The sequence below is a fragment of the Gaetbulibacter jejuensis genome (assembly GCF_039524015.1).
Classification (GTDB): domain Bacteria; phylum Bacteroidota; class Bacteroidia; order Flavobacteriales; family Flavobacteriaceae; genus Gaetbulibacter_B; species Gaetbulibacter_B jejuensis.
The window spans coordinates 908,841-966,511 of the sequence record NZ_BAAAGF010000001.1 but is presented as its reverse complement, the minus strand read 5'-3'; the positions used below and the strand labels follow the sequence as shown (position 1 = coordinate 966,511).

The window sequence follows — 57,671 nt, the reverse complement described above, 5'->3', positions numbered from 1 at the left end:
GGTCTTGGTCCAAAATGATTATTAACGATTTTGTGATAATTATTTATACTTTCTACACCTGCAATACTAACTCTTACCGTTGGTCCACGATTAGTTTTTCCCGCTATATAACAATTACTAAGCTCGTTGTTTCTTCCCCAAAAACGCACCCATAAATCGTCATTATCTCGTTTTGGCTTATTAAAGTCTTCAATTACGCTATTTGTAAATTTACTGTTGTTTGCAATTTCATCTAAAGTATCTTTATTGCTAATTTTAAAATCTACAACTGCACTTGATGGCGAATAACCATTTCTAAAATACAATCCGTCTACCACTAAATATTCTCCACCAAATTTTAGATAAGATTGTCCTTCTATAAAAACTTTACCTGGTGTTTCTGCCTTTAAAGTAATTGGTTTTTCCATAGTCCCTTTATTTCTAAATTTTATTTGAACATCTTTATAAGTACCATTAGCTAACACAATATTATCACCTGCATTTGCTGTTTTTAGCGCTTCATATAATGAAACATTATCAGTTACTTTTATAATATTGGATTGCTCTTGGCACGAATACAATACGAATGTGAGAATAAATAAAAAAAGAAGTTTTTTCATAAGGAATTTTAAATCTATAATAAAGCTAAAGCCTTTTAAAAATATAAAAGACTCTAACTGTTGAAAAATAATCAAATAACTATTCTATAATAATTTTCTTGGTTGTGATAGCGTTGTTTTCTGACATTAATCTAACCAAATACAACCCTTTAGTTAAACTTGAAACATCAATAGTCCCTTCACCAAAATTAGTTTGAAGTACTCTTTTTCCTAATAGAGAAAAAACTTCAACATTAACATTGACTGCATTTATATTTGTTTCAATATTTAAAACTGATTTTACTGGGTTAGGATACATCTTAAAATCTGCTTTAGAAAATTCATTGGTTGATAAAGAACCTTCCACAAGTGAGAAGTTATCATAAAACACCTCTGTAGAACTATCAACAGAATTTAATGATCTTACATAGACTACAACGAAAGTATTAGTCGCTGTAAATGTTACTGAATTAGTAGTAAACACATCAAAATCATTAACAATCTCCATATAACCATCTACGCTAATATCATTCTCACCATTATCATTAATTCCTGTCTCTTCTGCTATCTCGGTATTTAGCAGATAAACCTCAGAAGGCGTTCCCGTTGCTTCAGAACGAGACTCTACAGAAAAGGTATATTCATTACCAATTGTAAGACCTTCAACCTTTTGATATAATCTTCTTGAACAACCAGTTATGGCAGGACTACCATCATCATAGAGTTTTACACCTCTAGTGCCATTATTTCCATCACTTGTTGAACCAGGTTGTTCATCTAAACTACCAGGAGATCCTAAATAGAAAATTTCTAACCAATCTTCTAAAGCGTCATTATCCCAAACTGCTTGATAAGGACTAGGAATAGCATTCCCTGCTTCATCAAGGATTTCATTATTTGGAGTCATATCATAAGCATCTGCATTATCTGAAGTACTTCCCATTGTACCTGCACTAGTTCCGTGGTCATCACAAGTTGGGTTTAACATTAAATTCTGAGCACTCATAAAATTTGAACTCATCAATGAAACCGAAAAACAGCTCATAATTAAAATGAACCTTCTGTTGAAAAGTAATTTTGTTTTCATATCGATTGTTGTTTTAGTGGTTAATATTTAGATTATAATATTTCACATAAGAAAATGCGGTTTCATCTATTGAGGCTAAATAATTACCAGCTTTAAAGTAGTTTTCAAAAGGCCATTTAACTAAGCTTATATCTTGGTATATGTAAGGGGCATTATCATTAAGTTGAACTTCTATACGTGCGTTTGAGGCTGTAATTCTAAAATCAAAAATTTCGTAACCAACATAACCTAGATTAACCTTTATATCAGACCACGTACCATCATAAACACCATATAAATCAAAACCATCGGTAGACTCATCAACCAATGATTTTTTATGACACCATATATAACCATCTTTCCAATAAATCTTTATTAATGGAGGACCGTTGTTTCCGTCAAAATTATAAGTATCCATATCCTCTTGTGAAATAATACCATGGATTTGCATAACAATGACTCTATGATAGTCTTCACTTGATGAGGAATTATTTTCTGAAATACTTTCGACTTTTAAAGTACCTGTCATTTCTCCACCTTCAAGAAGTGTCCAGTTATCTTTTGAATTGCTTGGATTAATTAATTCTCTTAATTCCGTTCTGGAATAAGAACTATTGGTAGTTGAGACACCTGGATATGTATAAAAAACTATTGAAGAATCCTCTTCATCATCATACATAAAAGGCTGTACAGCTTCTAGAGTTTGATACCCATAATCTACTAAATCGTCAGGTTGGTATTCATCTGGTTTACCATTATTATCCTCATCTACTGGCAAGGTCACTTTCCAATTAGAAAAATCGATATCAGCATAAGTAGTGATTACTTCATCATTTTCGTCATCAGGATCATCCATAACTTGATTGTTGTTTTCGACAATACTAGTATCAGAATCGCAACCCAAAACAGGATGCAAGAGGATAAGACAAAGTAATAATTTCAGTTTCATTTTAAATTGGTTTACCAGATTGGTTTACCAAAAATAAAAATATTTTTATAAAAAGCAACTTAATAATTGCTATTTATTCAAAAAACACCTCTCAAAATTGACTAATTCACAACAATACTGTGAATTAATTCAGTTAGAGCATAAAACCAAAATTCAATCAACTTTTATCAAATGAACTAGAGAACAGGCACCAATTCCTTAAAAAAAAATCCTAACCCATTATTTTACTAATGAATTAGGATTATATTTTGTGACCTCGAGAGGATTCGAACCTCCAACCCTCAGAGCCGAAATCTGATATTCTATCCAGTTGAACTACGAGGCCAAAAGCCTTACTCCAATTGTTGTCTTACAATTGTAGAAATGGTTTTACCATCAGCTTTTCCTGCCAATTGTTGTGTTACTACTCCCATTACTTTTCCCATGTCTTTCATCCCTTCTGCACCAACTTTAGCAATTACCTCTTTTACAACATTGGTTATTTCTTCTTCAGTTAACTGTTCAGGTAAAAATTGGCTTATAACCTCAGCTTGCGCTAATTCAGGTTCTGCTAAATCAGCTCTATTTTGTTCAGCAAAAATTGCTGCACTATCTTTACGTTGCTTAACTAGTTTTGAAAGAATTTTTATCTCTTCTTCACTTGTTAATTCTTCTTTTGTACCTGTTTGGGTTTGTGCTAATAATATTTCAGATTTTACTGCTCTTAATGCTGCTAAAGCCAATTGATCTTTTTCTTTCATTGCTGTTTTCATAGCAGCCATTACGTCTTGTTGTAAGCTCATACTAGTTTGAATTAATTAGAATTGCGAAGATACTAAGAAAAAACACAAAAAGTAAACCCGGAAACTACCATAAAGCTTCCGGGTTTGACACAAGTGTGAAACACTAAACTAAATTTGCTATTAATCTACGTTGTCGTGTAAAAATGAATTGTTACTTCTTAATTGAATATCGTCGTTGTCGTCAGTGCCAACAGACATTCTTGAAGCATTCGTATCAGAAGAATGTTGCGATTCTTCTAAATTCACACCTTGTCTTTTATATGCAGGTTCTTTTTCAATTTCATCTATTTTAGCATTGTTGAATTTGTAATTGAAGTCTTTCATTTTACGTCTTCTTTCATCTGCTCTTTCTTTGATTAAAGCAGAAATTGGACTGTTCATTGGGTCGACTTCTTCGTTTTCAACTTCTTCAACCTCTTCAGATGTAATTACTTTTTTCTCAAAAACAATTTCCTCTTCTACTTCAGGCTCTTTTGCTTTTGTAGTATTTATTGAAGATTCAAACGTTGAATATTCATCTAATGCATATCTAACTTCTCCTGTTTCATTAGCTTCTGTAACAGGAATAATCTCAACATGGTCGTTAACGTTAAGATCTTTAACTTCATCATCTAAATCGAAAAGAATCTTTTCTTCTTTTTCTTGAATTTCTTCTTCTTCAATTTTTTGATTAGGAAGTGGTAAATCAAACGTTAATGTAAACTGCTCCTCTTCTTCTACTTGAATTTCTTCTTCTTTTACTTCTTGAACAGGAGTAATAATGAAATCTTCTTCACTAGGCACTTTATGGTCTAAAACCTCGTCGTAAACAACGTTTATTCCTTTAAGAAAATCTGTAGTTGGAATTAAATCCATCTTTTCATCCTGAGCTTGAATTTCATTATCATCTTCTTCATCTATTAATGTATGACGAACTACTTCAGGTGCTTTCTTTTCTTCCTTTTCTAATACAATATCTGGAGTTATGATAGCAGGATCTTGCTCTTTTACATTCATATCATCAGCATCATCTTCAAGAGCGTGTACTACTTTTTTAACTTCGGTATTAGAAATTTCATGCTGTTGATCAATATCGAAACCCGTTGCAATAATTGTAACTGAGATTGATTCTTCTAAAGATTCGTCTTCACCAACACCCATAATAATGTTTGCTCCATGACCTGCTTCATTTTGAATATGGTCGTTGATTTCACCAATTTCATCAATTGTGATTTCATGTGAACCAGACACGATAAGCAATAACACATTTTTAGCTCCAGTAATTTTGTTATCGTTTAGTAGCGGAGAATCTAACGCTTTCATGATAGCTTCTTGCGCTCTGGTTTTTCCTGAAGCAGTAGCAGAACCCATTATTGCAGTTCCACTATTACTTAATACAGTTTTAGCATCACGTAAATCGATGTTTTGTGTATAGTGATGCGTAATAACTTCAGCAATTCCTCTTGAGGCTGTTGATAAAACCTCATCAGCTTTGGAGAATCCAGCTTTAAACCCAAGGTTTCCATAAACTTCACGAAGTTTATTATTATTGATTACCACTAAAGAATCTACATGACCACGAAGGTTTTCAATTCCTTTTTGTGCTTGCTCGTTTCTTGTTTTTCCTTCAAACTGAAATGGCATTGTTACAATACCTACAGTAAGGATATCCATTTCTTTTGCCATTTTAGCAATTATAGGAGCAGCTCCAGTACCTGTTCCTCCACCCATTCCAGCGGTAATGAATATCATTTTAGTGTTGGTATCCAACATTCTACGAATATCTTCTAAACTTTCAAGTGCTGCTTGCTCACCAACATCTGGATTAGCTCCTGCACCTAAACCTTCGGTTAAGTTAACTCCTAATTGAATCTTGTTTGGGACACCACTGTTTTGTAGTGCTTGGGAATCTGTATTGCATATTACAAAGTCAACACCTTTAATACCTTGCTGGAACATGTGGTTAATGGCGTTGCTACCTCCTCCTCCAACTCCAATCACTTTAATGACGTTAGATTGGTTTTTTGGCAAATCGAAAGCAATGTTTCCTAATTCACTATTATTACTCATATAATTAGTTTTACTGGATTTATAATTAATTATTCTGCGTTATCTAAAAAATCTTTTACTCTTTCTGTTAATTTATCTAAGAACGATTTACGCTCTTTTTTAGGTTGACTTACAACCTCTTCATCGGCACTTTGTGCTTCCTCACTTACTTCATTTAAACTTTCCTCTACTTCTGGTTCTTTTTCTATTCGTTTTCTTTCTTGACGTTTTAGTCCGTCCATCACTAAACCTACAGCTGTAGCAAATAAAGGACTTGCAATATCATCATCACTATCTCCTGCAAGATGCTCATTAGGATAACCAATTCTAGTATCCATTCCTGTGATATATTCAACCAACTGCTTTAAGTGTTTTAACTGCGAACCTCCTCCTGTTAAAACAATACCTGCAATTAGTTTTTTCTTTTGCTCTTCGTGTCCATAGTTTTTTATCTCAACATAAACTTGCTCAATAATTTCTACTACACGAGCATGTATAATTTTTGAAAGGTTTTTAAGCGTAATCTCTTTTGGCTCTCTTCCTCTTAGTCCAGGAATTGATACAATTTCGTTATCTTTATTTTCCCCAGGCCATGCAGAACCAAATTTTATTTTTAAAAGTTCAGCTTGCTTTTCAATGATTGAGCAACCTTCTTTTATGTCTTCGGTAATAACATTTCCACCAAATGGTATTACTGCTGTATGACGAATAATACCATCTTTAAAGACTGCTAAATCTGTTGTACCACCACCTATGTCAATAAGCGCAACTCCTGCTTCCTTCTCTTCTTGACTCAAAACAGCATTCGCTGAAGCTAATGGCTCCAAAGTGATACCTTCAAGTCCTAAACCAGAACTTTTTACGCATCTTCCTATATTTCGTATTGATGATACTTGACCAACTACAACATGGAAATTAGCCTCTAAGCGTCCTCCATACATACCAATTGGTTCTTTTATTTCTCCTTGTCCATCAACTTTATATTCTTGTGGTAATACATGAATAATTTCTTCACCTGGTAACATTACCAATTTGTGAACTTGATTGATAAGCTTATCTATATCTTCTTCATCGATTACCAATTCAGAATTTGGTCTTGTAATGTAATCGCTGTGTTGTAGGCTTCTTATATGTTGTCCTGCAATACCTACAGTTACTTCTTCTATTTGTAAACCTGCTTCTGCTTCTGCTTCTTGAACAGCTTGCTGAATAGATTGAATAGTTTGTGTAATATTATTTACCACACCTCTATGCACACCTAAACTCTTGGATTTACCAATACCAAGAATTTCAGCTTTCCCATATTCATTTTTACGACCAATCATAGCCACAATTTTTGTGGTACCTATATCTAATCCTACAGAAATTTTATTATTCTCCATTACTTACTTTTTGGTGCAAATGACTTGATTATCAAATTTTAAGTTCACTATGCTATAGCTATCCAATGTTTTATCTTTAAACGCTTTTTGGTAAAACGCTTTAAGATTATTTATTTTCTTGTCTAACATTTTTAAAGCGCCTAATTGTATTTTGAAATCGTTCAATCTAAATTTTAAATCAATTGATTTATTTTCATTTTGATGAATCTCAATGACGTGTTGCTTTAAGAATTTATCTTCGCTGACTTTTTTTGCAATTTTGTATACATTGTCCAAGTCATTTTTTAAAACAGTTCCTGTAACCAGTGGTACTCTTGCTGTATAATTGTCGGACAAAGGCATAAACAACCCTTGACTATCAATATAATAAGATGCATTTGTACTAACTCTTGCTATAGGTTGCTTTTGCTCTATCTCAGCTGTAATTGAGCCATCAATACTCATATACACCTGAGCCTCTTTGATCATGGCATTAGAATTTAGGGCAGTTTCTAAAACATTCAAATCTATAATTTCTTTAGGCTTGTTCGTAACTCCCTCTTGATTTTGTATTAACAATTTACTAACAGTCTCTTGGGTTATAAACAAATCTTGACTACCAATAAATTTCACATCAGGAGCTGCAACTTTTCGACCAGAATTTCTTGCTGACGAAAACGCATAAAGAAACACTACTAACACTAGCAGCAGCACGACTTTTATGTAATTTATTTTACTAACTCGCGACACTTAACGCTTCTTTTACATGTTTAACTTCTTCTCCTATATCTCCTGCTCCAATCATTAAAATAACTTGAGCATTACTTTTCTTTATTTCTGAAATAATTTCAGGTTTTTCAACCAGTTTTTTGTGGTTATGTTTCATCTTATCCAATAACCAATTAGAAGTTATACCTTCAATTGGCAATTCTCTAGCGGGATAAATATCAAGCAATAAGACTTCATCAAATTGCGACAAGGCTTCAGCAAATTCATCAGCAAAATCTCTTGTTCTACTGAATAAATGTGGCTGAAAAACTGCCATAACCTTTTGATTTGGATACATCTCTCGCACTGCTTGATGCACTGCATTTATTTCTTGCGGATGATGTGCATAATCATCAATTAGCACTAAATTTTCGGTTTTAATAGGATAACTAAACCTGCGTTTAACACCTTTGTAAGATGCTAAAGCTTTGGCGAGCTGTTTGGGAGGGCAACCATACTCCACAGCCATCGCCAAGGCTATTAATGCATTCGACAGGTTATGTCTACCAGGTAGGTTAAATTTGAAATTGTCAAGGGTAGTACTTGGTGTTTTTACATCAAACACATAAGTACCATCTATAATTTTTATATTTTTTACTGAATAGTCTGAATCATCTTCTATTCCATAGGTTATTCCTTTTAATGGCAGTCCGTTTTTAACGAACAGTTTTCCGTTAAGCTTTAGTTTTTTAGAAAAATCAACAAACGAGTCTTTAAGCGCTTCGGCTTCTCCATAAATATCTAAATGATCGGCATCCATTGAAGTGATACATGCCAAATCTGGAGACAGGGTTAAAAACGAACGATCAAACTCATCAGCTTCAACAACTGTTACCTTTGTTCCGTTAAGGATTAAATTAGAATTATAATTCTCACTAATTCCTCCCAAAAAAGCAGTGACTTCCACTCCACACTCATTAAGTAAATGACCTAAAATACTGGTCGTAGTAGTTTTTCCGTGAGTGCCTGCAACAGCAAGACAAAACGTATGCTTTGTAATCTCACCTAAAACTACCGAACGCTTTAACACCTTATAACCATTATCAATAAAATAATTTAGCTCTTGATGTGCTTTTGGTATAGCTGGCGTATAAACTACCAACGTAGATTCAATATCTAAAAAGCGAGTAGGAATATTATCAATAGAATCATTGAAATGCACTTTAACACCAAGATTTTCCAAACCGTCAGTAATCTCAGTTTTGGTTTTATCATAACCCATAACTTGCTTATTGTTGGCTTTAAAATATCGTGCTAAAGCACTCATACCAATACCACCAATTCCTATAAAATAGACGTTATGTATGTTGTTATAATTCATTTATAATTCAATAATTTTTCAACCTCATTAGCTATATCTTTAGTTGCATTCACTAAAGCCAGCTTTTTTATATTAGTTCCGAGTTCGTTTTGTCTTTCAACCGAATTCACTAATTGCGAAAACCTGTTTTCAAAATCAACATCTAAATCGGATTCCTTAATTAAAATTGCAGCATCTTTTTCAACAACTGCCATTGCATTTTTTGTTTGATGGTCCTCAGCTACATTAGGCGATGGAATAAAAATTACAGGTTTACCCACAACACACAACTCAGAAACCGAACTTGCTCCAGCTCTTGAAATAATAACATCTGAAGCTGCATAAGCCATATCCATATTGTTTAAAAAGGGATACACTTGTACATCTTCCATGTTGTTGTATCTTTTATAAGCATCGTAATACAGTTTACCACATTGCCATATCACTTGAACGTTTTGAGTTTGTATAAACTCCAATTCTTTTTCAATAAGTTCATTAATGCGTTTTGAACCTAAACTTCCCCCTAAAACCAATAAGGTATGTTTTCCATGACGTAACTTAAAAGTATCTTTAGCTTCAATAGCTTTTCCATCAATACTTAAAAGATCTTGACGTATTGGATTTCCTGTTTTTATAAGTTTTGATTTTGGAAAAAATCGCTCCAAACCATCATACGCTACACAAATTTTATCAACACTTTTAGCCAGCAACTTATTAGTAATTCCTGGATAAGAGTTTTGCTCCTGAATTAAACTAGGAATTCGTTTTAAAGTCGCTACTTTAAGTAATGGTCCACTTGCAAAACCTCCTGTACCAATCACAACATCTGGCTTAAAGGTTTTAACTATTTTTCTAGACCTCAACAAGCTTGTAATCAGCTTAAATGGAAACGTTAAATTTTTAAGCGTAAGCTTACGCTGAATACCAGAAATCCAAAGTCCTTCTATTTCATAACCTGCTTGTGGTACTTTTTCCATCTCCATTCTATCCATAGCACCTACAAACAAAAATTCAGCATCAGGAAAACGAGATTTTAACTCGTTTGCAATAGCAATAGCAGGATAGATATGACCTCCTGTTCCACCACCTGACAATATGATTTTATAGTTACTCATTATATCGCTTCGCTCAAAATTTCGAGCGGATTATCTTCTATATTTTCTTGTTCTTTAATTTCTTCTCTCTTTGCACTTACGCTAAGTATAATCCCTATAGCTAAACAGGTCATCCAAATTGATGTTCCTCCACTACTTATTAATGGCAATGTTTGACCTGTAACCGGAAACAACTCTACAGCAACTGCCATATTTATTAATGCTTGAAAAACAATAGGCAACCCTACTCCTAAAACCAAGAGTTTACCAAAAACCGTATCGGCTTTTTGCGCTGCAATTACAATTCTAAAAAGCAGCCACATGTAAGCCACCAATAAAACCATACCACCAATCAATCCATACTCTTCAATTATTATCGCGAAAATGAAATCTGATGACGATTGTGGTAAAAAGTTTTTCTGTATACTTTTTCCTGGACCGACTCCTTTTATTCCTCCAGACGCGATAGCTATTTTAGCCTGCTCTATTTGATAGTCTTCTTCAGTATCAACTCCATTAGAAAAATTTTCAATCCTGCTCATCCAAGTATCAACCCTATTTGGCATTGCACCTGGAAATGCCTTTGCAACCAATATAAACATGGTTAAACCTATAATTCCTGCACCTATAATTAGCGCTAAATATTTTACTGGATAACCACCAATAAACGCCAACATCATTACCATACTAAATATGATAGCTGTAGTTGAAAAATTGGCAGGAAGTATGAGTATTAACACTAAGAAAACAGGAACCCATAATGGCAGAATTGACTCTTTAAATGTTATTGTTTTATCTTTAATTTTTGAAAGATATCTCGCCACATAAACCATAAGCACTACAGAGGCTAAAGTGGACGTTTGAAACGACATCCCAACAATTGGTATTTGAATCCATCTACTAGCGTTTGCTCCCTCAATAGTTGTACCTTGAAGCATCGTCACCACAAGCAATACCAATACAATTGGCAACATAATCATTGATATACCTCTGAAATACCTATAAGGCACTCTATGCACAGCATACATGATTGAAAACCCTAAAAACAAGTGCATAAAATGCTTAACAAAAAATGTAAAGGTGTTACCATTACCTCCTATGTATGCCAAATTACTCGCAGCACTATACACAGGCAGAAATGAGAATATAGCCAACAATGCAGCTATTGCCCAAATTAAGCGATCTCCTTTTATGTTATCAAACAGTTTTTGCACTAGTATTAAGTTTTATAAACTTCTTACAGCTTCTTTAAATTGACGACCTCTGTCTTCATAGTTTTCAAACAAATCAAAGCTTGCACAAGCTGGTGACAACAACACATTATCTCCTGCTTTAGCTATCTTGTAAGCAATTTTTACAGCTTCGCTCATGTATTGAGTTTCTACGATAACATCAACCATTGAACTAAAGTTTTTCAATAGCTTTTCATTATCAACACCAAGACAAATGATTGCTTTTACTTTTTCGTTTACAAATGGATATAACTCCTCATAGTTATTGCCTTTATCTTCTCCTCCAACTATCCAAATGGTTGGTGCATCCATACTTTCTAAAGCAAAATAAGTAGCATTTACATTTGTTGCTTTGGAGTCGTTAATGTACTGTACTTTATTAATTTTAAGTACACTCTCCAATCGATGCTCTACACCTTGAAAGTTCTCTAAACTCTCTCTTATTGTCTGTTTTCTAATTTTTAGCAAATGTGCTACTGTTGAAGCAGCCATTGCATTTTTTACGTTATGTTTTCCTTCTAATGCTAAATTTGCTGTCGGCATAATTATTTGGTCGTTATCAATTGTTATTTTTATTGTCTCGTTTTCTAAATAGGCTCCATTTTCAATAGGTTTAGTTAAAGAAAATGGTAACATTTTGGATTGAACAGGATGCTTTGCTAGCCAGTTTGTGATGACTTCATCATCTGCATCATAAATCAAATAATCGTCTTTAGTTTGATTCATTGCAATGCGAAATTTTGAAGCGATATAATTTTCAAACTGATACTCATATCTATCTAAATGATCTGGTGTGATGTTAGTGATAACTGCAATGTTTGGTTTAAAACTCACAATATCATCCAACTGAAAGCTGCTTATCTCTAACACATAGTTTTTATAGTCCTTTTCTAATATTTGCTTCGCAAAACTGTCTCCTATATTTCCTGCTAATCCAACATCCAATTCTTGTTTTAAAATATGATGTGTTAAACTAGCTGTTGTAGTTTTACCGTTGCTACCAGTTATTCCTACAATAGTTGCATTGGTGAATTTTGAAGCAAATTCAATTTCAGAAACCACCTGAATTCCTTGAGCTCTAATTTGTTTTACTAAAGCTACTTTTTCAGGAATCCCAGGACTTTTCATTACTACATCAGCATTCAGAATTTTACTTTCTGTGTGCTTTTCATCTTCCCATTCAATCTCATTATGTATAAGAACCTCTTTATATTTTTCTTTTATTTTTCCCTTATCGGAAACAAAAACTTCATATCCTTTTTCTTTCCCTAAAAGCGCAGTTCCAACTCCACTTTCTCCTCCTCCAAGAATCACTAACCGTTTCATTTATCTTATCTTCAATGTCACTATTGATATGATTGCCAACAAAATGCCAACAATCCAAAATCTTGTAACTATTTTACTTTCGTGATATCCTGATTTTTGATAATGATGATGCAATGGCGACATCTTAAAAATGCGTCGTCCTTCACCATATTTTTTCTTTGTATACTTGAAATAGCTGACTTGCATAACTACCGAAAGGTTTTCAGCTAAAAAGATTCCGCACAACACAGGAATCAACCATTCTTTTCTAACAGCAATAGCAATTACAGCTATAATTCCACCAATAGTTAAACTGCCTGTATCTCCCATAAATACTTGAGCTGGATAGGTATTATACCATAAGAAACCAATTAATGCTCCTACAAAAGCAGCGATGTAAATAGTGATTTCTTCAACTCTTGGGATATACATAATATTGAGGTAATCGGAAAAAATGATATTACCCGAAACCCAAGCAAAAATTCCTAGAGTAAGCACAATTATTGCAGATGTACCAGCTGCTAAACCATCAATACCGTCGGTTAGGTTTGCTCCATTGGAAACTGCTGTAATAATAAAAATGCTCACCAATATGAAAATGACCCAAGCATACTTATTTAGGTTTGGATTAATCCATGTAATCAAATCGGAATAATCAAACTCATTTCCTTTCACAAAAGGAATGGTGGTTTTTGTAGACTTTTCTTCAACATCAAATAACTTTGCTGGAGGTAAATTTGGGTTTTCAGCAAGCATTACTTTTTGCTGTTCTTCTGGTAATTTTTCTTTTATAGTTACATCATCACTAAAGAAAAGTGTTGCTCCAACTATAATTCCTAAGCCTACTTGACCTAAAACTTTAAACTTTCCTTTTAATCCTTCTTTATCATTTTTGAATTTTTTGATATAATCATCAATAAACCCAATAGTTCCCATCCAAAGTGTAGTAATAACAAGCAAAATGATGTAAATGTTTTCCAATTTTGCCAATAACAACACAGGAATTAATGTTGCTAGAATAATGATGATTCCACCCATTGTTGGTGTACCAGCTTTTTCCACTTGACCTTCTAAACCTAAATCTCTAATAGTTTCTCCAACTTGCTTTTTTTGAAGGAATCTTATAATACGTTTACCATAAATAGTAGAAATTAACAGCGACAGAATAATAGCAATAGCAGCTCTAAAGGTTAAGTACCCAAAAAGCGATGCACCAGGAAACTGGAACTGTTTTTCTAAATATTCAAATAGGTAATACAACATCTTATTTTTGTAATTGCTTTAAAAATTCCTGTACTATTTTATAATCGTCAAAATCAAAGCGTTCGCCTTTAATTTCTTGATAGGTTTCATGACCTTTTCCTGCTATAAGAATAATGTCATTTGGTTGCGCCATTTGACAAGCTGTTTTTATGGCTTGTTTTCTATCAACTATCGATAGTGTTTTTTTATAATTTTGAGGTTCAACCCCTTTTTCTATATCTTCAATAATTATCTCAGGAACTTCACTTCGTGGATTATCACTAGTAAAAATTACTTTAGTGCTCAATGCAGACGCTATGTGTCCCATTTTTGGTCGCTTAGTCTTATCTCTGTCACCACCACAACCAACAACCGTTATGAGTTCTTCATTTTTTGTTCTGATATTATTAATGGTTTCCAACACGTTTTTTAATGCATCAGGTGTATGAGCATAATCTACAATGGCAGTGATTTTTTCATCAGACACCAAATACTGAAAACGACCACTCACACTTTCTAATTCGCTAATGAGTTTTAAATTCTCAACTTTTTCAAGTCCTAATAATTCAGCTGTAGCATAAATTGCTAAAATGTTATAAGCATTAAAACTTCCAATCAATCGTGTCCAAACCTCATTATCATTAAGTTTTAAAAGCAATCCGCTAAATTGATTTTCTAAAATTTGAGCTTTATAATCAGCATACGACTTTAATGCATAGGTGATTTTTCTTGCTTTTGTATTTTGAAGCATCACCAAACCATTTTTATCATCGACATTTACCAATGCAAAAGACTTAGCTGGCAACTGATCAAAAAACTGTTTTTTCACATCTCTATATTCAGCAAATGTGTTATGATAATCTAGATGATCATGAGAAAGGTTTGTAAAAATACCACCTTCAAAAACCAATCCTTCTGTTCTATTTTGATGAATACCATGCGAACTCACTTCCATAAAGCAAAACTCCACACCTTCATCATTCATTTCACTTAAATACTTGTTTATTGTAAGAGAATCAGGTGTTGTATGTGTAGCTTTAAACTCTTTATCACCAACCATTATCTTTACTGTTGACAATAAACCAACTTTAAAACCAGCCTTTTTAAACAACTGATACAGCAATGTAGAAACCGTTGTTTTTCCATTAGTTCCTGTCACTCCAACAAGCTTTAAATTTCCTGATGGATTACCGTAATAGTTAGCAGCCATAAACACCAATGCTTTACTAGCACTATCAACTTCTATGTAAGTGATTCCGTTTTGCAACTGCTCAGGAAGCGCTTCACATACTACAGCTCTAGCTCCTAGTTCTATTGCTTTTTCAATAAAATTATGACCATCAACAACCGAACCTCTAATTGCCACAAACACGTCGTTGGTTTTGATTTGGCGTGAATCAAACTCAATAGCATTCACCTGCACACCTGTACTACCTACAACTGCATTGATGGTTACTTTATACAATATGTCTTTTAACGCTATCACGATGCTTCTAAAACAATTACTTGGTTCTTTTTAAGTTTTATACTCTTGTCTACCGACTGTTTTTTTACAATTCCACTACCATTAAGTTTCACTTTCACTTCTACATCCATATTCTCTAATAATGCCAATGCGTCCATAGCAGACATTCCAACAACATCAGGCATAATAGTTTTGTATTTTTGAGCTAGCTCAAAGTAAGTATCAAAATCACTTTTAGTTTTAGTATCCACTAATTCTAAAGTTTCCACTTCATCAACTAAAGGCGTATCTGTATGTATTTTTTGAGCTATTTTTTTAAACACTGGACCTGACACATCTGCTCCATAATACCCAACACTTTTATCAGGCTCATGAATAACAACTATACACGAATACTTTGGATTTTCAGCAGGAAAAAAACCTGCAAAAGAAGATATATAATTGAGCTTATCTTTATTTGCATAGTCTTTTTGACACGTACCAGTTTTACCAGCCATTGAGAAATTAGGCGAGTACAACTTATGACCTGTACCGTGTTCTTTATCGACTACATTTTTAAGCAATTGCTTTACTTTAGAAACCGTTTCCTGAGAACAAATTCTTGGGTTTATGATTTCTTTTTTAAATGGGACGATCGTTTCATCAAACTCTTTTACCTCTTTTAAAAACTGAGGCTTCACCATTTCACCATTATTGGCTATAGCATTATAAAATGTTAGCGTTTGAAGAGGCGTAAATGATACTCCATAACCATAAGCCATCCACTGTAATGCAATACCACTCCATCTTTTCTTATTATCAGGATGTGGAATAATTGGCTCTCCTTCACCTAAAATTGGCAAATCCAACTTTTGATTTAAATTCATTTGATACAAACGCTCAACAAACTTTTTTGGGTTGCTTCTATAATGCTGATCGATTGCAGAAACTATTCCTGTGTTTGAAGACACTTCAAAAGCTTTCCCTATAGAGATTTTACCATAACCTCCACGTTTAGAATCACGAACTTTTTTACCATAAAAACTCAAGATTCCGTTTTTAGTATCCACAACATCACTTGTGTCTATTACCTTATCTTCTAAAGCAGCAGTAAGCGCCATTAGCTTGAATGTTGAACCTGGTTCATGCGACTCCCAAACTGCGTAATTTCTTCTTTCGTAATAATTCCCTTCAGAGTTTCTTCCTAAATTAGCAATAGCCTTTACCTCTCCTGTTTGGGTTTCCATCACCACAACACAACCATGGTCAGCTTTATATTTTTCTAGCTGTTCCAACAACGCATGATGAGCAATATCTTGAATATTAACATCAATAGTTGTATACACATCATACCCATCTTTAGGCTCTGTTTGGTTGTAATCAGTTATTGGTTTCCATTGACCATTACCTATCTTTTGCTTTAACCTATGACCATTAGTACCTTTTAAGTACTCCTCACCATAAGCACCATCAATTCCTGCTCTTGTAACATTTCCATCTTCATCTACACGCTCATAACCAATAGAACGATGCGCAATTCCACCCATTGGGTGCTCTCGCTTCGTATTCTGCTCAACTATTAAACCACCTTTTATAGCACCAAGTTCTAACAAAGGAAAATTTCTAACTCTTAAATAATCAGAATATCCAATATCTCTCGCTATTAAATAATATCTGTTTTTATTTGCTCTCGCTTTTCTAATTCTTTGTTGATGGTAAGAAGCTGGTTTTCCTGTGAATTTTGCCAGCGAATCGCAAAGCGGTTTTATATATTCTTGAAAGGTTTTGTTTTGAGGCTGTACAGCATCTAAACGAATATCATACTTAGGAATAGATGTCGCCAAAAGACTTCCGTCAGCCGAATACACATTACCTCTGTTAGCAGGAATCTCAACATTTTCAACAGCACGTTTTACTCCAAGATCTCTGTATTTATCACCTTGAATAAACTGAATATCCACTAACTTGTAAACCACAAGAAAGATAAACACAAACATGCATCCTGCAACAAAGTACAACTTGTTTAATATGTCTTTTTCAGTTACTGCCACTAGTTATTCCTGAGCTTTTACTTTTATTTTTTTTGGCGGAATTAATGAAGGCACAATACCTTTTTCTGCCATTTTTGTTACAATTGACGATTCCATTTTAAGCCTCATCAATCTTGAGCGTCCATCAACAAATGCTGAACGCAATTCTTTGACTTCATTATTAAGTTTCGCTATTTCATGTACTTTTTTATCTGCACTATGCGAACTCGCTATCATTATTATAGCCAAGGCAGAAATAAAAATGATAACTCTCCAGTTTTTAAAAGAGTCATCACTTATTAAAAATTTACCTTTCAGAATACCATAAATACCTTTCTTCATAGTTTTTCTGCAATTCTTAATTTTGCGCTTCTTGCTCTATTATTAATTTTTATTTCTTCTTGTGTTGGCACAATAAGATTTCCTACTTTTTTTAAAGGCACTTCAAAATTTCCAAATACATCTCGTTCTGGCTCACCTTCAAACAAGCCATTTCTTATAAATCGTTTTACCAACCTATCTTCTAACGAGTGATAAGAAATAAAACTTAAACGACCTCCTTTTTTTAGGAGCTCAGGTGTTTGCAACAACAGTTCTTTTAACACCTCAATTTCTTGATTCACCTCAATTCGAATTGCCTGATAAATTTGAGCTAGTATTTTATTTTCTCTTTTAGGTTGCAAAAATCGTTTTAACACTAACTTTAATTGTTCACTAGTTTTTATCTCAGCTTTTGAACGCTCTTCAACAATTACTCTTGCCATTGCTGGAGCTTGACGCAATTCTCCATACTGATAAAAAACTTGACGCAATTGCTCCTCTTCATAATCATTTATCACATTGTAAGCCGACAAATGACTATTTTGATTCATTCGCATATCTAATTCCGACTCAAAACGAGTTGAAAACCCTCTTTCAGCAACATCAAATTGATGTGAAGACACACCAAAATCTGCCAAAATCCCATCTACTTGCTTTACACCATAAAATCTCAAAAAACGTTTTATGAATCTGAAATTTTCATTTATTAGTGTAAAACGCTCATCCTCTAAAGCATTAGACAATGCATCCTGATCTTGATCAAAAGCAAACAATTTTCCATCAGGACCCAATTGCTTTAAAATTGCCTTACTGTGACCACCACCACCAAAAGTGACATCCACATAAACACCATCAGGTTTAATATCTAAACCTTCAACTGTCTCATTAAGTAAAACCGGATTATGATATTCCATTGTCATCATCGTCTTGTCCCATTACTTCTTCAGCTAAGTCAGCAAAATCTAAAGCAGCATCATCAATAGCTTGCTCATACTTGTCTTTATCCCAAATCTCAATGATATGTATTGCCGAAGACACCACAATCTCCTTGCTAATTCCAGAGAAAGCAATCAAATCTTTCGGGATTAAAAGTCGACCAGTAGCATCTACCTCAACCATTTTAACTCCTGCCGTAAAGCGTCGTATAAAATCATTATTCTTTTTCTTGAACCTATTGAGTTTATTCACTTTTTGCATCAACAACTCCCACTCACTCATTGGATACAACTCCAAACAAGGCTGAAAAACCGCTCGCTTTAACACAAAACCATTTTGTAGCACAGGAGACAACTGCTTTTTTAGGGCAGCAGGAAGCATTAGCCTTCCTTTGGCGTCTACTTTGCACTCGTATGATCCTATTAAAGTGTTCAAAATGATTATTTTATACTTCTAACGAATTCAATTCAAATATATTGAAAATATTACCACATTTTACCACTTTATACCACTTTTGTTAATAATTTTTTTATTTTAACAACAATTAAGCGCTAAAAAAGGTTGTAGTTATTTAAAAATCAGAGGTTTATTTTTTTATGAAGACCCATTGATTAGATTGTGAAAAACTCTATGAAAAACAATTTTTCACTAAGGGGTAAAAAAGGGAGTATTTATCAATGAAATAACTATATTTGTTTAAAATGACATCACTAACTAATACATGAAACACCTTTTAAAAACAGAAAAAAATTACAGTTATATTGAAGTAGGAGAAGGCACGCCAATAATTGTTTTACACGGTTTAATGGGAGGGTTGAGTAATTTTGACGCTGTTACAAATTACTACAGTACAAAAGGTTACAAAGTCATTATTCCTGAGTTACCAATCTACACCATGTCATTACTAAAAACCAATGTAAAAAGTTTTGCAAACTACCTGCATGATTTTATTGAGTTTAAAGAGCTAGATAACGTTATCTTGTTAGGAAATTCTCTTGGTGGTCATATTGGTTTATACCATACTAAAATGTATCCTGAAAAGGTTAAAGCATTAGTAATTACAGGAAGTTCTGGACTATATGAAAGTGCAATGGGAAGTGGTTACACCAAGCGAAGTGACTATCAAGTTATCAAGAAAAAAGCCCAAGATGTATTTTACGACCCAGCAGTTGCTACCAAAGAAATAGTTGATGAAGTTTACGAAACTGTAAACGACAGAAACAAGCTTATAAAAACATTGGCAATTGCTAAAAGTGCGATACGACACAATATGGCAAAAGACCTTCCTAAAATGCAAACACCAACTTGTATTATTTGGGGAAAAAACGACACTGTTACTCCACCTGAAGTTGCTGATGAATTCCATAGTTTATTACCTGATTCTGATTTATTTTGGATTGATAAATGTGGACACGCAGCTATGATGGAACACCCTGAAGAGTTCAATTTGATTTTAGAAAAATGGCTTTCTGCCAGAAACTTTTAAAACATGTTAATTAAAACAGCAGAGTTTGTAATAAGCAATTCTGAAGTTACAAAATGCCCAAAAGACATATTGCCTGAATATGCTTTTATTGGTAGAAGTAACGTTGGAAAATCCTCGCTAATTAACATGCTCACCAACCATAAGAATTTAGCAAAAACCTCTGGAAAACCAGGAAAAACTCAACTAATTAATCATTTTTTGATTAATAAAAACTGGTTTTTGGTGGATTTACCAGGTTATGGTTATGCAAGAGTCTCTAAGACTGCTAAAAAGAAATTTCAAAAATTCATTACCAATTATTTTGAACAACGTCAACAACTCGTATCTGCATTTGTACTAGTTGATATTAGACATAATCCTCAAAACATAGATTTAGAATTTATGGAGTGGTTGGGAGAACACGGAATCCCCTTTTCTATTATTTTTACAAAAGCTGACAAACTGAAACCTAAAGCTATTGAACGAAATATTTCAGAATATGAAATGGAAATGCTTAAAACTTGGGAAGAAATGCCTAATTACTTTGTAACCTCTTCAAGTAAAGCCATAGGTAGAGAAGACGTTTTGCAGTTTATTGACAACACGAATAAAGAAATTAACGCTTTAAGAAACTAATAGGTTTAATTTTTCACATCCAATGCATCTCTAAGTGCATTACCTATAAGCATAAAAGCCATTACCAAAATCATAATACATAAACCAGGGATTATTGCCAAATAAGGTTTTCCTAGTATAATATAATTATAATGATCTTTTATCATTGCTCCCCAACTTGCCATTGGTGGTTGCGCTCCAATACCTAAAAAGCTCAATCCACTTTCAATTAAAATTGCAGCCGCAAAATTTGCTGCCGATATGACAATAATTGGAGCCATAATATTGGGTAATATATGTCTGGTAACAATTCTAAAATCGGTATAACCTAAAGCTTTAGCAGCTGTAACGTATTGCATTTCCTTTACGCTTATAACTTGTCCCCTCACTACTCTAGCAACTTCAACCCACATAGTAAGTCCTACTGCTATAAACACTTGCCAAAACCCTTTATCTAAAGCCAATATAATAGCAATAACCAAAAGCAATGTTGGAATAGACCAGGTTACATTAATAATAAACATAACTATTGTATCAACCACTCCACCAAAGTATCCAGCTAAACTTCCCATAAAGATTCCAACTACTAAAGAAATAAATACAGCTATAAAACCAATAAAAAACGAAATTCGAGAACCTATCAATACTCTACTCAATAAATCCCTTCCGTATTTATCAGTACCAAACAAAAATGTACGTTCTTTTATAAAAGGCTTAAAATCTTGATTTGGAAAAGTACTTAGGGCAATTTCTTTTTCCACACCTATTAATCCATCAGAGGCATATTCAGTATATACTAATTTATCATTATTAACTTTAAATTCTGAAATTGGGATTTCGGTATCTGTATTTTTTTCACCATAAAATATTTTTGACAAGAAAGATTGATTATTATTAATTTCTGACGGAATGGTGAGAATATTCACTTTAAAACCAGGTTTTTTAGAGTGAATTGTTAAATGCATTTGATTTGCATTTTGAGAATTATCTGGTGCTAAAACATAGGCAAAAACAGACACTAACCCAATGGCAACAATGAGCCAAAAACTTAAAACGCCCCAAAAGTTCTTTTTAAACTTTTGGAGCGCTAATTGTGTTAATGAGTTACTGTTTTTACTCATTTATTTTAATCTTTTACTGCAGCTACTTTTGTTTTAACACCATAGGTCATTTTAAGATCGTTTAAAACATTTAAAGCCTCTTCAATATACACATCCTTACTTAAATTTTGATGCCAACGCTCACGCTTTTGTTTTAAAACAGAGTCTTGCTCCATTAATTTAATTTCATAAGGCAATGAATTAAATGTAAGATTAGTTTTGTAATCTGCTATTTTTTCAAAACGTTTCGCTTCTTCTTCATTAGTATTTAAACGCTCTTTGTATTTTTTATAGTTAAGAGAAAAGTTTTCTGTTTCTCTAATAGTATTAATCCATTTAGCATTTTCATCAATTAACTTTAACTGATCGCTATTAGCCATACGCTCTCTACTTTTTGAAATTGTAGTTTCATAATCGTAATAGTTTTCCCAAAGGTCATAATCTGTAGCATCAATTTTATCCCATTCTAAAGGACTGTCATACGTTCTTTCACCAATACCAATATACTTATAACGGTCTGGAACTACAATATCACTCTTTACTCCTTCTAACTGCGTTGAACCACCATTAATTCTGTAGAATTTTTGAGTCGTGAACTTTAATGCTCCCATATCTCCATTGGAATTGTTTCTCACCATTCTATTAAGGTCTAGTACATTTTGCACTGTTCCTTTACCATAGGTTTGCTTACTTCCAATAACTATTGCTCTTTTATAATCTTGCATTGCAGCAGCTAAAATCTCTGATGCTGAAGCAGAAAGTTCGTTAACCAATATTACTAACGGTCCATCCCAAACAATAGACATATCTCTATCCTTTAAAACTTCTTTTGGTTCACCTGTAGTTTTAACTTGAACTATTGGACCTTCTTTAATAAACAATCCTGCCATATCTACAACCGTTTGAAGTGATCCTCCTCCATTATCTCTAAGATCTAACACAAGACCTTCCATACCTTGTTGCTTTAACCTTATGATTTCTTGTTTTACATCTGAAGCCGCATTTCTTTTATTATAATCGTCAAAATCAACATAAAACTTAGGTAAATTGATAACTCCAAATGTTTTGTTGTCTTTAATTACTGTTGAAGATTTTGCATAAGTTTCTTCTAATTCCACAATATCTCTAGTAATTGTAATGTCTTCTATTGTACCATCAACTTTTTTCAAAGTTAAGGTTACATCAGTACCTTTTGGTCCTTTTATGAATTTGATAGCATCGTCTAAACGCATACCAACTACACTTACAGCCTCTTCTTCATCTTCTTGCTTTACTTTCATTATTTGGTCTCCTACCTGAAGTTCGTTTTGTCTCCAAGCTGGACCACCACTGATAATTTCGTTAACCAAAATAGCATCCATTTTCTTTTGAAGTCTTGCTCCAATACCTTCAAAATTACCAGACATATCTACATCAAAACGATCTTTATCTTCTGGTGCAAAATAAAACGTATGTGGATCATACTCCTCCACAATTGCATTGATATACACTGAAAACCAATCTTTACGTTGTCTTTCACCTATAAAAGCGTACAGTTCATTTAAAGAGTTTAAGGTTGCTTCTCTAGCTTCTTCTTCTAGTTGTTTTTCAGTTTTTACTGTATTTGCTGCATCACTATTTTCATCAAATGCCATTTCTGGATCTTTATTTTTAGCTCCACGTTCTTGCTGCACTAATAAATCATCATAATTAGCTATAGTTGAAAACTTAAGCTGTTGTCTCCAACGCTCTTTCATCTCTTTTTTAGATGTCACATAAGGCATTGAATCATAATCGGTAGAAAAATCTTCGTCCACATTGAAGTCAAAAGGTTTTGACAATACTTCTTTGTAGATTTCTTTAGACTCTTCCATACGCTTTAATAGTCTTTCATGAGTTAAATTAAAGAACGTTAAATCGTATTCTTTAATCTGGTCATCAATACTATTTCTATAAGCACTGAATTCCTCAATATCCGACTCATAAAAATAACGCTTTAGTGGATCTAATTGCTTTATATAATCATCAAACACTAATCCTGAAAAATCATCATCTACGTCAACTGGACTGAAATGACCTTCATTTAAAACATAACTAATAAGTTGAATAAGTAATTTATCTTTGTTAGGGTCTTCAAAGGTTTTTGAGGTAAAACTACAAGAAGCAAATGCAAGTAGTAAAACCAAAAGCAAAATTTTATAGTTCCTTTTCATAATATCTTTCATATTTATACTTTAACTGTATATAACTACAAAAATTAAGTTATATTTTTCACTAAAGTAAAAGAAAAAACCGTGCCAATAAAATATAGCCCTACTAATTTTTTGTTAAACCTAACATAACAGGTAATTGAAGGGTTTTATTTATTTTAGCAGCTAACAAACAACAATATATTTTATGGCAAAAAGACCTCTTATTTTAGTTACAAACGACGATGGCATAACTGCTCCAGGAATTAGAACTTTAATTGAAGTTATGAATAGCATTGGAGACGTTATTGTTGTAGCTCCTGATAGCCCTCAAAGCGGAATGGGACACGCAATTACTATTAATTCAACACTGTTTGTAGAAGAGATAAAAATTGACGAAGGCAAACAAAGAGAATACAGTTGTTCTGGTACACCTGCCGACTGTGTAAAACTTGCTATAAATGAAATTTTTGACCGCAAACCAGACCTTTGTGTTTCAGGTATAAACCATGGCTCAAACTCATCTATAAATGTTATCTATTCAGGAACAATGAGTGCAGCTATTGAAGCTGGTATTGAAGGCATTCCTGCTATAGGGTTTTCGCTTTTAGATTACAATTGGAACGCTAATTTTAAAGCCACAAAATCCTTTGTAAAAACTATTGCTGAAAATGTTTTAAAAGAAGGTTTGCCAAAAGGAGTGGTTTTAAATGTAAATCTTCCTAATCTTCCCAAAAAAGATATAAAAGGCATAAAAGTATGCCGACAAGCTAAAGCGAATTGGGAAGAAGAATTTGACAAACGTAAAAACCCACAAGGTCGAGAATATTACTGGTTAACAGGTAAATTTGTTAACTTAGACAAAGGAGAAGACACTGATGAATGGGCTTTAAAAAACGGCTATGTTTCAGTAGTACCAATACAATTTGATTTGACAGCTCATCATTGCATACAAAACTTAAATACCTGGAAATTGAATGGTTAAAAAGGAAGTTTTTATTGGATTTATTGTTGGATTAATTGCTAATTTTATGGGTTTAATATTAGCAGTCTATCTTTTTGGAAATGGCGATGATATTGAAACCACTATTAGGCAATCCTTAGCGGAAGGTTTTTTTAGTAAATTAGTAAGTATAGGAGCTATTTTAAATTTAGGTGCGTTTTTTATTTTCATAAAAAAGAAACAAGATTATAGAGCTAGAGGTGTGCTTTTAGCTACGGTTTTAATAGCAGTATTTACATTTTTGGTAAAGTATTTATAGATGAAGTATTACATAATTGCAGGAGAAGCGTCAGGTGATTTACATGGCTCAAACCTTATGAAAGCATTACAAAAAATTGATGTAAATGCTGAATTTAGGTTTTGGGGAGGCGACCTCATGCAAGCTGTAAACAACTCTCTGGTAAAACACTACAAGGATTTAGCCTTTATGGGTTTTATTGAAGTGGTTATGAATTTAAGAACCATAACCAAAAACCTAGCCTTTTGCAAAAAAGATATTGAACAATACAATCCTGATACTATCATTTTTATTGATTATCCTGGTTTTAATTTACGCATTGCTAAATGGGCAAAACAAAAAGGCTACAAAACACATTACTATATTTCTCCACAAATTTGGGCATGGAAAGAAAATCGTATTAAGGATATAAAACGAGATGTCGACCACATGCATGTTATTCTTCCTTTTGAAAAAGAATTTTATGAAGACAAGCATAATTATCCTGTAAATTTTGTTGGTCATCCATTAATTGACGCTATTGGAGCACGACAACAAGTTGATGAATATAGTTTTAGAGCAGAACATGAGCTCAACAAAAAACCTATTATTGCTTTACTACCAGGAAGCCGAAAACAAGAAATTAAAAAAATGTTATCGGTTATGCTCAGTGTTGTTGACGATTTTCCTGGTTATCAGTTTATAATTGCTGGAGCGCCAAGTCAAGATTATAGTTTTTATGAGCCTTTTATCACAAATAACAACGTAAGTTTTATTAGCAACCGAACTTATGATTTACTCAGTGTATCCTACGCTGCATTAGTAACTTCTGGCACTGCAACTTTAGAAACTGCATTGTTTAAAGTTCCTGAAGTAGTATGCTACAAAGGAAGTTGGTTATCTTACCAAATAGGAAAACGATTGGTAAAACATATTAAATACATCTCATTGGTAAATCTTATTATGGATAAAGAAGTGGTTACCGAATTGATTCAGGATGATTTTAACACCAAACGTTTAAAGCAAGAATTAAAAATTATTCTAGACGATTATCAACGTGTGAAATTTTTCTTGAACTACTATGATTTAGAAAAAAAATTAGGAGGCAAAGGCGCAAGTAATAAAACTGCTGAATTGATTTTTAAAAGCTTAAATTAAAACAGGTTTGTTGATAAGAGTTTTCATAACTATTCAAAAGCCTTCCCAAACTAATAATTTATTGTTTTTATTTTGTTTCAATTCTTAATTTTAGTCACAAATTCAATACATGAGAAACTTTACTATACTACTACTAGCACTTATCTGTTTGAATAGTTGTAAATCCTCAAAAAAAGCCAAAAGCTCACATAAAACCACTACCAAAACCGAAAAAAGGGCAACTAACACAACTAACCCAACATCAAACGCACTTGCTGAAAGTATCGTAGACTATGCTAAACAATTTGATGGTGTTCGCTACAAATATGGTGGAACTACCAAAAAAGGAATGGATTGCTCTGGACTGGTAATGACAGCTTTTAAGAGTGAAAATATTATGCTACCTAGGACAACCTCAGACCTTTCGGTTACAGGAAATTGGATAGACCTTAAAGAAGTTCAAAAAGGAGATTTGATGTTTTTTGCAACAAGAAAAAATAGCCGAAAAGTTAATCATGTTGGCATAGTTACTTTTGCTAGCGAAGGCAATGTTGAGTTTATTCATGCTTCAACAAGCGCAGGAGTGATTATATCGTCGTTAGCTGAACGGTATTGGTATTTTGCATTCGTACAAGCTCGAAGAGTACTGTAAACCATTATTTTTTAGTAACTTAGACTATGAAGTTACTAAATTTTACTCTTATAAAATTAACGCTTTGTTTAGTTATCGGGATTTATATAGGTTATTATATTACAATTCCATTACAACTATCATTATATACTAGTCTTAGTTTAGTCTGTCTTTTATTTTTATGCTTTCTCTATCTTAAAAACAAGTTTAAAAACTCCATTTGGTTTGGACTAATTACTTTTATTACTACGATAAGTATAGGTGTGTTAACTCATAACCTTCATGATGAAAAACAATTTTATAATCACTACACCAAAGTAGTGGAAATAGATGAATCGGCTTCAAAAGAAATTACATTTAGAATACGAAAACAACTAAAACCAGGGAACTACTACAATAAATATATTATTGACATTTTAAAGGTTGACTCAACTATTGTTAATGGAAAATCTTTATTAAACATTGAAAAAGATTCTACTCTAAAACGTTTAAAAACCGATGATATTTATATCACATACTCTCCCATAAAAGATTTGATTAACCCTCTAAATCCAAATCAATTCAATTATAAAAACTATTTAGAGAAGCAATATATCTATCATCAAATTTTCACTAATCAACAGTCCATTTACAAAACAAAGTCCAAGAGCAATACTATTTTTGGTTATGCAGCTGCACTTAGAAATACCATAAATGCTAAATTGAAACCATACAACTTCGCTCCAGATGAACTCGCAATTATAAATGCTTTACTATTAGGACAACGACAAGATATAAGCGAAGACGTTTACAACAACTACACCAATGCTGGAGCAATACACATTCTTGCAGTTTCAGGGCTTCATGTTGGGATTATATTACTCCTACTAAATGTTTTATTAAAACCTTTAGAACGTCTTAAACACGGTAAACCCATTAAAATACTGTGCATACTCCTACTGCTTTGGAGCTTTGCCATTATAGCAGGATTATCAGCATCAGTTACTAGAGCTGTAACCATGTTTAGCATTGTTGCCATTGCTATAAATTGGAAACGACCAACAAACATTTACAACACACTAGCCATATCTATTTTTATATTGCTGCTCATCAAACCTATGTTTTTATTTGATGTTGGGTTTCAACTTAGTTATCTAGCTGTTATTGCTATTGTTACATTTCAGCCTATACTTTACAAACTATGGTCTACTAAAATAAAGCCGCTGGACTATTTTTGGCAAATTTTCACAGTTACAGTAAGTGCTCAATTTGGAATCATACCTGTAAGTCTTTATTACTTTCATCAGTTTCCTAGTTTATTTTTTATTTCAAACCTTGCTATAATTCCGTTTTTAGGATTGATTTTAGGTCTAGGTATTCTAGTCATTGTTTTAGCAGTTTTAAATAGCCTTCCTGAATTTCTTGCTAATTTTTTTGGAAGTACAATTAATGCAATGAATTTAATTGTTGCTTGGGTATCCAAACAAGAAACATTTTTATTTAGAGATATCCCTTTTAGTTTAGCTCATGTTTTAAGTAGCTACTTAATTGTTGCTTCACTTTTTGTGCTGAATAAGAAAAGGAACTTTAAGAGTTTAACTTTCCTGCTTATCGCTATTATGGTATTTCAAGGTGTTTTGATTTATACAAAATATGAGACCTCTAATAAACAATTTATCGTATTTCATAAAAGCAGATACAGTTTGATTACTGAAAAATCTAATAGAAATATGATAGTTTATCATAACCTAGACAGTACAGGTTTTAAAAATGATAAAGTCATTAAAAACTACAGAGTTGGTAATTTTATTGAAAGTTTTAAAACAGACTCACTGAAATCTATCTATCAAGTTCAAAACAAAATGGTATTAGTAGTAGATAGTTTGGGTGTTTACAATGTTACAGCGTTTAAGCCTAATTATGTATTACTTCGTAACTCTCCTAAGATTAATTTGCAACGTTTGATAGACTCTATTCAACCAGAGGTCATTATTGCTGATGGCAGCAATTACAAATCTTACATTAAAAGATGGAAAGCAACGTGCTTAAAACAAAAACTCCCTTTCCATCAAACTAGTGAAAAGGGAGCGTTTATTATTGAATAGTATTTTTAACCTTGAAACTTTGGTTCAAATGCAGTGTAATACGCATTGAAATCCTCTTGAGAGGTCATGTTCTTGTGTTCATCGTTTTTGAAGAGTTTTAAGTACAACTCTATTTGTTGAGGCTTTTGATAACCTCTTAAAGGTGTAAGCACTTTTCCTTCTTCATCAAAAAACACGATAGTAGGATATGCACTTACTTTTAAATGCCTTGTTAACTCATGAACTCCATTTCTACGATTTGCCAATTCTGGCTTGTAGCTTTTATTAGTAAATGTTTTGCCTTCATAAGTAACCTTATCATTTCCTTCGGCATTAAACTTAACAGCATAGTAATGCTCGTTTACATAATCTGCCACATCTTTATTTTGAAATGTGTTTCGGTCTAACATTTTACATGGACCACACCAATTTGTATACACGTCCATCATAATTTTTTTAGGTTTTTCTTTTTGAAGTTTTAGAGCTTCTTCAAAAGTCACCCAATTAATCTCCTGAGCTACACTACTAACTGTAGTTAATAATGCAAATACTAATAAATATCTAAGTTTTTTCATAATATCATTTGTTGCAAAAGTTATTCCGAACTTACAAAAAATGCTCCAAAAGAGGAGCATTTTACGTTTATTTTAACGAATTACTCGTTATTTAACACCATGCATTAATTTTTTCAATACAGGGTTTAGAGCAAAAACAAGTAATCCTGCAACAGTAGGTACAATAGTAAAAATCACAAAAAACGTAGACAAACTATATTCTTCTGTTATATTTTCGATTTGCCCTCCAAGCACAGCAGCAAGTTTATTACCAATAGCAATTGCCAGATACCACATCCCAAACATCAAGGCAATCATTCGTGCGGGAACAAGCTTACTAACATAAGACAACCCAACGGGAGAAAGACATAACTCTCCCAAAGTATGAAACAAATATGCTAATATTAACCAAACCATACTTACTTTAACTCCTTCTACCAGTCCATAAGATCCAAAAGCAAGTAAACCAAAGCCAACTCCCATTATAATTAATCCTAATGCATATTTAGTAGCTGCACTTGGATTATATTTGCTTTCCCACCATCTTGAGAAAAATGAAGCAAATACAATTATAAAAAAGGAATTTAGAATACTAAACCAGGATACGGTTATTTCTACCTCATTATCTCTTACTTGAGTAACTTGAGCCTCAACCACACCATTATCTCTATTTAATTGTATTCCTTGATTAACGGCAAAATCTAGTCGTTCAGAATTTAAATACCCGAATTCTGTACCTTCATTATTTTTTGTAATAATGTTAAGTTTATCCCCAACTTTAAAGTCTAATGGCTCAGCAATTGATGTAGTTCTCGTTACAATTTTATCTGAAGGACTTATGGAATAACCCTGTGTAACTGGAAGATAAACAAACTTTAATTCACCTGTTTCAGTCTTTTTTTGGACTCCGTTTTCATCCAAATCTGCTTTTTCAATTGCGTTGTAAGAAACATCATAAGCAATAGTTTTAAAATCTCTATTTAGCATCCAACCAACAATTCCCCACATTAATAAGAAACAAATTACTAGAACAATATTAGATCCTGGAATCTTTTTAAATGTTTTCTTCCAAAGCAGATACAATACCCAAGAAATAATTACCAGTGGAATAACTGTTAGTAATGTATTTATAATATTAAAAGCAATTGCAGAATTACCACTTAACATCCTGTCCACACTATCTCTAGCAAAAATAACTAATGACGATGCACCTTGCTCAAACGACAACCAAAAGAACACTGTAAAAAAGGCAAATATGATAAATGCAATCATCCTACCTCTAACAACTGCTGTATATCTTAGAATTCTTCCTATAACTAGTATTAAGAACAGAACTAAACCAAATAAAACTGCTATATATTGCCCTTCAATATCTCCAATTTGGAACGCTGAAAACATATCTATATTAGCAATCTTAGACATTGGGTCATTTATAGCATAACCAAGACCAATTATTGATGAAATAATTATTAAAACTTTATCTAAAGTGGTAAACGGATTAGGTTTTTCATCATCTTGCTGTTTATTTTCTGTTTCGACACTTTTCTCGTTTACATTTTGAGGCAATTCTATCTCATGAACTTTAGTAGGTTTGGCTCCAATTTTTCCAAACAAGGGTCCTGCTAACCAAAATTGAAGGGTACCTAAAAGCATAAACACACCTGCTAATCCAAATCCATAAGCCCAACCTATTTTTTCGGCTAAATAGCCACATAACATCATTCCAAAGAAAGCTCCTGCATTTACTCCCATGTAATAAATTGTATAAGCTCCATCCTTCTTTTCTGGGTTTTTCTTATACATCTCAGAAATAATGGACGTCATTGTTGGTTTAAAAAAGCCTGTACCTACAACTAAAAGCACTAATCCGAGATATAATGAAAACTCTGTTTCTAAAGCCATAGACGCATGTCCTAAAGTCATAATTAATGACCCAATAATAACAGCCCAACGATATCCAGTATATTTATCAGCAATATAACCTCCAATAATTGGTGTTACATATAACAACATAGCATAGGTTCCAAATAAGGCACCAGCATTTTCAACAGACCATTCCCAACCAGGATTGTAACCTATTGCAGCCATGGTTAGAAAATTTACTAGTAGAACTCGCATGCCATAAAAAGAAAATCGTTCCCACATTTCAGTGAAAAATAGCACAAAAAGACCTGCAGGATGACTTAAAACCTTGTCTTTAAACAGATTTTCAATATCAGTATTCATAGTGTTAGTTTTAGTTAAGAAAAGAGAAACCCTTGCCTGTATAAATCAGCAAGGGCATTATATTTAATATTAAGTTAGTTTGCTTCAGAATCAGCTAATTCAAAACCTTCAGTTTCGTCACTTGAGATTTCACGCTCGTTATCTTCAGCTCCATGTGTAAGACGTTTTAAAGGTTTAAGTAACAAAATTACAAGTAAACCAAATAGAACCGTAAAAATTGTAATTCCTGAGAAGATTGCATATTCACCAAATTCTGATGCAGATTCTCCAATAACTCCTGCCACTTTATTACCTAATCCTGTTGCTGCAAAATAAACTCCCATCATTAATGAGGCATATTTTACAGGTGCTAATTTTGTAATAAACGATAAGGCTACAGGCGAAGAACATAACTCTCCAATAGTATGGAATAAATAAGCCAAAACAAGCCATTGCATTCCTGAGCTACCATTAGCATTGTACTCTGAAGCTGCAAAAATCATGAATACAAAACCTAATCCCATAATCATTGTACCAACAGCCATTTTAAATAATGACGAAGCCTCTTTACCTTTTAATTTTCTTTTTGCCCAATATCCTGCAACAATGGTTGCAAATATGATAATAAATCCTGCATTTAAACCTTGGAACCATGTTGCTGGAATATCCCATCCAAATAAAGTTCTATCGGTTTTGGTTTTGGTGTAAATACTCATTAATCCACCTGCTTGCTCAAACGCTCCCCAAAACACAATAACAATTAGGAATGATAATAATAAAACCAAATACCTATCTCTTGATACTTGTGTTTCTAAGTTTTTATATATCATCATCATTACACCTGCTACTAAAGCAATAAATATGTATAAGGCTGTATAACCCCAACTATCAATACCATCATAGCTAAACCCTGCATAAAACGCATAACCTATTATAAGCAAAACAATTACAAGGTTCAATGGAGACTTCATTAAATCACCAAATAACTTACCTAATGAAACATCAGTTTTCTTATCCTCTTCAGTTGGCTTATTTCCAACGTTAATCAAAAACTTTTGACCATACATGTAAACCATTAACCCAAACAACATTGCAATTCCTGCTAATCCAAAACCGTAATGCCATCCTATTTTTTCACCTACATATCCAACTATAAATGTTGCTAAAAGTGATCCTAAATTAATACCAATATAAAAAATACTAAATCCTTTATCTCTTCTAATGTCTCCTTGTTTATACAGGCCTCCTACCATTGTAGAAATATTAGGTTTTAAGAGTCCAACTCCTAAGACAATTAAGCCTAAACCAGTATAAAAAGCCCACATAGGCTCAAAAGCAAGAATACCATGACCAGCTACTAAAATTAGTGCTCCATAAAGAACCGCCTTCTTTTGTCCTAAAAACTTGTCTGCAATCATACCACCAGGTATGGACATTACATAAACCAACATGGTGTACCAACCATAAAGCATTATAGATTCAGAATCTAACCATCCTAGACCTGGATTATCTGCTGTTGTTTTTTCTACCAAGTATAGTGTTAATAACGCTCGCATTCCGTAATAAGAAAAACGTTCCCACATTTCAGTAAAAAACAAAATGTATAATCCTACTGGATGTCCCCAAAGTTCTCTTTGGTGTGGCTTTAGTGTTGTAGCTGACATAAAATTTATTATTAGTTAGTAATTTATTGATTTTTAAAAGGTAACACACCTTTATTTTTGCTTTTAAGGAGCCGCCTTAAATTTTTAGCAAAATGATGTCAAGTTTACTAAAAATTATGCAAAAAACCGTAACTATTAACAGTTAAATGTGCAATATTACGCTTGGCAAAGTATTTTAAACACAAGAATAGTATCTTTGTAGACATAAATAAAAATTAATGAGCAAAACTATTTCTGGGTTTTCAAAACTTTCCAAATCCAAAAAAATCGACTGGATTGTAGACACTTATTTTTCTAATAAAGAAGCTGCTAAAACTGTATTAAAACAATATTGGAATTCTAACGAGAAGCTACAACAGCTTCATGATGAATTCATTGAAAACACAATCACCAACTACTATTTGCCTTTAGGTGTTGCTCCCAATTTTTTAATTAACGACAAAACTTACACTATTCCAATGGCTATTGAAGAGAGTTCAGTAGTTGCAGCTGCTAGTAAAGCTGCTAAGTTTTGGTCAGATCGTGGTGGGTTTAAAGCTGAAGTTATTTCAACCACTAAAATAGGACAAGTTCATTTTATTTTTAATGGTGAAACCGAAAAACTCAAGTCTTTTTTCAATTCTACAAAGTCAAAACTTATTGAAGACACTCATGCAATCACCAAAAACATGCAAGCACGTGGTGGAGGTATTCTAGATATTGAGTTACGTGACAAAACCAATGCTATTGAAGGCTACTATCAACTGCATGCAACCTTTGAAACGCTTGATGCTATGGGAGCAAACTTTATTAACTCTTGTTTAGAGCAGTTTGCTAAAACTTTAAAAACTGAAGCTGAAAGTAAGCTTAACAATTCCATAGAAATTGTAATGAGCATTTTATCTAATTATGTTCCAGATTGCTTGGTAAAAGCTGAAGTAAGTTGTCCTGTTAATGCCTTAAGTGATGACAACTCTATTACAGGCGAGGACTTTGCTAATAAGTTTTTACAAGCTGTAAATATAGCTGAAGTTGAACCTTACAGAGCTGTAACTCACAACAAAGGCATTATGAATGGTATTGATGCTGTTGTTTTGGCTACTGGTAATGATTTTAGAGCTGTTGAAGCGGGAGTTCATGCGTATGCCTCTAGAAACGGAGTGTATAGTAGTCTTACACATGCTGAAGTAAAAGATGGCATCTTCAAGTTTTGGATTGAAATTCCTCTAGCGCTTGGAACTGTTGGAGGACTTACAAGTTTACATCCATTAGTAAAACTTTCTTTAGAAATGCTAAACAAACCATCAGCTAAAGAGCTAATGCAAATAGTTGCTGTTGCTGGATTAGCGCAAAACTTTGCCGCAATTCGCTCACTTATAACTACAGGAATTCAACAAGGTCATATGAAAATGCACTTGATGAATATTTTAAATCAGTTTGAAGCTACTTTAGAAGAAAAAGAACAACTTGTTGAGCATTTTAAGTCCAATACCATAACACATAGTGCAGTAATTGAAGCTATTGAAAACTTAAGACGTTAATGCAAACTTTTTTTAGTAACGGAAAATTATTATTAACTGCAGAATATGTAGTATTGGATGGAGCTTTATCATTAGCTATTCCAACCGATTTTGGTCAATCAATGGTTGTTGAACCTATTAATGAGTCTAAAATTATTTGGAAAAGTTTTGATGAAACTGGAGCTATTTGGTTTGAAGAGGTGTTTCTTTTAAATAACCTTTCTAGTAGCGATTACGACAACCCATTTTCAAAGCGACTAATTGAAATATTTAATGCTGTAAAACAACTTAACCCAAACTTTTTTGAAAATTCTAACGGCTTTGAAATTGCAACGCTATTGGATTTCCCAAGACATTGGGGACTTGGAACCTCTTCAACTTTAATTAACAATATTGCTAATTGGGTAAATGTAGATGCTTACAGACTATTAGAGCTTACTTTTGGCGGAAGTGGTTATGATATTGCTTGTGCGCAACATAGTTCTCCATTAACCTATCAACTTCAACCTAACAAGAGCAAAACAATTAACACAGTTGAATTTAACCCAGGCTTTAAAGAGCAACTCTATTTCGTTTACCTTAACAAAAAACAAAATAGTAGAGATGGTATTGCGCAATACAAGTCTAACTCAACAAATATTAGTGCTTCTATTTCTGAAATAAATGCTATTACTTTAGCTTGCATTTCTTGCGAAACGTTAACAGAATTCAACAAGCTCATTACAACTCACGAAAGTATTATAAGCAAACTCATAAAACAAGAACCTGTAAAACACACTCTTTTTAGCGACTTTAACGGAAGTGTAAAAAGTCTTGGTGCTTGGGGAGGTGATTTTGTTTTAGCAACATCAGAGACTAACCCAAGCTCTTATTTTAAAGACAAAGGGTTTGATGTAATACTTCCTTATTCTGAAATGGTTATTTAAACACATAAAAAAACTCCACTTTTCAGTGGAGTTTTTATTTTATTATGTGACTTTCTTATTAGTAGAAATTCGCTCTGTTATCTTCGATATCACTAGCTTCTTTAAGTGCGTTGTATGCTTTTGTTAACACACTGCTTCCTCTTGTAGCACTTAATCTGTTAGCTATTGGTTGGTAGTTATCTAGTTTAGATGCAGGAGTTGCTTTAGTAACTTCAACTACATATACACCTTTAACACCATCAATTGGCTTTGAGATTTCGCCTTCTTTCATTCCAAAAGCTACACCTACTACTTTAGGCTCACGTCCAGCACCTGAAATTGTTGGACTTTTCATTGTTACTGCTGTTGCAGTTAAAGTTGCTACTTTATTTGCTTTTGCGATTTCGTCTATAGTAGAACCTGAAATTTTATCTTTAATCATTTTAGCTTTCTTCTCATTTCTGATTTTGCTAATTGCTGTAGCAGAAGCGTTTTCAGGGGACATTAATCCTGCTTCGTTTTTCTTAACCACTTGCACAACTGCATAACCTCCTCCAGGAACAGTAAATCTTTTGTAATCACCTACTTTAGTTTCTCCTTCAAAAGCCCAACGAACAATAGCCCTTTGACTTCCTAATCCTGGTATATTTTCATCTAAAACTTTAAAACTTACAGGTTTTACTTGGTAGTTGTTTTCTTTAGCTATTTCTTGGAAATCTCCATCTTGAAGTGCTATTTCAAATTTAGATGCTGTATTAAATACTTCGTCAATTGTTTTTTCAGAAGGCTCTATAGTTCTTGAAACTGTAGCTACTTTAACAGCTTTACTTTTGTTCTTTTGGTCTAAAATTTCAATAACGTGGTATCCAAAAGATGTTTTAACTACGTCGATATCTCCTACTTTATTATCAAAAGAGAATGCTTTAAACTCAGGAGCAAAAGAATCGTTATATCCAAACTCTATTTCTCCTTGTTTTTCATTACTAACTGTATCAGAAGATAAATCTAACAGGTCAACAAACTTACTTTGTTTAGACTTGATAACAGATAAAATACTATCAGCTTTTGCTTTTGCTTGAGCATCAGTAGTCGTGATTGTAGGATCAACTCTTGTTGCTCCCATGTAAGGAATTAAGATATGACGTACTTTAACTGAGTCTGCCATTTGAGTTTCAGCTACCAACTTGCTTAAGCTGTAGTATCCATTTTCTTTATAAGGACCATAAAACTCTCCTACTTCTAATTTAAAGATACTATCAGCAATTGATGCAGGTAACGCAGACTTGAATAAAAACTTATCGTTGTATTTTACATCTGAATTTGAGTTTACAAACTCTGCTACATCTTTAGTGTTTTTAAACCCTAAAATAGTTTCGTTTAACTTACTTACTTTATTAAACTCTACTCTATCTTCTAATAGATTAGTTAAACTGTTTTTGATTTCATTTTCATCTTCAACAGTAGCAACTTCATCAAATTGAACATAAACAATATCTCTACTTGCTTCTACTTCATACTCACTTTTATGCTCGTTGATGTATTTTGAAATGTCAGATTTTGTTACTTCTACTAAAGAATCGGCAATTGAAGTGTAAGGAATATTTACGAACTTTAAATCTACTGTTTCATTCTCCATTAAGTATTCAGTCTCAGCTTCAGCTAAAGTAGTTACAACTCCAGCTCTAACCATATTGAAGTATGTTTGCTCTTTAGCTCTATTTGCTATAGATGCTTCGTTAGTTACCCACTCGTTATAGTTGAGTTGGAAGTTTCCTAATGGGGCTCTGTTTTGCTCATTATTTTGAATTGCTTTTAAGTTTGCTATAAACTCGTTAAGCTTGTTTTCGTCAAAAATACCAGCTTCGTTGTTAAACTCAGGATAGCTAGAAAAACTAGTTTTTAACAACTCTCTCATTTGGTCTTTCTCAACAGATAAACCTAATTCTTCAAACTGTGAACTTAAAACTGCTTTTCTTACTTCTTGCTCATAAATTCTGTTCATTGTTTGTGTAGAAGATGCTCCAGGTCCTTGAGCTCTTTGAGCGTTCTCAACTTGGTTCATAAAATCTTCTCTAAAGATATCAGTACCGTTTACAGTAGCCACAACATCTTGTGAAGCTCCTGAAAGCGCGCTGCTATTTCGGAATAAATCTGAAAGCACAAATGAAAATAATGCTAATGCAATTATTAGTATTAAAAACAGTGAACGTTGTCTAATTTTATTTAAAACTGCCATTTTGTTGTATTCTTTTATAAAATATAAGTCCGCGAAAATACCATTTTATATCAAATAATAAAAGTAGTAGAACAGATTTTTATGGTAATATAACGTTTATTCTTCTTCAAGGATTTTAAGAGAAACCACATCAATTTTTGTAGAAGACACTTCTAAGATTGTAAACAGGAAATTTTCTATAACAACTTGGGTATCAACCTGAGGTATTTCTTCGGTTTCATCCACTATTAGGCCTCCTAAAGTTTCGTAGTTTTCGCCTTCTGGTAGATTAAGTTTATAGGCTTCGTTGAGATAATCCACTTCTAAACGCGCCGAAAATTTATAGTTTTTATCGTCAATTTTTTCTTCGATTAAAGCTACTGTATCGTGCTCGTCTTCAATTTCACCAAATAATTCTTCTATAATATCTTCAACCGTCATAATACCAGATGTACCACCATACTCATCTATAACAACTGCAATACTTTTTCGCTTTTTAGTAAGGATATTAAGCACATCTTTAGCAAGCATAGTTTCTGGAACAAACTCTACAGGGAGTGTGATGGATTTAATAGACTTTGGTTTTTTAAACAACTCAAAAGAATGCACATAGCCCAAAACATCATCAATAGTGTCTTTGTATACCAAGATTTTTGACAAACCAGAAGTAGTAAATAAGTTATTGATGTTTTTGATAGAATCGTTAACCTCAACAGCAACTATTTCGGTTCTTGGTATCATAACCTCTCTAGTTTTTACTTCAGAAAACTCTAAGGCGTTTTGAAAAATCTGAATTTCGCTATCTACTTCTTCATGCTCCTCAACAGCCTCCATTTGCTCACTTATGTAATTACCCAGTTCAACTTTGGTCATTGCCAACTGTACATCGTCTCCATCGGTTTTAAAAAAGTATTTCAAAATAAGGTCAGAAATCCAAATCACAAAAGAGGAAATAAACCAAAACAATAGGTAAAAAATATACGCTGGTAATGCAAAAATCTTAAGAAAAGAATTAGCATAAATTTGAAAAAATACCTTTGGTAAAAATTCAGCAGTTATTAAAATGATTATTGTTGAGATAATCGTTTGGGAAAGTAAGCTTAAATCGGTAAGCAAATAGTGTACAAATCCTGAATCGGTAGGCAACATGGATTGAAACCAATCAACAAGAACGTCTCCCATTACAAAACCGTAAATTACCAATGCTATATTATTACCAATAAGCATTGTGGCAATGTACTTAGAAGGTTTTTCGGTAAGTCGTCTTAATATTTTTGCAAGAAAATCGTCCTGCTTTTTTTCAATTTCAATGTGTATCTTGTTTGAAGACACATAAGCGATTTCCATACCAGAAAAAAAGGCAGATAAAAGCAGTGATAAAACAATAATCAAGATACTGAAATCCATATATTATTTTTGATTTCGGTCTTCAATTTTTTTTCTGAATCGCTTTCTGAAGAAAAACATAAATACTGCAAGTGCTGCTAAAAACAAAAGCATGTAAGAACGGTTTCGATCAACGTTCCATTGGGTAATAGCATCATAAGTAAAAACAATTGCTACAAATGCATATACATATTGAAAAAAGCTAAGAATTTTCATTTTTTATAAAAGTTAGTTGGAACAAAGATAACTAATTATTCATCCAAATAAACAATACCACTCATCTCAGTAACTTCAAAGTTTTTAAAGTTAGAGTCAGAGTCAAAACCTTTTCCGTGGCTTATCTCAGAGCCAGAACGCAAGGTTACAGGTTTGTTTGTAAATAACCATTCTCTTTTTTGGTCGTAGTAAAGTTGTTCGGCAAATAGCGTATCTCTACTGTGAGTAGAAATTACTACGTTACCTTGAAGATCTATAAGATCGGTTTCGCTATAAAAAATAGCATAGTCAGAAACAATAACGCTTTTGTTATTTTCTTCGTCAAAAACGGTAAGATGTATGCCTTGAGGAAATTCAGAAAACGCAAAACTCCTGTTGGAGTAATCAAACATTTTAGGACTTTTTAAGTTTGCCTTTAGTTTACCTGAATCTTCAAGTTTTTCGGTGTATTTTAAATCGATATGTTCTGCTTCTCCAATAGGCTCGTTTTGCAGAATACCAACTTTTTGAACTTCTTTAAAATTGTTTTTACATGAAAAAAACATAGTCACAGCAATAACTGTGACTATGTTTTTTATACTATGTAAAATATGTGCTTTCATTAAAGACTTGGTACAGTTACACTACCTCCTGTCCAGCAGTTAAACTTAATAACTTCACCTGAACAACTACAAGAGAAAATCTCGCTTCTTGAAGGTGCTTTTGCCATATAGCTCTCGTAAGTTTGGTTTGCAGCTGACTTAAGGTTAGCATCAACTTTACCAGCTTTAAGTGCTTCTTGTGCAGCATACCAGAACATTGCTCTTTTGTTAAAGTTTGTATCACCACAGTTGTTTGCACTAGCAGCATACATAGCAGCAATAGACAAGTGTGGTCTTCCGTTTGATGGATTTAACTTTAAAGATTCTCTATAGTAACCTCTAGCTTCTCCATATCTTCCTTTTTTCTTTAAGATAGAACCAATTTTTTCAGCAAGTTTACCTTTTTTGTAAGTATCTGTTTGAAGGTCGAAAGCTTGTTTTAAATAATCCATAGCTTCGTTATCCTTACCTTGGTTAAATAATATTGTAGCCACAAAGTATTTAGTATCTGCAGATGGATCAGTAGCATCATACGCTTTTACTAGCTCAATGTACAATGGATCATCAGTACACTCTTTGTTATACATTCTGTTTACAGCACGCTTTAACCAAACTGCATCGTTTTTATACGTTTCGAAATCTTTCTTGTATAAAGGAATTAGGTTTTCACAGTTAGCTAACTGACCTAAATATGTATCAATACTACCAGAAATCTTATCGTAAGCTTCTAATGAGTCTTCATAGTACTTTTTATACTTTTCTTCTTTTGAAGATAATTTTTGACCAGACTCTTCTTTAGTAACTAGCTTATTTAACTTCTCAGTAAAGTTTCCTACTTCTTTTTCAATTTTATCAGAGATATCATCGTACTTATTAAATACATCTTGAATTGGCGCTTGTCCAGCTTTATACATATCAACTATAGAAGTAAAGTATACATACAAACCTTTTGCACTTGTGAAATTCTCTAAATCTTGCTTGTAAGCTTTATCAAATGCATCAAACAATTGTTTATCTGTAACACCAAGAGCCTCTCTGTTGTCATACATCAACAAACCTATATCTGATAATACTTCACCTAAATCATAATGACTAGGGAAATATTCTAATGCTTTGTTCCATAAAGCTTTTAAATCTTCTATGTAAGCTTTTTGTTCAGCTCCAGTAGAGTTATCAATTTTGTGCTTTAATATTTTTTCTCCGTAAGCATAGATAGCTCTATTAAACTTTGGACATTTATTTCTAACTTTCATCCATGGCTCATAAGCCTCATCATACTTTTTACTCTTGTAGTAATCTGTAAAGATTGTTAAGTTGGTCATGCACTCTTCATCTTGCTGAGCAAAACCAAGGTTAACACTCATAAACAAGGCAACTAGTATTAAAGTAATTTTAGTCTTCATCGTTTTATTATTTTACCGTTAGTTATATTTAATTTTTTGGAACCATCTATCGTTTAAAGATAAACTTAGTTGGAAATTAATGAAATTCTCTTGTATTAAATTTGCGTTAGTTGTTCCACGCTTACCAAACTCTAATCCAAGGTTTGCATTAGAAAACATACCTCCAACTGGTAATCCAACTCCAAAAGACATGCCAAACTCTCTAATATCCTCATTATTTATTTTTAACCCTGTATGTTCAAAGCGCATACCTGCTCTATAAGTTGCTCTTTTCCAATACCCTGAAAAAGAATCGTAATTAGGAATATAAAACCCTCCAAATGAAAACGAAGACGCGTTTACAAAATTGGTATTATCTATAGAAAAAATTGGGTTTGAAAATTCGCTTGTGTTTTGAGACGAATATTCAGCTCCTAAAAACCATTTTCTTGGTTGACCTATACCTACTCCAAAAGAAAAGCTTGAAGGCAACGTTAAATCGGTTTGATCTAAGCCTTCAGCAGCTAAATCGGATTCAATAGTATTTGTACCTGCTGTAAAGGTTCTTGAGTTGTTTGAGCCAATTTTACTTTTAGGCGAATAGGTTAACCCAGAAATAAGCTCAAGCTTGTTACTTATCATTGTTTTGTATGATACACCAATGTTAAAGTTTAGTCCACTTAAATCAGATCTATTGGCTTCAATAGTTGCATATTGAATTAACACTCCATCGTCATCGTATCTATACTCTGCTACATTGTTTTGAATATTCCCAAAATTATAATTAGCATCGACACCTACACTAAGCTCTTCAGTAATTTGATAACCTATTGCCAAAAATGCTTTATTAAGACCTCCTTCACCTGTATATCTATTGCTTAAATTTCCGTCGTCGTTATTAGATTCAAGTTTATAACCTACTGATGTGTATGGCAATAACCCCATTCCTAATCCAAATTTTCCCATTGGGACTGAAAGTGCAAAATAATCAAAAGTTGTAGTACTTGTATTGTCGCTTTGCGATTCACTCTTTAAGTTAGTGCTTGAGTAGCTTCCTCCTACTGTAAATTTAACTGGTCTGCTTTCTTCGTTCCAAATTTTCAAATTATTACCAGCGTATCCTGCTGGGTTTCTTAAGTTAATATGGATACTATCAGTATAAATGCTCAATCCACCCATACTTCTATTCTCAACTGTACCTTTAAATTTTAAACTTCCTATTCCGTAAAATGAATATGGCGAAGCTGTACCTTCTTGAGCATGTGACTGTAATGCAAAAAAAGTTATTAAAACTACTACAAGTCTTTTTATCATTAGTTTGAATTAAATTCTAAAATAAAGTTTAAACCTTCTAAAAGAAAATTAGAGTTGGCAAATATGCTATTTTTTAATTGTTTTGACAAGAAATTAGCGTCTCCGCCTGTTAAAATAACTGTTAAATGTGGGTATTTTTCTTCATATTGGTCTATAACACCATCAATTTCTTTTAAAATTCCATTTACAACTCCAGAGTGTATTGAACTGTCTGTAGCAGTTCCAATAAAGTCTTTTGGAAGTTCAGTATCTAATAACGGAAGATTTGCAGTTAAATTATTTAATGCTTTATATCGCATTCTAATTCCTGGTGAAATAGCACCTCCAAGATATTCATTTTCAGTATTAATAAAATCATAAGTTATACAAGTACCTGCATCAATAATTAAAGCATTATTATCAGGAAACTGTTTTACAGAAGCACTTACTAAAGCAATTCTATCTACACCAAGTGTTTTAGGGGTGTCATACAAGTTCTTAAACGGAAGTTTAGTATTAGAGTCCAAAACAAGAACATCTAGCTTTTTTTGGATTGCTTTTAGATGAGATGTATTGAGTTTTCCTACTGAAGAAACAATACATCTATTGATTTTTTCGTGATTTTTTAAAATTATTTTAAACTCTTTTTCAAAGTCCTCTAATTTAAAAAACACTTTATCTATTAACTCATATGACTGAAATACAGCGAATTTCACATAAGAATTACCAACATCTACTATTAAATTCATGATATTAATTAAAGCTGTAAATTTACAAAAGCAATTTTTATATCTTTTCTTTTTGTGTTTAATAAAAATGAATTTATATTTGCATCCGCAATTAAGCAACTGGTGCCTTAGCTCAGTTGGTAGAGCAAAGGACTGAAAATCCTTGTGTCCCTGGTTCGATTCCTGGAGGCACCACCACAGAGGACAATTTCAATTTACTTGAAAATTGTCCTCTTTTTTTATGATATAACCCGCTGTCTATCTGCAAGATAAACCGAAGAACATCATTGATTCTGTCAGTTCGACATTTACCGTCCTCAAAGAACAGTTTTTCCGGAAATATCGAACCCAAAAGCTTTTGTCTGTCCTTTACAGAAGATTGATTGTAGTGTTCCTTAAGGTTCTTGAGTAGGTGGACTCCATTATTGAGCCAAGTTTTATATTGACTGTTGTGCACTTGCAGCCCCTTTAGCTCCCGTTTCAATTCCTCACGTTTTGTAGCATACCTTTCATTGGCTTCTGAATAGGCTCGGGGTTCTATCTTGCCATCCACAAGCAGGTCCTGGAGGTTCTCCAATCTTTTGGTCACCCCATCAATTTCCGCACCCAGCTTTTTTCTTTTAATTATCGCCTGTTGTTCGTTTCCGGACAATAGTTTCTGCACCATCATTTCATAGATGGTCTCAGCTGCTTTCGTGAACCTGAAATCACCAAGGATCTTCTCAACTGTTTTATTCACACGGACAGCAGATATCCTGCCTTTTTTACAGTGGTTGCAATGATAGTAGAAATACCGGTTTCCATTTTGGCTCCTTGAAGGGCTGCCTGTCATTTTCCCACCACAATTGGAACAGTACAGCAACCCCCTTAACGGAAGCTCTTCCCTCATGGAATTGTAAACCGGCTTGTTGGATTTCCTTTTTCGTTTATTGAGGATATCCTGTACATGGTAAAAGGTATCCTCTGGAATGATTCCATGATGGAGCCCTTCTACCAAAATCTTTGGTTCATCATCCTTTGCCGGAACAACTATCTTTCCCATGTACATGGGGTTACGTAGTATAAGGGAGATATTGTTCCTGCTAATCGTCACACCCTTCTTTTTGATTTCCTTTCTGATCTCTGACTGGGATTTCCCTTTAACGATCTGTTCATAGGCATATTGGATATGTTCCGCCTTGTCACTTGGGACAATTATAGGCTTGTTCTCCATATCCCTTGAATTCTTGTAACCGATAGGTGCTTTTCGACACCATCGGCCAGCTTTTAATGAACCCCTTATCCCGCCTTTGATCTTTAACGAACGCCTGTCGTTGTCTATTTCCGGAAGCACTAGGTACAGGGCCAGCATTGCCTTGTTTTCGGGTATGGAGAAATCAATAGGTTGCTCTATGGCCTGTACCTCTATCCCCAATTGTTTGAGTTCCCTCAACATCAGGTTGGCATCTGTCAAGTTCCTTGAGAAGCGGTCCCAGGTAGTAAACAATAGAAAATCAATCTGGTTCCTATGGCGTTTGGCATATTCAAGAAACTTCTTGAACTCCGGTCTATTGAAGTCCTTTGCGGAATGGTCTTCCTGGTAATGTTTCAACACCTCAACACCATGCCTTTGACAATACTTGGTCAATTGTTCAAACTGTACCCCTAGGCTATAGCCCCTAACTTGATCGTCACTGCTTACGCGTGACATGATTACCGCTGTCTTTTTCATTGTTCCCGGTTATTGAATTGTACTACGCTCATCCTTGCAAATACCTCTAGTATCTCCAGCACCTGCTTAACTTCTTCGTTGTTTAATTTTTCTTTTCTGTTGGCATTTAAAATGGTTTTAGCCTTGTTGATTGAAAACATGTTGAAATAACATGTGCATCCCCTTCATTGTTTATGATAGGTTCGCTATTCTTAAATTGATCTGAGGTCTTCAGTATCATAATTTGTGCGTCTCTTTATCCGTTACATAAACAACCTTTCCATTGACTGCTTTGATCTCCAATGTTTTGTAATCACCTTTTTTAAAGTACTGTATGAACAAATTCTCAGCATTGTTTTTTTTAACCATTGTCAAATCTATCTTGTTCAATTGATTGTCCAAAGTTGTAATGGTGGCTTCCTTAAGGGATCTATAATTCTTGCGGATCAGTTTGAGGGCATTGTGCTCCTGTTCCGATAAGATGGATGTGAACTGTTTGCTCCTATCCTTTGGTGGCAAATCATTATTTATAAAGCTCTGGGTTATTTCATTTATTGAGATACTTACATGTGATTGTCTGAAGTATTCAAAATACTCGGACGCTTCGGGCCTCTGTTCAAACTCTTTTAGCACTTCACCGGAAACCGGAACATAAAAATGGTCCCTACCATGGTAAAAAAGCAAGCTGACCACATCATTATGGTTGATTACATTTACAATAAAGCCTTCAAAAGCCATAACAAGCTCCTTGTCTTCGTCTTCATTATCGATTTCTTTCTCCAACCTTTTGAGTTCATCCTCAGAAAAATGCTCAAGTAGCAGTTCTCTTTTCTCTTTCAGGGCCAATCTATAGAAGTCATTATCTAATGTTTCGGACAAACTGCACTTAAAGGTCCTTATGATGTCATAATCAAATCCGTACTGGCGTAATTTTGCCACCAGTGTCGCCCATGCATAATGAACATAACTGTATTGTCTATGATCATGTTTTCCCCCTTTCACATCCCAGAGCAATCCACTATTTTCCCATCTCACGAAATCATCATAAACTATATCCATCTCCGTCTTCTTGAAACGTGGTTCTCGAAGTATCCTGAACAGCTCCTCATTGGCCTCAAAATTCTTGTAATGGTTTTTCAGATTAATCATATTGCCAATTTAATAAATGTTTGCTTTAAAACAAACTTAAATCATAAAAATTTCGTGGCATTTGATTTTTCAGTGCTGTTAACGGTAAGAAATAGGAAAATTATACAGTCGGTTATATTAATTAAAAAGCTTGCAAAAGGAAGTTGAACCAAAATCAAATCATTGTTTTCAGTAATAAATAATCTAAGGGTTGAACCAAAGTCATATTCATCAAAAAAAGGGTTATCAGATAAAAATCAATGGACCGTTAAAACAATACAATGAGTTAAAATTGAAGAAAAGTCGAACCAAAAAATGAATGATGTCGTTTGGTATCTCATTTATATCATTTATATCGCTTATAATGAGATATTCAAGTTGAACAGAAATGACGATAAAATGAGTATGCTAAAACGATTTGTCCCGAGTTAATTATGGCTGTATAAAATGAAGTTAGGCATACCTGAGAATTGGCCAAGTAGAACCAAAAGTTCTTTCCAATGAAGTCTGTTTGAAACATCTCTATAACAGAAAATTGTTTTTAACAATAATTTTAACAGATTTGATTTGAACTACAATTCTTATCTATACTGTCAGAATGGTCAATGCTTTCATTTTCATTTAGGCTATCCTAAATTTAACACACATAACAATAAACAAAATACCATTTAAATTAAACTATTTTTTATTTCTTTATTCTTAATTAGATTTCTCAATCTCATCATTCATTTTAAAAGAGCATTATTATTTGCAATAATTAATTCTACCTAGAGGTTAATGTTAATTGTAACAAACACATAAAAAATTATTTTTAAAACATTCTATTTGAGATTAATCAGTGATTATGTGTTAGCATAAAATATTTAACTTATGTTTGTCTAGCGACATTATCATTTACTTTATATATATAAAAAGGGGATAAACATTAATATCACTACCAGTTTTTACTTTTGTTGAAAAGTTAAGATTAACTGACAACTAATCAATAAAGCATTTATTAATTACGGTTTGTGTAGATGAAAAGTAGCAGATTTATATGTATAGTTTTTCAATTAACTGCTATTTTTATATACCGTGTTATGAGCTTTTTTTATGTTTCCAAAAAATTATATTTGAGAAAAAACCAAAAGCAATTGATATACAAATCTTGATAATAAGCAACTTGCCAAAAGTTAAATTATTAAATTCATCATAGCTAAGCACCAAGAAAAAAATCAAAGCACTTATCAAAGAAAGAACTACTATTTTGGTCTTGTTCATAATCTGCATTTTAGAATAAACAACCCCAAAGTGCTCCAAAACCTGCTCCCCAAACTGAACCAACAGCACCACTTGCAATACAACCAGCTACTGCTCCTGTTACAGTTCCAATTATTGGAGCAGTCACTGTTCCTACTGTAGCTCCCACATATGCTCCATTAACACAACCTGAAATAAAACCACCGACTAAGCCTCGACCTATTGCTGTTCCACAACTAGTTCTTGAAGCAGTGTTTTCTTGATTTTCTATAGTGTATTCGGTAGATGCAATGAAAGAATCTAAAATGAAAGTTAAATTAGCTTTAGTTATTTCATCGTCGGAATAACTATCGATTAAATTTTTATAAGAATTAAGTTTATTAATTAGTTTAACATCCTCAGTCTCTATCAAATCAATAAACATTGGATTTAAAAAATCACCAAACTGTGCAGAACAATCAGAGCAATTGTTAAACTCTTGTAGTTGTTCATCAATATCAAAACTGCTCATCATCATTTGAGCGACTTACTAAATCTATACCTTTAAAATTTAAGTAATCATCTTTTAAATTTGTTTTAATCTCATTATCCTTAATTAGTTTGATTATTTTAAATTTATTTGATAATATGTTAAATTTTCTATTTCTGACTGTTCATTATTTATACCAACTATCTTGTTCTAAATTACAACCATAATAAACTAATACTAAAATTGAAAATAACAAGATAAATACTTATAACATGTTTAATTTAAACTTTTTCATTTTGAATGTTCTATGAGAGTTTTTGTTTTTCATACTCTCTGTTAGCATTAAGTTTCTATTCGTTTAAAATATAAATTTGAAGTTCAGTTACACTTCTCAGCAAATCCAACTGTTATGAGACATTTAGCATCGATTCGTTTTAATAATCAATTCATAATTTTCTTACTCCTTAAAAAAGAAACGTTAATTACTTTATCATCCTTAAAAAAAAGAAATAAAAATTTTTTAGACCAAAAGTACCTATGTGGCACCCTATAAAACCAAACATCAGAATTTATATCATTAAAAGCCAATCCCCCTAAAGTATCTATAACCTGATTTTTAGACATTCCTAAAAGATTTATAGATTTTAACTTATGTTTGTCTAGCGACATTATCATTTGGTTTATATATAAAAAGGGATAGTCATTAATATCACTATCCCTTTTTACTTTTGTTGAAAAGTCAAGAAGAACTGATAACTAATCAAAATATAGCATTTAATAATTATTTATCAAATCTTAATTCTTAAAACTAATATTCGTGACACTTCACTAATTATGCTAGTTATATGTAACCGGTAAAAATTTAGTTTTTAATAAATTTATAATTTCTTGACGAAGTATTTGTAAATACCTGAATAATATATACACCACTTGCTAAGCTAGACAAATCAATTTGCGAATTTAAAGCATTAATCTCCACTGTTAATACTTCTATACCTTCAGTAGTATATACGTTAGCATAATTAACAAAGGTATTCGATGCTAAGTTTAATTTTTCATTTACAGGGTTAGGATATAGTGAAATCTCTCGGTCTAATTCAAAATCTGCCACACTTAATAATGGCTCTTTCTTAAACAAAACACCTTGTGCTCCAATAATATAACCTGTACCATCGTTTGTATAAAGCACTTCGTATAACGCTTCATTAAAAGTACTTGTTGTAAAATTATTAATTGGCCATGTATTACCTCCATCTTCAGAACTAAATATCACCTCTGGTGTCCCCACAATTGTTAAATTATCAGCATCTAACCATGCAACATCTCGTAATACAGCTCCTGCTTGTGCAACTAAATAAGGCTGCCAAGTATTTCCCCCATCAGTGGTTTTATAAGCATAATTATCTCCATTAGCATCATAATCAGTCGTGATAATACCCGTCATTTCATCATAAAAATCAATACCCACAAAATGTTCAGGAGTTCCTGTATATACGGTTGTCCATGTAGCTCCGTTATCGACAGATTTTTGCACATGTCCTCCATTAGTCACTAAAAAATAAGTGTTTCCTGAAACATATGTAACCTGGTATGGTACAGCTGCTAACCCAGTTCCTTCATACCATGTTTGCCCTCCATTATTTGTCCAGTACACAGCCGAACCTGTATTCGTTTGAGCAGTTACAACACCATTACTTTCATCTTTAAAGACTACACCTCTAAAAAACCAAACATCAGCACCTAACGTTTGCTCTTGCCAAGTTACACCTCCGTTTGAAGTTTTAGCAAAATATGCTCCCCATCCGGCCACATAACCTGTGTTTAAAGTAGGAAAGCTAATGGCTTCTAAGCCCTTATCTACACCGGTCCAAATTTCTGTCCAAGTTTCACCTCCATCAGTAGTTTTTATAACAATACCATCTCCTTGATAAGTAGTGGATTCACCAGCTGCATAGGCTATATCATTTTGTTCTTCAGGAAATTCAATTCCTCTAAAAATATAGTTAAACCCTACGCTTGATTTCACCCATTCTTGAGCAAAAAAATTAAACGGTATTAATAAAATAAATACTAAAAATAAGTTGTTGTTTTTCATTTCTTTTGTTTTATATGGTTTATAAATAGGTTATTGTAGAAGTACAAAATTTAATTAAAGACGTTAGAGATTTATTTAGTTAAAAAACTAAAAAAGGTATATGATTTTATTATATAATAATTCTCTCAAAACTAGTGTTTATATGAACCCCGAGAAATCAAATATTTATTAACCCAAATCATATAATATAATATATTACACTTTACAATTATTGACTCCCGGGGTGTCATTTCATAATCCCACAAGTAATTAAACAATTATCAAAACTTAGACAATGCTAATAATACAAGCATTAAAAGTATTATGGATACAAAAGTTAAAAGCAACCATATAAAACCATGTGGTTTCCTTCTTTTTTTCAAAATAAACTCTTTATTAGTTTAATTATTTATATAAATGAACTTAAATTCTTAATAGTGTTTAGAGCTGAAATGGGTGCTAATTCTTTGAAAAAACTACTATAATTCAATTATGCTGTGAATTAAGCACCCAAATTTCAACCTAAACTAACTTTATTAAAGTCAAACTCTTTATATTAAAATTTACATTTAAACGTGATGGTTATTATTGAATAACAATAAACTCACTTCTACGGTTCATTTCATGATCTCTAGATGAGCATGTTACTCCGTTACTACATCTGTTTAGCAAGAAGATCTCTCCATAACCCCTTCCTGTTAATCTTGAGCGGTCAATACCTCTAGATACTAAATAGTCTATTGTAGCTTTTGCCCTCCTATCAGAAAGCAGCATATTATACTGATCATTTCCTCGACTGTCTGTATGAGAACGAATATCTAACTTAACCGTGGTATGTCGCTTCATAAAATCTACAACTCTTTCCAACTCTATTTGAGCGTCTGGCCTTATATTGTGCTTATCAAAATCAAAGTTTATAAGTACATCTAGACGTTCAGGTAAGTCGCTCTTTGGTTGTTCAACTACTTCTACAACTTGTTTCTTCAATTCAAAATCATGTTGTCTTGGATTTTTACTTCTTTTAGAAAACACATCATCACCATTATAACCAACCTTTACAACTTTTAATATGTAAAGAGCCATTGGGTCTATAGGTTCAATTTTATAGCGGCCGTTTTGGTCAGTCTTAACTGTTGTTACTTCTTTATTATCTTCATCAACAACAGTAACAATTGCATCCCTTAAAGGCTTCTTAGTATCTTTATCTAAAACAGTCCCTGATATTAAACTTTCTGTTAGTTCTTTTATTGGTTTCAATTCAGTAAAGGCATAAATATCATCATAACCGTCTCCTCCTTGTCGATTAGAGCTTATGTATCCTTTTTTATTTTCTATTATAAAACCAAAATCATCTTTTTTAGAATTTATGGGTGATCCAACATTTACAATATTACCCTCTATACTGTTTCCTATTAATTTAGCATAAAACACATCATACCCTCCTAGACCAAAATGACCATCTGATGAAAAATACAACTCATTGTCTTTAGTTATAAATGGAAACGACTCTCGTCCTTTAGTATTAACCTTTGGTCCAAGGTTTGTTGGGGTACCTAAAGACCCATCGCTATTTATAGATGCAACAAACAAATCTGTTGCTCCTAGAGTTTCGGGCCTATTTGATACAAAATACAATTTATCCTCTTTTGGGTTTAGCATAGGGTGGGCTGTATCATAGTTGTCTCCGTTTATTGACAACTCTTCAATATTTTTCCACTTACCGTTTACTAAATGAGCTCTGTATATTTTTAGATGTTTAGTTTCTTTTTTACTGCGTTTGCCTTTAGGACTTGTATTGCTCCTAGTAAAGTACATAGTCTGACCATCTTTTGTTATAACAGCCGATGACTCATGATATTTGGTATTTACATCACCTTTAATTTTTTCTGTTTTACCAATAGAGCCATCACTATTTACTGGTGCTATAAAAACATCTAAAAATGAATTACCATCCCAATTGTTTATAATGCTTCCTGTACTACCTTTAGATCTTGTTAACATTAAGGTATCGTTATGTATATTTGTAGCATACTCAATACCTTTTGTATTGATATTAATAGCACTCAAACTATATCTATCTTCGTTATTACCTATAATTGACAGGTAATCACTAGCAGAATTTAAATCATTATTTTGAGCTCCAACCTTATTAAGGTATGTGTCATACCATTGCTTTGCTTCGCTATCATTACCTGTAGCTTTAAGTGATTGTGCATAACGCAGGTAATATTCTGGCTCAGTATTTTGAGTTATATTGAACAACTCTTTATACCATTTTAGCGCTTCGTCATAATTAGCATTAAAATAATAACTATTTCCTAGTTTTTTAAATAATGCTTCTGACCCATACCCCTTATCTACCGCTTTTAAATACTCATCTACGGCTTCAGAATAGGCCATGTTATCATATTCCTTGTCGGCCTTCTTTAGCTGACGCTCTTGAGCCTGCAAGGACGTTTGAGATAAAACACTTACCAGTACTATAACTGTAAAGGCAAGTGTTTTTATTTTATTTTCAAGTTTCATCTTTTTATGTGTTTAAGTTAGAAAAACCTTGGGCTTACTATTGGTCTAGCTCCTTTAAATATTTCCCATCTAAGAAATATTTCATGAGAGCCCGAATTATAATTACCCAATTCGGTTGTGTCATAATCATAGGCATAACCAATAAATACTTGGTCGCTTACTTGAAAGCCTGCCAAAGCACTTACTGCTGCGTCTAAACGATATGCCGCCCCAAGTGTAAACTTTTCGTTAAACAAGAAGTTTGCAGACAAATCTATTGCTACTGGCGCTCCATATACTGCTTTACCTAATACCGCTGGCTTAAACTTAGTATTAGAACTTAAATTAAATACATATCCTGCAATAGCATAGAAATTAAATTTCTCTGTGGCGTTACTAACTGTTGTATCATCATAATGTGTTGTTTCTAATAAGTTTGGTACAGATACACCAAAATATCCTTTATCAGAATACAAATACATACCCACCCCTATTATGGGAGTAAGTCTATTATCTATATTGTACTGAAAAACATTTTCTCCAGGGTTATAAATATTTAGGCGTGTATAATCAACATCAAGCAAATTAATACCACCTTTTAAACCAAAGGATAGCTTTAACCCATTATCACTCATTGGGAGTACATAAGCAAAATCGGCCGTAATGGTACTCTCGTTTGATGGTCCTATTTTATCTTGTACAAAACTTAAACCAGCACCTACTCTTTCGTTAAAAGCATTACTTACAGTAAAGTTTAATGTCTCTGGGGCACCGTCTAAACCTACCCATTGGGTACGGTACAGCCCCGTAAAGTTTAATGAGCCTCGTGTACCAGCATAGGCTGGGTTAATAGTAGAGGTATTGTACATATACTGTGTGTACTGCGAATCTTGCTGTGCTACCGATTTACTAGGGCATAGCAAAATTAGCAACAATACTATACCTATACCATAGCTTAAGGCATCAAGCTTTAATAGTGTGTTATATTGTCTTTTCATTGTCTTTTGTTTTTTGCATTAATCTACATTTAAATAAAGGTATCCAGACTTTTTAACACGCTGTGATTGCCCACTAGACGGTTCATAATCATAAGTTAAGATGTAAAAATATGTACCTGTAGGTAGCATATTATCTCTATTTACTGTTAAACGCCCATCGCTATAACCATTAAACACATTTCCACTTGTATCATAGTCAGTTGTTTCAAAAACTTTAATACCCCAACGGTTATAGATTTCTACCCTATTGTTTGCCAATTGCTGGATATTGTCTATAAAAAAGTAGTCGTTTTCACCATTACCATTAGGTGACACTCCATTATAAATAACTACATCTCCTGGCAATATAAGTTCTTCTTTTACACGCGCTAGTGTAAACACACCATAGTCTTCTAAAGCTACAGGAGTGGTTACCGTTTTATTGTCTACATCAACAACACCGCCTTCATCTACCCAAAGTTGCTGGTTTTCATCCCAACGTACTATATGAATAGCTGTTTCTGGTTGCGCTACAATGGCTTGTGGCGTTGTTGTGTCTTCATCCCAACTTAAGGTTAACATTACTGTGCTGCTTCCTGCATCGCGTGTTACTGTCCAGTACTCTTGGTTATCTATAAGCTCTATTACTCCTGTATGGTTTGCTAATGGATAATTTGTATCTGGGTTTTCAAAAAAGTATTTCCCTGTAAAGATACTGCCCGTATTATCAGGTGCGCTTATGGCTGCGTACCTGAAATACTGGGCATCTCCTATAGGGTATTGAAACTCGGTATCGCCATTTTTTTGTACCAAGCCATCTACATGACTACCATTGTAAGTATTAGTATGGTAGGCATTGTTCTCAAAAATTACCAAACCACCAAAATCGTCGTTTTTTACGATACCTTGGTTAAAGTTGGCTTCATTATCTATGCTTATTTCACTGCTTAACTCAAAAGAAGCCGTATTACTGGCATCGTTATTAAACAGTACATCATAAAAGTAACTTATGTTACCTCCTGTAAGCTCTTGTATTGCTTCGCCTTCAAAGCGTGTGTAGCCTTCTTCGCCTTGGGTAAAATCTACCATACCATCATTATTAAAATGATTGTAAATAAATGCTTCACCATCATTAACAAAACTACCTGAAGGTGTATTGTTAAAAGCGCCTACTGTAGAAAACTGTGTATTAGGGCTTACATATAGCTGGCCCGTATTTACGGTTTGTGCTATACTTACCACCGGTAACAGTACTACTGCTGTAAGGGCTGCGTATTTATATATTGTTTTCATAATTTGTTTACTTAAAAATTATTATTGGGGTTGAGGGCAATTAGGCCTCTGTCATTATTAACCAACATCCCTACTAATTAAACGCTTAGTCACTAATTACCCTTCCCCAATAGGTTTAATCCCTCTTTAAAACCTAATAGCAAATGTTATTTTAGAGTAAATAAGGGGGTAAATAACCACCCAATGGCCTGTTATGAACACCCCTTTTTTACCTCTTTTACCCTGGTGCTGTACCGTCTTTACCTGTAGCAGGTGTATTGTTACTAGGCTCTTGCACCTTTTGGGGCTTAGTGCCATTAGTAAAAAACTGCCTCATCTCGTGGTATAACACGGTGGTACCAGGTACATTCTCGCCACTTAAGTACTTTAGGTTGCGGTAAAAGCTTAATGCCGTAAAGTAATTGTCGTGGTCTAGTAGTATCTTGGTGTCACTAAACTGCTCTAATAAACTCTTTAACAACTGCAGGCGCCCCTCTATTTGCTGGCGGGCCTCGTAGTCTTTACCAAACTCCTCCAGATCTAGAAAGCTGGGTACGTGCTGCGGGTAGTGCTGCATAAGCTGTTTTGCCTTGTTTACCAATAGCTTGTTTTGCTCTGCAATGCTACCGTACTGCTGCCGCTGGGCAGGGGTAAGGTTTATAGCCTTACCCTGTAATACCCCAGCTATGGTGACTAGTGCCGCATCTAGTGCTTGTAGCTCTTGCGCCGTAAAATGGATACTTATTAGGTTTTCTAGTGCCATTTGAAATTATAGCTTTTCAATACTAAATACACCATTAGTACCCCCCCAAGTCATCACAGAAGCATTTGATGTATTCCAAGCACCTCCAAAAGCTAAAGTTCCATTACTATGTAATCTATTTAAGTCAAACCTGTTTACTATGGTAAATTCATCTCCTGCTGAAGCTGATACATAGAATGATGCATTCAAACTAACTGGAACTTGTTCAGGATGAGAAACCATTCGATTTGCTTGTACAAAATCAATACGCGATCCGTCTCTATATAACTGTATAACATAATTTGTATTATAGCCTGCTGTACCTGGATTACCATTTGTAAGGCCCACAATTGCTAAATTATACGAAATAGTAATTCTGTAAACACCGTCTTGCAAAATGGTAATGCTTTCGGCAGCAGAATTTGTTTGATAATAAGTTGTATTAGAGCTAATCAAGTTACCAAAAATTGAAACCAAAGGAAATGTATAGTTAACGTTATGATTCACTGATGTAAACACAGTTTGGCCTGAATTTAAAGATTTTATAAATGCTTTTACTGGTGCAGATTTAGATCTTCTTACATTACCTAAAGGATCTACTGTTAGCGCATCATCTGAATTAGGATCTCCATCAGGGAGCCCCTCTAATCGCATAACATTATTAGTAGCAACATCTGCAACGTGCATTGCTGCTTGTGGTGCATTAGTACCTACCCCAACATTACCCATTACGTACATATCTTCTGTATTATCTGTAGCAGAGGCATTGTCATCTGTTCCAAACCAAGGCTCTATTGCATCCTTAATAACGTTTGTTGTTGTACCATCCTCGCTAGTATAAGTAAATGTTGCGCCGTTGTCTACTAGTGTAGTTACTGTTTCGTTGGCTGCTACGGCTGTTGCCATATCAATAACATTTGCCGTACCGTCTTCATCGGTATAGGTAATGGTACCATCGCCGTTATCTACCAAGCTTGTTAAGGTCTCAACCGCTGCTACGGCTGTTGCCAAGTTAATGGTATTGGATGTGCCATCTTCTGCATTATAGGTAATAGTGCCGTCGCCATTATCTGTAAAACTGGTTACGGTTTCTAGTATGTTTGTTACTGTACCATTACCATCGTTATGGCTAGCTATTTGGTTACCTGTAGTTACAGTTTGCGTAACCGCAGAGGTATTACCCGCGTTTACTGTAGTAGCTGTACCATCTTCATCGGTATAGGTAAGTGTACCGTCGCCGTTATCTACTAAACTAGTAAGTGTCTCTGCATTAGGTATATTTATTACCGTTGTAGTACCGTTCTCGCTAGTATAGGTATACGTACTATCACCATTATCTACCAATGTAGTTACGGTTTCTGTACCTGGAGCAGCTGTAGTAGTTACTGTACCATCCTCACTTGTGTATGTATAAGTACCATCTCCATTATCTGTAAATGTTGTTACTGTTTCATTGGCTGCTACCGCTGCAGCTAAGTCTATGTTGTTAGCTACTCCATCTTCATCTGTATAGGTAATTGTACCATCGCCATTATCTACTAAACTTGTTAAGGTCTCTACTGCAGCTACGGCTGTGGCTAGATTAATAATGCTTGCCGCACCATCTTCATCTGTATACGTAAGGGTACCATCGCCATTGTCTACTAAACTTGTTAAGGTCTCTACTGCAGCTACAGCTGTAGCTAGGTTAATGGTATTGGCTACTCCATCTTCATCTGTATACGTAAGGGTACCATCGCCATTGTCTGCTAAACTTGTTAAGGTCTCTACTGCAGCTACAGCTGTGGCTAGGTTAATAATGCTTGCCGCACCATCCTCATCTGTATAGGTAATGGTTCCATCCCCATTGTCTACCAAAGTAGTCAACGTCTCATTGGCTGCTACCATAGAAGCAATATCTACTGTTTGTGCTGTACCGTCCTCATTGGTATAGGTAATTGTACCGTCGCCATTGTCTACTAGGTTAGTAACTGTTTCGTTACTCCCTATTATAGTAGCCATGTTGATTACTGTTGCTACACCGTCTTCATCGGTATACGTGATAGTACCATCGCCGTTATCTACTAATGTAGTTAAGGTCTCTACGGCTGCTACGGCTGTTGCTAGATCTAT

46 protein-coding genes, 2 tRNA genes and 1 pseudogene (1 of these 49 only partly in view) are annotated in these 57,671 nt (G+C 33.6%); 10 read left to right on the top strand and 39 right to left on the bottom strand.

Annotated elements, in window-relative coordinates; all coding sequences use genetic code 11:
* The 18 genes from ABD011_RS04265 to mraZ form a co-directional block, all read right to left on the bottom strand.
* Positions 1-599 carry the 5' end (the start) of a chondroitinase-B domain-containing protein gene (locus ABD011_RS04265; protein ID WP_343796059.1) on the bottom strand. 1,723 nt of this gene lie to the left of the window's left edge, so only the first 599 of its 2,322 coding nucleotides appear in the window; the start codon lies at positions 597-599; the stop codon falls past the left edge of the window.
* Between the two features lie 79 nt (positions 600-678).
* On the bottom strand, positions 679-1,665 hold the full coding sequence (locus ABD011_RS04260; protein ID WP_343796057.1) for a T9SS type A sorting domain-containing protein: 987 nt from the start codon (positions 1,663-1,665) through the stop codon (positions 679-681).
* A 13-nt stretch (positions 1,666-1,678) separates the two neighbouring features.
* A complete protein-coding gene (locus ABD011_RS04255; protein WP_343796055.1) occupies positions 1,679-2,593 on the bottom strand; it encodes a polysaccharide lyase family 7 protein in 915 nt (304 codons plus the stop codon).
* Positions 2,594-2,844: 251 nt separating this feature from the next.
* Positions 2,845-2,918, bottom strand: a tRNA-Arg gene (locus ABD011_RS04250).
* Between the two features lie 7 nt (positions 2,919-2,925).
* Entirely contained in the window at positions 2,926-3,375 is a 450-nt protein-coding gene (locus ABD011_RS04245) for a GatB/YqeY domain-containing protein (protein WP_343796052.1), read from the bottom strand.
* A 120-nt stretch (positions 3,376-3,495) separates the two neighbouring features.
* Positions 3,496-5,424, bottom strand: a complete 1,929-nt coding sequence (gene ftsZ, locus ABD011_RS04240) for a cell division protein FtsZ (protein ID WP_343796050.1) — start codon at positions 5,422-5,424, stop codon at positions 3,496-3,498.
* Positions 5,425-5,453: 29 nt separating this feature from the next.
* Positions 5,454-6,785: a cell division protein FtsA gene (ftsA, locus tag ABD011_RS04235; protein WP_343796048.1), complete on the bottom strand. Its 1,332-nt coding sequence runs from the start codon at positions 6,783-6,785 to the stop codon at positions 5,454-5,456.
* A 3-nt stretch (positions 6,786-6,788) separates the two neighbouring features.
* Complete coding sequence (locus ABD011_RS04230) at positions 6,789-7,478, bottom strand: cell division protein FtsQ/DivIB (protein ID WP_343796046.1); 690 nt, start codon at positions 7,476-7,478, stop codon at positions 6,789-6,791.
* Between the two features lie 22 nt (positions 7,479-7,500).
* On the bottom strand, positions 7,501-8,853 hold the full coding sequence (murC, locus tag ABD011_RS04225) for a UDP-N-acetylmuramate--L-alanine ligase (protein ID WP_343796044.1): 1,353 nt from the start codon (positions 8,851-8,853) through the stop codon (positions 7,501-7,503).
* The gene (gene murG / locus ABD011_RS04220) at positions 8,850-9,947 is read right to left on the bottom strand and encodes an undecaprenyldiphospho-muramoylpentapeptide beta-N-acetylglucosaminyltransferase (protein WP_343796042.1); all 1,098 of its coding nucleotides are present in this window, start codon (positions 9,945-9,947) and stop codon (positions 8,850-8,852) included. The genes murC and murG overlap by 4 nt, the downstream gene beginning before the upstream one ends.
* On the bottom strand, positions 9,947-11,140 hold the full coding sequence (locus ABD011_RS04215; protein ID WP_343796040.1) for an FtsW/RodA/SpoVE family cell cycle protein: 1,194 nt from the start codon (positions 11,138-11,140) through the stop codon (positions 9,947-9,949). The genes murG and ABD011_RS04215 overlap by 1 nt, the downstream gene beginning before the upstream one ends.
* A 12-nt stretch (positions 11,141-11,152) precedes the next feature.
* Positions 11,153-12,484 (bottom strand): UDP-N-acetylmuramoyl-L-alanine--D-glutamate ligase, encoded by a 1,332-nt coding sequence (murD, locus tag ABD011_RS04210; RefSeq protein WP_343796038.1) that lies wholly within the window; start codon positions 12,482-12,484, stop codon positions 11,153-11,155.
* Positions 12,485-13,726: a phospho-N-acetylmuramoyl-pentapeptide-transferase gene (mraY, locus tag ABD011_RS04205; protein WP_129759327.1), complete on the bottom strand. Its 1,242-nt coding sequence runs from the start codon at positions 13,724-13,726 to the stop codon at positions 12,485-12,487. It lies immediately after the preceding gene.
* 1 nt (position 13,727) lies between these two features.
* Positions 13,728-15,191 (bottom strand): UDP-N-acetylmuramoyl-L-alanyl-D-glutamate--2,6-diaminopimelate ligase, encoded by a 1,464-nt coding sequence (locus ABD011_RS04200; protein WP_343796034.1) that lies wholly within the window; start codon positions 15,189-15,191, stop codon positions 13,728-13,730.
* A complete protein-coding gene (locus tag ABD011_RS04195) occupies positions 15,188-17,146 on the bottom strand; it encodes a penicillin-binding protein (protein ID WP_343796784.1) in 1,959 nt (652 codons plus the stop codon). The genes ABD011_RS04200 and ABD011_RS04195 overlap by 4 nt, the downstream gene beginning before the upstream one ends.
* A gap of 57 nt (positions 17,147-17,203) precedes the next feature.
* Entirely contained in the window at positions 17,204-17,521 is a 318-nt protein-coding gene (locus ABD011_RS04190) for an FtsL-like putative cell division protein (RefSeq protein WP_129759329.1), read from the bottom strand.
* A complete protein-coding gene (gene rsmH / locus ABD011_RS04185) occupies positions 17,518-18,423 on the bottom strand; it encodes a 16S rRNA (cytosine(1402)-N(4))-methyltransferase RsmH (RefSeq protein WP_243832937.1) in 906 nt (301 codons plus the stop codon). The genes ABD011_RS04190 and rsmH overlap by 4 nt, the downstream gene beginning before the upstream one ends.
* Positions 18,401-18,871, bottom strand: coding sequence for a division/cell wall cluster transcriptional repressor MraZ (mraZ, locus tag ABD011_RS04180; RefSeq protein WP_131506023.1), 471 nt, complete (start codon positions 18,869-18,871; stop codon positions 18,401-18,403). Before mraZ ends, rsmH begins: the two co-directional genes overlap by 23 nt.
* 286 nt (positions 18,872-19,157) lie before the next feature.
* Between mraZ and ABD011_RS04175 the strand changes: the two genes are divergently transcribed.
* Both ABD011_RS04175 and yihA read left to right on the top strand, forming a co-directional pair.
* Positions 19,158-19,922, top strand: a complete 765-nt coding sequence (locus ABD011_RS04175; protein ID WP_343796029.1) for an alpha/beta fold hydrolase — start codon at positions 19,158-19,160, stop codon at positions 19,920-19,922.
* Positions 19,923-19,925: 3 nt separating this feature from the next.
* Complete coding sequence (yihA, locus tag ABD011_RS04170; protein ID WP_343796027.1) at positions 19,926-20,537, top strand: ribosome biogenesis GTP-binding protein YihA/YsxC; 612 nt, start codon at positions 19,926-19,928, stop codon at positions 20,535-20,537.
* Between the two features lie 5 nt (positions 20,538-20,542).
* On the opposite strand, the gene ABD011_RS04165 is transcribed toward yihA, so the two are convergent.
* Both ABD011_RS04165 and ABD011_RS04160 read right to left on the bottom strand, forming a co-directional pair.
* The gene (locus ABD011_RS04165; RefSeq protein WP_343796025.1) at positions 20,543-21,637 is read right to left on the bottom strand and encodes an ABC transporter permease; all 1,095 of its coding nucleotides are present in this window, start codon (positions 21,635-21,637) and stop codon (positions 20,543-20,545) included.
* A gap of 5 nt (positions 21,638-21,642) precedes the next feature.
* Positions 21,643-23,808: a carboxy terminal-processing peptidase gene (locus ABD011_RS04160; protein ID WP_343796782.1), complete on the bottom strand. Its 2,166-nt coding sequence runs from the start codon at positions 23,806-23,808 to the stop codon at positions 21,643-21,645.
* Positions 23,809-23,992: 184 nt separating this feature from the next.
* Between ABD011_RS04160 and surE the strand changes: the two genes are divergently transcribed.
* The 5 genes from surE to ABD011_RS04135 all read left to right on the top strand — a co-directional run bounded on the left by surE (position 23,993) and on the right by ABD011_RS04135 (position 28,856).
* Complete coding sequence (gene surE, locus ABD011_RS04155) at positions 23,993-24,769, top strand: 5'/3'-nucleotidase SurE (RefSeq protein WP_129759336.1); 777 nt, start codon at positions 23,993-23,995, stop codon at positions 24,767-24,769.
* Positions 24,762-25,046 carry a hypothetical protein gene (locus tag ABD011_RS04150; protein WP_131506026.1) on the top strand — a complete coding sequence of 95 codons (285 nt, stop codon included), beginning with the start codon at positions 24,762-24,764 and terminating at the stop codon, positions 25,044-25,046. Before surE ends, ABD011_RS04150 begins: the two co-directional genes overlap by 8 nt.
* Complete coding sequence (lpxB, locus tag ABD011_RS04145; protein ID WP_343796021.1) at positions 25,047-26,162, top strand: lipid-A-disaccharide synthase; 1,116 nt, start codon at positions 25,047-25,049, stop codon at positions 26,160-26,162. It abuts the gene before it with no gap.
* A 109-nt stretch (positions 26,163-26,271) separates the two neighbouring features.
* Complete coding sequence (locus tag ABD011_RS04140; protein ID WP_343796019.1) at positions 26,272-26,793, top strand: C40 family peptidase; 522 nt, start codon at positions 26,272-26,274, stop codon at positions 26,791-26,793.
* Positions 26,794-26,819: 26 nt separating this feature from the next.
* Positions 26,820-28,856 carry a ComEC/Rec2 family competence protein gene (locus tag ABD011_RS04135; protein WP_343796016.1) on the top strand — a complete coding sequence of 679 codons (2,037 nt, stop codon included), beginning with the start codon at positions 26,820-26,822 and terminating at the stop codon, positions 28,854-28,856.
* Between the two features lie 5 nt (positions 28,857-28,861).
* Here the strand turns inward: ABD011_RS04135 and ABD011_RS04130 are convergent, their stop codons facing one another.
* From ABD011_RS04130 to ABD011_RS04120, 3 genes are all read right to left on the bottom strand, one after another.
* Entirely contained in the window at positions 28,862-29,410 is a 549-nt protein-coding gene (locus tag ABD011_RS04130) for a thioredoxin family protein (protein WP_187347835.1), read from the bottom strand.
* A gap of 87 nt (positions 29,411-29,497) precedes the next feature.
* Positions 29,498-31,615: a peptide MFS transporter gene (locus ABD011_RS04125; RefSeq protein ID WP_343796014.1), complete on the bottom strand. Its 2,118-nt coding sequence runs from the start codon at positions 31,613-31,615 to the stop codon at positions 29,498-29,500.
* A 74-nt stretch (positions 31,616-31,689) separates the two neighbouring features.
* The gene (locus ABD011_RS04120) at positions 31,690-33,258 is read right to left on the bottom strand and encodes a peptide MFS transporter (protein WP_131506031.1); all 1,569 of its coding nucleotides are present in this window, start codon (positions 33,256-33,258) and stop codon (positions 31,690-31,692) included.
* Positions 33,259-33,476: 218 nt separating this feature from the next.
* Between ABD011_RS04120 and ABD011_RS04115 the strand changes: the two genes are divergently transcribed.
* Positions 33,477-34,778 carry a hydroxymethylglutaryl-CoA reductase, degradative gene (locus tag ABD011_RS04115; protein WP_343796011.1) on the top strand — a complete coding sequence of 434 codons (1,302 nt, stop codon included), beginning with the start codon at positions 33,477-33,479 and terminating at the stop codon, positions 34,776-34,778.
* The gene (locus ABD011_RS04110) at positions 34,778-35,683 is read left to right on the top strand and encodes a GYDIA family GHMP kinase (protein ID WP_343796009.1); all 906 of its coding nucleotides are present in this window, start codon (positions 34,778-34,780) and stop codon (positions 35,681-35,683) included. Before ABD011_RS04115 ends, ABD011_RS04110 begins: the two co-directional genes overlap by 1 nt.
* A gap of 58 nt (positions 35,684-35,741) precedes the next feature.
* Here the strand turns inward: ABD011_RS04110 and ABD011_RS04105 are convergent, their stop codons facing one another.
* The 7 genes from ABD011_RS04105 to ABD011_RS04075 form a co-directional block, all read right to left on the bottom strand.
* The gene (locus ABD011_RS04105; protein ID WP_343796007.1) at positions 35,742-37,898 is read right to left on the bottom strand and encodes a SurA N-terminal domain-containing protein; all 2,157 of its coding nucleotides are present in this window, start codon (positions 37,896-37,898) and stop codon (positions 35,742-35,744) included.
* A gap of 96 nt (positions 37,899-37,994) precedes the next feature.
* Positions 37,995-39,284 carry a hemolysin family protein gene (locus tag ABD011_RS04100; RefSeq protein WP_343796005.1) on the bottom strand — a complete coding sequence of 430 codons (1,290 nt, stop codon included), beginning with the start codon at positions 39,282-39,284 and terminating at the stop codon, positions 37,995-37,997.
* Positions 39,285-39,287: 3 nt separating this feature from the next.
* Positions 39,288-39,479, bottom strand: coding sequence for a hypothetical protein (locus ABD011_RS04095; RefSeq protein WP_129759347.1), 192 nt, complete (start codon positions 39,477-39,479; stop codon positions 39,288-39,290).
* A gap of 35 nt (positions 39,480-39,514) precedes the next feature.
* Positions 39,515-40,081 carry an LPS export ABC transporter periplasmic protein LptC gene (gene lptC / locus ABD011_RS04090; RefSeq protein WP_134198586.1) on the bottom strand — a complete coding sequence of 189 codons (567 nt, stop codon included), beginning with the start codon at positions 40,079-40,081 and terminating at the stop codon, positions 39,515-39,517.
* Positions 40,081-41,463, bottom strand: coding sequence for a tetratricopeptide repeat protein (locus ABD011_RS04085; RefSeq protein WP_343796002.1), 1,383 nt, complete (start codon positions 41,461-41,463; stop codon positions 40,081-40,083). The genes lptC and ABD011_RS04085 overlap by 1 nt, the downstream gene beginning before the upstream one ends.
* A gap of 18 nt (positions 41,464-41,481) precedes the next feature.
* A complete protein-coding gene (gene bamG, locus ABD011_RS04080) occupies positions 41,482-42,756 on the bottom strand; it encodes a BamG family beta-barrel-assembly machinery protein (protein WP_335973681.1) in 1,275 nt (424 codons plus the stop codon).
* Positions 42,756-43,484 carry a type III pantothenate kinase gene (locus ABD011_RS04075; protein ID WP_131506037.1) on the bottom strand — a complete coding sequence of 243 codons (729 nt, stop codon included), beginning with the start codon at positions 43,482-43,484 and terminating at the stop codon, positions 42,756-42,758. The genes bamG and ABD011_RS04075 overlap by 1 nt, the downstream gene beginning before the upstream one ends.
* 101 nt (positions 43,485-43,585) lie before the next feature.
* Here ABD011_RS04075 and ABD011_RS04070 point away from each other — a divergent pair.
* Positions 43,586-43,661 (top strand) — tRNA-Phe (locus ABD011_RS04070).
* A gap of 568 nt (positions 43,662-44,229) precedes the next feature.
* Here the strand turns inward: ABD011_RS04070 and ABD011_RS15750 are convergent.
* From ABD011_RS15750 to ABD011_RS04030, 9 genes and pseudogenes are all read right to left on the bottom strand, one after another.
* Positions 44,230-45,153: pseudogene (locus ABD011_RS15750) on the bottom strand (recombinase family protein); the annotation flags it as partial.
* Positions 45,154-45,390: 237 nt separating this feature from the next.
* A complete protein-coding gene (locus ABD011_RS04065) occupies positions 45,391-46,302 on the bottom strand; it encodes a hypothetical protein (RefSeq protein ID WP_343795997.1) in 912 nt (303 codons plus the stop codon).
* 1,249 nt (positions 46,303-47,551) lie between these two features.
* Positions 47,552-48,037 (bottom strand): hypothetical protein, encoded by a 486-nt coding sequence (locus ABD011_RS04060; RefSeq protein WP_343795995.1) that lies wholly within the window; start codon positions 48,035-48,037, stop codon positions 47,552-47,554.
* An 814-nt stretch (positions 48,038-48,851) separates the two neighbouring features.
* A complete protein-coding gene (locus tag ABD011_RS04055; RefSeq protein WP_343795993.1) occupies positions 48,852-50,084 on the bottom strand; it encodes a YCF48-related protein in 1,233 nt (410 codons plus the stop codon).
* 564 nt (positions 50,085-50,648) lie between these two features.
* Complete coding sequence (locus ABD011_RS04050; protein ID WP_343795991.1) at positions 50,649-52,589, bottom strand: OmpA family protein; 1,941 nt, start codon at positions 52,587-52,589, stop codon at positions 50,649-50,651.
* A 17-nt stretch (positions 52,590-52,606) separates the two neighbouring features.
* Positions 52,607-53,566 carry a PorP/SprF family type IX secretion system membrane protein gene (locus tag ABD011_RS04045; protein ID WP_343795989.1) on the bottom strand — a complete coding sequence of 320 codons (960 nt, stop codon included), beginning with the start codon at positions 53,564-53,566 and terminating at the stop codon, positions 52,607-52,609.
* A gap of 18 nt (positions 53,567-53,584) precedes the next feature.
* Positions 53,585-54,838 carry a T9SS type B sorting domain-containing protein gene (locus tag ABD011_RS04040; RefSeq protein WP_343795987.1) on the bottom strand — a complete coding sequence of 418 codons (1,254 nt, stop codon included), beginning with the start codon at positions 54,836-54,838 and terminating at the stop codon, positions 53,585-53,587.
* Positions 54,839-55,055: 217 nt separating this feature from the next.
* Positions 55,056-55,580: a hypothetical protein gene (locus tag ABD011_RS04035; RefSeq protein ID WP_343795985.1), complete on the bottom strand. Its 525-nt coding sequence runs from the start codon at positions 55,578-55,580 to the stop codon at positions 55,056-55,058.
* Between the two features lie 6 nt (positions 55,581-55,586).
* Positions 55,587-57,671, bottom strand: a 2,085-nt coding sequence (locus ABD011_RS04030; RefSeq protein WP_343795983.1) for a beta strand repeat-containing protein, incomplete at its 5' end; no start/stop codon positions are given.

Coding starts and splice junctions, on each gene's coding strand:
- ABD011_RS04260 (WP_343796057.1), bottom strand. CDS start 1,665: ATGAAAACAAAATTACTTTTCAACAGAAGGTTCATTTTAATTATGAGC.
- ABD011_RS04255 (WP_343796055.1), bottom strand. CDS start 2,593: ATGAAACTGAAATTATTACTTTGTCTTATCCTCTTGCATCCTGTTTTG.
- ABD011_RS04245 (WP_343796052.1), bottom strand. CDS start 3,375: ATGAGCTTACAACAAGACGTAATGGCTGCTATGAAAACAGCAATGAAA.
- ftsZ (WP_343796050.1), bottom strand. CDS start 5,424: ATGAGTAATAATAGTGAATTAGGAAACATTGCTTTCGATTTGCCAAAA.
- ftsA (WP_343796048.1), bottom strand. CDS start 6,785: ATGGAGAATAATAAAATTTCTGTAGGATTAGATATAGGTACCACAAAA.
- murC (WP_343796044.1), bottom strand. CDS start 8,853: ATGAATTATAACAACATACATAACGTCTATTTTATAGGAATTGGTGGT.
- murG (WP_343796042.1), bottom strand. CDS start 9,947: ATGAGTAACTATAAAATCATATTGTCAGGTGGTGGAACAGGAGGTCAT.
- murD (WP_343796038.1), bottom strand. CDS start 12,484: ATGAAACGGTTAGTGATTCTTGGAGGAGGAGAAAGTGGAGTTGGAACT.
- mraY (WP_129759327.1), bottom strand. CDS start 13,726: ATGTTGTATTACCTATTTGAATATTTAGAAAAACAGTTCCAGTTTCCT.
- ABD011_RS04195 (WP_343796784.1), bottom strand. CDS start 17,146: ATGTTTGTGTTTATCTTTCTTGTGGTTTACAAGTTAGTGGATATTCAG.
- ABD011_RS04190 (WP_129759329.1), bottom strand. CDS start 17,521: ATGAAGAAAGGTATTTATGGTATTCTGAAAGGTAAATTTTTAATAAGT.
- rsmH (WP_243832937.1), bottom strand. CDS start 18,423: ATGATGACAATGGAATATCATAATCCGGTTTTACTTAATGAGACAGTT.
- ABD011_RS04175 (WP_343796029.1), top strand. CDS start 19,158: ATGAAACACCTTTTAAAAACAGAAAAAAATTACAGTTATATTGAAGTA.
- yihA (WP_343796027.1), top strand. CDS start 19,926: ATGTTAATTAAAACAGCAGAGTTTGTAATAAGCAATTCTGAAGTTACA.
- ABD011_RS04165 (WP_343796025.1), bottom strand. CDS start 21,637: ATGAGTAAAAACAGTAACTCATTAACACAATTAGCGCTCCAAAAGTTT.
- ABD011_RS04160 (WP_343796782.1), bottom strand. CDS start 23,808: ATGAAAAGGAACTATAAAATTTTGCTTTTGGTTTTACTACTTGCATTT.
- surE (WP_129759336.1), top strand. CDS start 23,993: ATGGCAAAAAGACCTCTTATTTTAGTTACAAACGACGATGGCATAACT.
- ABD011_RS04150 (WP_131506026.1), top strand. CDS start 24,762: ATGGTTAAAAAGGAAGTTTTTATTGGATTTATTGTTGGATTAATTGCT.
- lpxB (WP_343796021.1), top strand. CDS start 25,047: ATGAAGTATTACATAATTGCAGGAGAAGCGTCAGGTGATTTACATGGC.
- ABD011_RS04140 (WP_343796019.1), top strand. CDS start 26,272: ATGAGAAACTTTACTATACTACTACTAGCACTTATCTGTTTGAATAGT.
- ABD011_RS04135 (WP_343796016.1), top strand. CDS start 26,820: ATGAAGTTACTAAATTTTACTCTTATAAAATTAACGCTTTGTTTAGTT.
- ABD011_RS04130 (WP_187347835.1), bottom strand. CDS start 29,410: ATGAAAAAACTTAGATATTTATTAGTATTTGCATTATTAACTACAGTT.
- ABD011_RS04125 (WP_343796014.1), bottom strand. CDS start 31,615: ATGAATACTGATATTGAAAATCTGTTTAAAGACAAGGTTTTAAGTCAT.
- ABD011_RS04120 (WP_131506031.1), bottom strand. CDS start 33,258: ATGTCAGCTACAACACTAAAGCCACACCAAAGAGAACTTTGGGGACAT.
- ABD011_RS04115 (WP_343796011.1), top strand. CDS start 33,477: ATGAGCAAAACTATTTCTGGGTTTTCAAAACTTTCCAAATCCAAAAAA.
- ABD011_RS04110 (WP_343796009.1), top strand. CDS start 34,778: ATGCAAACTTTTTTTAGTAACGGAAAATTATTATTAACTGCAGAATAT.
- ABD011_RS04105 (WP_343796007.1), bottom strand. CDS start 37,898: ATGGCAGTTTTAAATAAAATTAGACAACGTTCACTGTTTTTAATACTA.
- ABD011_RS04100 (WP_343796005.1), bottom strand. CDS start 39,284: ATGGATTTCAGTATCTTGATTATTGTTTTATCACTGCTTTTATCTGCC.
- ABD011_RS04095 (WP_129759347.1), bottom strand. CDS start 39,479: ATGAAAATTCTTAGCTTTTTTCAATATGTATATGCATTTGTAGCAATT.
- lptC (WP_134198586.1), bottom strand. CDS start 40,081: ATGAAAGCACATATTTTACATAGTATAAAAAACATAGTCACAGTTATT.
- ABD011_RS04085 (WP_343796002.1), bottom strand. CDS start 41,463: ATGAAGACTAAAATTACTTTAATACTAGTTGCCTTGTTTATGAGTGTT.
- bamG (WP_335973681.1), bottom strand. CDS start 42,756: ATGATAAAAAGACTTGTAGTAGTTTTAATAACTTTTTTTGCATTACAG.
- ABD011_RS04075 (WP_131506037.1), bottom strand. CDS start 43,484: ATGAATTTAATAGTAGATGTTGGTAATTCTTATGTGAAATTCGCTGTA.
- ABD011_RS04065 (WP_343795997.1), bottom strand. CDS start 46,302: ATGATTAATCTGAAAAACCATTACAAGAATTTTGAGGCCAATGAGGAG.
- ABD011_RS04060 (WP_343795995.1), bottom strand. CDS start 48,037: ATGATGATGAGCAGTTTTGATATTGATGAACAACTACAAGAGTTTAAC.
- ABD011_RS04055 (WP_343795993.1), bottom strand. CDS start 50,084: ATGAAAAACAACAACTTATTTTTAGTATTTATTTTATTAATACCGTTT.
- ABD011_RS04050 (WP_343795991.1), bottom strand. CDS start 52,589: ATGAAACTTGAAAATAAAATAAAAACACTTGCCTTTACAGTTATAGTA.
- ABD011_RS04045 (WP_343795989.1), bottom strand. CDS start 53,566: ATGAAAAGACAATATAACACACTATTAAAGCTTGATGCCTTAAGCTAT.
- ABD011_RS04040 (WP_343795987.1), bottom strand. CDS start 54,838: ATGAAAACAATATATAAATACGCAGCCCTTACAGCAGTAGTACTGTTA.
- ABD011_RS04035 (WP_343795985.1), bottom strand. CDS start 55,580: ATGGCACTAGAAAACCTAATAAGTATCCATTTTACGGCGCAAGAGCTA.